Below are 57,671 nucleotides of genomic sequence, written 5' to 3' on the forward strand. Positions count from 1 at the left end.
ATCGACCTGTTTGGACTTGGCGCGGATTTCGAAGCGTTTGTCGCCCGAATAGGTTAGGTCCGCGTTGCCGGTCATGCTGAGCCGGCGGTCTTCCGGTCCGTAGCGGAATTCGAATTCCGGCACCGAGACTTCGGAGATGGTGGCCCCGAACGCGCCCTCCGCCTGCCAGCTGTTCGGGTCTGTCTCGTCGACGGCAACGGAGGCGATGGTGAAGCGGCCATCAAACGCGGGAGCCGCATCGGCCTCCTGCAACATGCCGTCAAAGGCGAAATTGACCGGCCGGTCCGTCGGGGTGACTTCCCCCTTGATCCGGATACCGCTGTCGTCCCGCGCCTGCCCTGTCGCCATGCTGACCATATAGGGCGCGCCGTTGAGCGTCAGGCTGCCGGAGGCCTTGAAGGGGCCGGCCAGGGTCCGTGCCGAGACGGACAGATTGGCATCGTCGATCCGGTGGGTCTCGCCGGAGCGGGCATCCACAATCGAAAGGGCGCCATCCCGGATGGAGACTTTTTCGAAGGCCAGGTCTTCCGGCGCCAGCTTGGCCAATGCCCCGTCTGACGTCATGGCGGTCAGCCAGTCCAGCCGGCCGGCCTCGTCGAGCGCCAGGGAGAGATGCGGCCGGTCCAGCTCCATCTCAATGACCCGGATTTCACCTTTCAGGAGCGGCGGCAGCTCGACGCGCATGTCGAATTTGGAAACAACCAGCAGCGGGTCTTCCGCTTCGCCAACACGAACATCGGAAAAACTGATCGATGGTGCAGGCAACAATCTGAGGTCGGCTTCGCCCAGAACCGTGACCCGGTGACCGAGCGCGCGTTCCGCATAGACTTCAAACGTCGAGCGATAATTGGTCCAGTCGATAAAGAACGGCCCCACCAGTGCTGCCACCAGCACCAGGATCACGGTTATTCCCAGCGTGATATAAACGGAGTTCAGGCCTTGTCTCCTTGTTCTCCAAAGTCACCAAACAGGTGTACCCGATCGCTGCTGCACTGCAAACACAGTTTTGCCGCCGCCCGACGGCCCTTGCTGAAAGAGGCCACCAGAACGTCAGATCGAGCTTATTGGTCTGATTCGATACAATATCATGACTGCGGCAGGATCTTGCCCGGATTCATCACATTGTCCGGATCTAATGCGTGCTTCACCGCGCGCATGACCTCCAGTGCCTCACCATGTTCGCGGGCCATGTATTTCTGCTTGCCCTGGCCGACGCCGTGCTCGCCGGTGCAGGTCCCGCCCATGTCAATCGCGCGCAGCGACAGGCGCTCGACAAATTTCTCGGTTCTGCGCTTTTCCTCCGGATCGTCGATGTTGACCAGGACCTGGACATGAAAATTGCCGTCGCCAACATGGCCGACAATCGGTGCCAGGAAGCCTTCGGCGCGAATGTCCTCATGGGTCGCGGCGACGCAATCGGCCAGACTGGAAATCGGCACACAGACATCCGTCACCATGATCTGCGCTTCCGGTTTCAGCGCCTTGCCGGCCCAGTAGGCGTCGTGACGGGCGGTCCACAGACGCGTCCGGTCCTCGGGCGCGGTCGCCCATTCGAACGGGCCACCGCCGAATTCTTCGGCAATTGCCGAGAACATTTCGGACTGCTCGCGCACACCGGCTTCCGAGCCGTGAAACTCCAGGAACAGGGTCGGCGTTTCGGCAAGGCCAAGTTTCGAATAGATGTTGCAGCCGCGGATCTGGACCTCGTCAAGAAGTTCGATACGCGCCACCGGCAGGCCCATCTGGATGGTGGTGCTCACCGCGTTGCAGGCAGACGCAACATCCGGGAAAGGGCAGACGCCGCCGGAAATCGCTTCCGGCTGGCCGTGCAGGCGCAGGGTCAGTTCGGTGATCACGCCGAGCGTGCCCTCGGCGCCGACAAACAGGCGCGTGAGATCGTAACCCGCTGAGGATTTTTTCGCCCGGCCGCCGGTCCTGATGATACGCCCGTCGGCGGTCACAATGGTCAGGCCGAGCACCGCGTCCTTCATCGTGCCGTAGCGCACGGCATTGGTGCCGGAGGCACGGGTCGACGCCATGCCGCCAAGCGTGGCATCAGCGCCCGGATCAATCGGGAAAAACAGGCCGGTGTCACGGATATAGCTGTTGAGCTGCTTGCGGGTCACGCCCGCCTGGACACGGCAGTCGAGATCGGCCGCATTGACCTCCAGAACCGCGTTCATGCGCGACAGGTCGATCGATACCCCGCCCCGCGGCGCGTTGACATGCCCTTCCAGCGATGTGCCTGCCCCGAACGGGATCACCGGAACCTTGAAGCGCGCGCAGACCCGGACGATGTCCGCAACCTCTTCGGTCGTTTCGGCGAACACGACCGCGTCCGGCGGCTGATTCCGCAGCCAGGTGGTCGTGTGTCCATGCTGCTCCCGAAGGGCTTTGGAGGTCGCACAGCGTTCTTTGAACCGTTCTTTCAGCTGCGCAACTGCGCTGGCAATATTGTCTTTTCCGTCAAGATCTTGAGCATCGTCCGGCGTCGTCGCCAATTCAGGCATGTTGTTTCCTCCCGCGCGCACGGCTTTGTTTATCCGGTCAAAACCTGAATATGTTAGCGCAAGCCCGAAAGGTCAAAGCCCAATCGGGGCAGACGCACCTGGATCTGATAGCACCCGGAGGAATTGTATGACAGGGACCTGGCAGCCTGAACCGGTCAAAAGCAGTGTCATGGAGGTCAAGCCGGACTGGATTGACTATAACGGCCACCTGAACATGGCCTATTACAACGTTCTGTTCGACACGGCGGTCGATGAGGTTTTCAACCGGCTCGGCCTGGGTCCGGACTATGTCAAAACCCGGAAAGCCTCCTATTTCACCGCCGAAGTACATGTCTGCTATGTCCGCGAGCTCGGCGTCGGCATGCCGGTGATCGCAACCCTGCAGCTCATCGATTTCGACGGCAAACGCGCGCATTTCTACCAGGAACTGCACCACGGCGAAGAAGGCTGGCTGTCCGCCACATCCGAGCAGATGAGCCTGCATGTCGACATGACCGCCCGCAAGGTTGCGCCCTGGCCGGAGGATATCCTCGCCAACCTGACCGATCTTGGAAACGCCCATGCGGGTCTGCCCAGACCTGAACGCGCAGGCCGGCATATCGAAATCAGGAAAAAGTCCTGAAACGAGTGCCAGACCGGCGCAAATGCATGTGAACAGGACATCTTTGCGGGTCGCAACCCTGTTCTTTCCGTCCGACTCGGGCACAATGCGGACAGAACAAGCACAGGCAACTCTTTCGCGTGATCGATGCGTAAAATACTGGAAACAGCCAGCCACCTTCCCAGCATCCTTGTCAGCTGGATCACGCCCAACGTGCGCCAGTTCCGCTCAAGCCGGCTTCATCTCGTCTGGGGCCTGGCCATTCTAGTCGGGGCGCTGGTCGCGCTCGCCGCCATTGCCTTTCGAACGGCGATCGGCTTCATCCAGTTGCCCTGGCTCCAGACGACAACGGAACGCACCTGGCAGGCGGCCGCGGAACAGCCCTGGTGGGTGATCCTGCTGGCGCCGGCGGTCGGCGGATTGGTCGTCGGCTGGATCCTGCACAAGTTTCACCCGCAGCAGCGGGCCGGCGGCGTCGCCGATGTCATCGAGGCGCGCGCCCATGGCGGACGCGGACTGCCGCTGAAATCCGGTCTGTGGTCGGCGCTGGTAACGACGATTTCGCTCGGCAGCGGCGCCAGCGCCGGCCGTGAAGGCCCTGTTGTCCATCTTGGTGCCACGCTCGGAACGGCGGTCTGCAGCTTTTTTCACCTGCCGGATTCCGCAAGGCGTATCCTGCTCGGTTGCGCGGTTGCCAGCGGTGTCTCCGCCTCGTTCAATGCGCCCATCGCGGGCGTCCTCTTTGCCCATGAGGTGATCCTCGGTCACTACGCGGTTTCCGCCTTTGTGCCGATCGTGCTGGCCTCGGTGATGGGTACGCTTCTGTCGCGGCTATGGTTCGGCGATGTCGCCGCCTTCGAGATCCCGCTTTACGAAATTACGTCCTACCTGGAGATACCTGCTTTTGCCTTGCTCGGCCTGACCTGCGCGGCTGTCGCCATCCTGTTTCAATTCGCTCTGATCGGCACCGACTGGACCGCCCGCAACATCACCATGCCGCTCTGGTTGCGTCCGGTGCTCGGCGGTCTCGCCGTCGGCGCACTCGGCATCTTTTTTCCCGGTATTTTGGGCGTCGGCTATGAAGCAACCGACCTTGCCCTGAAACACCAGCTGCCGATCGCAACCATGCTGACGCTTCTGGTGGTCAAGACGGCGGCAACGGCGATCACCCTGGCCTCGCGTTTCGGCGGCGGTATCTTCTCGCCATCGCTCTATCTCGGAGCGATGACCGGGGGGGCATTCGGACTGATCGCCGCGTCGGTCTTTCCGGAAATGGCCTCCAGCCATGGCCTCTATGCGATCCTGGGCATGGGGGCCGTTGCCGCCGCTGTGCTCGGCGCACCTTTCTCAACCACCGTGATCGTGTTTGAGCTGACCGGCGGCTACGCACTCTCCATCGCCCTGCTCCTCGCCGTCTCCATTGCGACAGGGCTGACGCAAGCCGTGCACGGCAAGTCCTATTTCCACTGGCAGCTCGGCATGCGCGGCTGTTTCGTCAATGAGGGTGTGCACCAGTTCCTGAGTGAAACCGTCAAGGTGCGCGATTTCATGGATCCGCCCCCGGAAGCCGAGGAAGACCGGGCCTTCAACGCGGGCGAGGACGGACCTTACCTGCATGACACGGACACGCTGGAAAGCGCGCTGAAAAGCTTCGATTCCTGTGGCAGGGCTGCCTTGCCCGTGGTCGCCAAGGGCGACGCGACGCGGATCATCGGAACGGCCCGTCACGTTCGCGGCCTGCGTTACTTCAACGCAGCCCTGATCAACGCGACCAAGGAAGAGCACAATTAGAGCGTTTCTAGGGTCAGGACCCTTTAATTTGATTGAAATGGCGCAACAAACGACGATGAGCTGCAAGGAAAGGCGCGACAAGCGGGCTTCCTGCCCGGTTGAGCGGTTTGACGAAGCAGATCGAAGCCGTTTTTGCGTCCCCGGGATAGAGTGAATTCGCCCGGCAACATCGTTGCAAAACTTTGGAAACCGGACGGTTACCTGCAGCTTTGCGCCTCGTATCCGAACAAATTCATCCCTACCATTTCATTCAAATTAATGGGTCCTGACCCTAGGTTCTCAGCCCCAGGTTCGAGAACGACCGTTAGAACCTGGACGGCTCGGTCGGCAGAACCTTGCCCGCATATTTGTGAGAGGTCTTGCCTTTCAGACGCATTTCAAGGTCCTTTTGCCCCATGTAGATCTGCGCCTGACGCCCTTTGGCCCCTGGCAGGCTGAAGACGTCCAGACCGGTCCAGGGCAGGAACGGATTCCGGCGCAGGGAACCGTAGAGGCCAACCCTGACGGACGGCCGCTCGCTTGTCGCCCGCGCGTGAAACCCATGGGTATCCGCGACAACCAGCGAGTTTCCGGGAACAGCGAAGCGGACAGGATCCGGATAATTCAGCCGGGAGAGTTCGTTGGCGGGCAGCCGGAACGATCCGCGTGCATGAAGCCGGTTCTTGTCGGTCGACGCGGTCAGGCTCTGCTCCCGCTCCCAGGCGAGCCGTTCCGGCGTCAGCCGGTGCGATCCCGGGATATAGGTGAAGGGGCCTTCCGCGTCGTCAATGTCATAGAGAAACAGCCAGCATTTGGCAGTCTGGTGGAACGTGTCGGAATGGAACGCCGTTTGCGGATCCGCCTTGCGCTTGCCGTCCGGATTGGTCAGCACGATGTGCAGATAGATCAGCGGATCGCCGTTGGTGGAACCGACATAACGCAGGCCGTTCTGGAGCGGTTTGCTCCAGACAGCAGCGCGCAAATGCGGCAGGTTCCTGAGCACCTTGGGCGGCAGGGGAATGAACCGGGTGACGGAGTTGCCCTGGCGCATGTCCCAGGCATCAAAACGCGTGGTCTCGATTTCCCTGCGCAGCCCGGCTAGCTGCTCCTCCGGCAACACGTTCCGCGTTTCGATATATCCGTCCCGCTGGTAGGCAGCGCGGTCCGCATCGCTGATCAGATGCGCTAGCCGCCTGCGCCGCGCGTCGGCCATTTGCTCCGCCAGTTGGATGCGTTTGACATGCAGGCCGGCCTCGTTGAGACGCCGGCTGCCGATCAACGGATTGTCGCAGAACGACTTAGCCCCCGTGGCCAGTTCGGCCGCATAATATGGCATCTTGAGAACGTCTGCCGCGCGCATTCCATTTCCTTTGGTTCCATCGGACCAACGCTTCTTAAAGAGCTTTGGTCGCCTGTTCCAGCCAGATCCGCTGCTTTGCACCGACAAGCGGGCCGATTTCCGCCCGGACCCGTTCGTGATAACTGTTGAGCCAATCCCGTTCGGCCTGGGTCAGCAGCGAAACGTCCACGAGGCGCAGATCCATCGGCACCAGCGTGATCGTCTCGAAACCGAGCATCGGCCGCTCACCGCCCGGCAAATCGCGCGCCTCGGTCACGATTTCCAGGTTTTCCAGGCGGATGCCATATTCGCCGGCCGGATAGTAGCCCGGTTCGTTGGACAGGATCATGCCCGGCTTCAGGGGAACCGTGCCGGTCTTTGCAATGCGCTGCGGGCCTTCATGGACGCCGAGATAGGCACCGACGCCATGACCGGTGCCATGGTCAAAGTCGAGGCCGGCTTTCCAGAGATCGATCCGGGCGAGCGTGTCGATCTGCGCCCCGGTCGTGCCTTCGGGGAACTTCGCCGTCGAGACCGCGATATGGCCCTTCAGCACCAGCGTGAAATGCTTCTTCATTTCCGGGCTGACCTCCCCCACCGCAAGGGTGCGGGTGATGTCGGTGGTGCCGTCCTCATACTGGGCGCCGCTGTCGATCAGGAACGGTTTGCCAAGCGGGATATTCAGGTTGCTGGACCGACTGACACGATAGTGGCAAATGGCGCCGTTCGGCCCCGCACCTGAAATCGTGTCGAAGGAAATGTCCTTCAGGACACCGGTTTCCCGCCGAAACTCCTCAAGCTTTTCCGCAGCGCCGATTTCATCGAGTTCTCCCTTGGGGGCTTCCTCGTCGAACCAGCACAGGAAATTCACATAGGCGACGGCATCGCGGATATGCGCTTCACGCGCGCCCTTGAGCTCGGTTGCGTTCTTGATGGCCTTGGGCAGCAGCACCGGATCCTGGGCCTCCACCAGCGTGCCGCCGGCCCCGGTAATGGCATCTGCAATGCCGATCCCGGCCAGTGCCGGATCGATCAACACACGGGCGCCCGCCTTGCCGAGGGTCTTCAGGCCGGAGACGAAACCGTCCGGTTCGCCGAGATCGGTCAGATCCGACAGCGCATCGCGCACGGAATTGGACAGCTTCCGGCCGTCGATATAAAGCGCGGGCTTGCCGTCGCTCGGCACCGTTGCAAAGGACAGCGGCAGCGGAGTGTGGCTGACGTCCGAGCCGCGGATGTTGAACAGCCAGGCAATGGAATCGGGCTGCGTCAGGACGCAGGCATCGGCTTTCTTGTCTTTCAGTGCGGACTGGATCTCGGCAATCTTGTCGGATGCCTCGCGGCCGGCAAGCGAAACCGGATAAAGCGCAACCTCGCCGAGCGGCGGTTCGGGACGGTCTTCCCAGACACTGTCGAGCGGATTGTCACCAAGGGTTACCAGCTCGGCGCCCGCTTCCTCGCAGACCTCTTTCAGGCGGCGCACCTCGCGCACGGTGTGCAGCATGGCATCAATGCCGAGCTTCTGGCCCGGCTTGAGCTTTGAGCCAAGCCAGTCCGTCACCGGTTCATTGATCAGGTGGCGGGCCGGAAACACGTCCATATCGACCTGTTCGCGCACCTGGATGGTATAGCGACCGTCGACGAAGATCGCAGCGTCTTCGCCGAGCACGGCCGCAACGCCCGCCGATCCTGTGAAACCCGTCAGCCATTGCAAGCGGCAATCATGCGGCGGCACATATTCTCCCTGATGCGCATCAGCGCGCGGGATCAGAAAACCATCAAGGCCGCGGCGGGCGAGTTCGGCCCTGAGAAGCGCTGCATGCGGCGCTCCGCAGGAAGGATCGCTGAGATCGTCAAAGGTCTGAAACATGCGGCGCACGGTAATTTGGCCGGAGCCTCCGATCAAGCAGGATAATTATTCCGGATCAGCCTGTTCGGGAGAAAAGCTTCTTCTTGCATTTTGCAATGCAGCAATCATTTCGCATATGCGAAGAGTGCAAGGCAGTCATGCGCCGGAAGGGCTACCTGAGCAGCTCGGGAACACGCATATAGAGGTCACACAAGAACAAAGACGTTTCTCCCTAGATCAGCGGTTGCTCAAGCGGAGCTGCTTGAACAACCAAAAGCTGATCGCTTCTTAGATGCAGAGCATCCTGCGTTCTCTCGAACGCAGGATGCTCTGGGGAAGCTCTTAAACTTCAAATGGGAAAGATCACGATGACCCGTACGACCACCACTTCGACCCGCACCGGCAGCAGCTTCATGCGCCGTGCCTTCGACCGCATGATTGAAGCCCGTTCGGCTCAGGCCCGCCGCTATGTCAACGGCTACCTGTTGTCCCTGGACGACGCCACGCTGGCCGCCCACGGCTACGACCGCGACGAGCTGGAGCGCGAAGGTTCCACCACCCGCGGTTTCTAAGAGGCTCAGGACGTTTTTCGAAACAAGACTGTGCATTGAAAAAGCCCGCCGACCCGTTCGGCGGGCTTTTTCGTGTCTATTCTCACGCCAGCTTGCGGCCCCGCACCAGCGTCAGGGTCAGCCAGCCGTCCTTTTCCCGGCGCCGGTCCAGAACAAAGCCCTGGCAGCGATAGGCGAACAGGATGCGCGGTCCGTCCTCGACCCGCAGGCCCGACAGCACCAGCGTCGCGGTCGCGGTCATGTGTTCGCCGATGGATTTCGACATTTTCATCAGGGGCCGCGCCAGGATGTTGGCAATCACCAGGTCGAACGGGCCGTAGAGGCTGAAGCGCCGGTCTTCCATACCATTGGCGGTGAACCCCTTGACGAGATGCGACGCGCCGTTGAGCCGCGCGTTTTCCAGCGCTGTCTTTGTGGCAATCGGGTCGATATCGGTCGCCAGCACGCTCTGACGGCCCTTGAGCGCCGCCGCGATGGCCAGAACGCCGGTGCCGGTGCCGAGATCCAGGATGCCGTCATATTCGCGCAAGGACAGGAGCCGGTCGATTTCCTCAAGGCAGCCTGCCGTGGTGCCGTGATGGCCGGTGCCGAAAGCCAGCGCCGCCTCAATTTCAAGGCCGATCGCGCCCGGAACCACCTTGTCCCGGTCATGACCGCCATGCACGATGAACCGGCCCGCCCGGACCGGCTTCAGGCCTTCCAGGCTCTTTTCAACCCAGTTGATATCCGGCAGTTCTTCCGCCTCGAGCGGCGCGGCGAAGGCGTCTGCGCCAACCCGGTCACGGACAGTTGCCGAGGCTTCGTCCGGTTCCATGTCGAACAGCAGGATTTCCGCGGACCAGATGCGCCCGTCCGGGGAGGCCTCGTAGATGGTCACCGGATTGCCGTCATCCTCAAAGGCGCGCTCCAGAATTTCCGCGATCCGTTTGGCTTCCAGTTCTTCGGCTGTGATCCGCACCCGGATGGTTTTCATGACCGGCCCTGTCTTCGGTAATAGCATTCAAGGCGTGGGGTATAGCGGGAAGCAGGCTGCGAAACCAGCGCCTTCCGGCGAAAAGACTGGGCATTTTGTATGCGTGCCCCATTTCATAACGCAGAGAGAGGACAATGCGATGTCATTCCCAACAAGAAACCGTTCGTGCCGGGCGGTTGCCCTCGCTTCGCTTGTTGTCGCGGCGTTTTTTTCCGCTCTGCTGCCGGCCGCCGCCGACACGGACAAGGAGGCCCTGTTCGAGGCCTTGAAAAACGCGCCGGACGAACAGGCTGCCGAGCAGATTGAAAACGAAATCTGGAAATCCTGGCTTGAAGCCGCCCCGACGCCTGAGCTTCAGGTCAAGGTCGAGACCGCGATGCAACGGCGCAATCTCTATGACTTTCAGGGCGCCAAGGATCTCCTCGACGAGGTGATCGCAACGGCCCCGAACTATTCGGAAGGCTGGAACCAGCGCGCCTTTGTCCTGTTCCTGCAAGGCAATTACGAGGCGAGCCTGGAGGATATCGAGCGCACGCTGGAACTGGAGCCACGCCATTTCGGCGCCCTGTCGGGAAGGGCGATGATCTTCATGACCCTCGGCCGGGTGAAGCTCGGACAGGAAGCCCTGCGCGAAGCCGTCAAGATCCACCCGTTCCTGAAGGAACGCGACATGCTGATCCAGCCCAAGGGGGTGGATCTTTAGGACTGCACCAGCCCCAGGAAATAACCTGGGAGGCCCGACACCTTCATCGGCAACCCAACACATTCAGCGTCATCCTGAGGAAGCCCGAAGGGCTGTCTCGAAGGATCGGACACTTGCTCCATAGTGCGCAGCAGATCCTTCGAGACGGGCCTGAAGGCCCTCCTCAGGATGACGCTGAATATGTTGTGTAGGCTCAGGCATTTGCCCGCTTTACCGGTCGCGGCCAACGGCCGGACTTATTCCGCCCCGCCCTCAACCACCGGCAGATGCAGGCACACCGTGAGGCCTCCGCCCGGAGTGTCGGATAGCTCCAGACGTCCGCCCGCCGCTTCCACAATTGACTTCGCAGTGGGAAGACCAAGGCCGAAGCCGGTGCCTTCGCGGATCTGGCGAGCAGCGTCACCGCGCTCGAACGGTTCCAGAAGCCGCGCACGGTCCGCCGCCGCGATGCCCGGGCCGTGGTCGACGATATCGACGCGAATATGATCGGCGTCCCGGTAGGCCAGGATCTCCACCCCGAAGGCATAGAAAAGCGCGTTGTCGATCAGGTTGGAGAACGCCCGCTGCAGCTCGGTGTTGCGCGCCATCACCGACAGGCGGCCGTCATAGCGCAGTTTCACCGCGTGGCCGGTATCGGCATATTGATCGCACAGGGATTGCAGGAAACTGGGCAGATCGATGCGCTGGACCGATTCCGCGCTCGCCCCGTCGCGCAGAAAGGTCAGCGCGGCGTCGATCTGTCCTTCCATCAGTTGAAGGTCCCGCAGGCTTCGATCCCGAATGTCGCCCGGCTCCAGAAGGTCGAGACGAAGCCGCAGACGGGTCAGAGGTGTTCTGAGATCGTGACTGACGGCCGCAAGCATGCGCGTGCGCTTTTCCAGGAATTCGTTGATCCGGTGCTGCATGCGATTGAAAGCGGTCGCTGCCGCGCGCACTTCGCGGGGGCCGCTTTCCCTGATCGGCACGGGAGAGGTGGAGGTCTCTCCAAAGGATCTTGCGGAGGCAGCAAGGGCTGCCAAAGGCCCCGCCAAACTGCGTGCCGCCCAGATCATCAGGCCGCAGAAACTGAGTGCCAGAAAACCGAAAAAGAGGAGAAAAGGTTCGCCTAGAACCGGTGGCGGCGGGCCGCGCATACCCCATTCAGCGGCAACAAGCGCCCCGTCACGCAGCCGGATAAACAGCAGCGGAGGTGCGTTCTTGCCGCGTTTTTGAGGGGCCACAACATGTTCGATGCGCATACCGAGAAGGGTATTCCCGGTCACGAAGGGGCCGAAATGCTCGCCGTCGCTGGCGCCGCCGCTGACGGTCAGCGCGTTTTCATCGACCAGTTCCAGCATCAGATCGGGAAGTTCACCATGAAGTGCGGCAAGAACCTCGCGTCGCTCGTCTGCAGGTGTCTCATTGAGCTTTGCTACGGCTACGCTCACAAGATGACTGTTCATGACGGACGGATTCCGATCGAGACGCTCTTTCAGGAAATAAAAGCTGGCTGCCCCAACCAGAACCATGAACAGGCCCGACACCGCGAGCAGCACCAGGATCTGATACAGCATCGTGTCCGGCCAGAAGTGTTTAACCAGCCGCATCATCGCGCGTGACCGGGGCAACGAATTCATATCCGCCGGCTCGGACCGTCCGGATGAACTGGTAAGGCGCTCCGCCGGCCTCGAGCTTCGAGCGGAGCCGGCTGATCAGGATGTCGATGTTGCGGCCATTGGTGGCGCCGAATTGGCCGAGGGTCAGCTCGACCAGCTGCTCCCGGCTGAGCACGCGGCCCGCTCGTTCCGCCAGAACCTGAAGCAGGGTGAATTCCGCGGGAGTGACGGAAATCAGTGCGCCGTCGGTGTTGTGCAGGCTGCGCTGGCGGCAATCCATCCGCCAGCCCTCAAAACTCAGCTTGCCGGCGGCCGCCGGTGCCGACACGCCGCCAAGTTCCACCCGGCGAAACAGAGCCCGCACCCTGGCGATCAGTTCGCGCGGATTGAACGGCTTGGGCACATAATCGTCCGCGCCGACTTCCAGGCCGACGACCCGGTCGATGTCTTCGTTCTTGGCGGAAACAATGATGATCGGCACGGAGCTGGTCGCCCTGAGACGCCGGCAGATGCTGAGGCCGTCCTCGCCGGGCAGCATCAGGTCGAGCAGGATCAGGTCGACCCGGTTGCTGGCCAGAAGCCGGTCCATCTCGGCTCCGTCCCGGGCGAGCGTCACCTTGAAATCATTGGCGACCAGATGCCGCTTGATCAGGAGACCGATCTCCGAATCGTCCTCGACAACCAGGATATGAGAGGGTTTGTGCATTCTGTCCTATACCAACCTCAATAGATAGGAACCGATCTGACCGCGTTTGGGGACTGTTCGGCAAGGAGCAGGTTGCAGGGCGATTTGGTTTATCGGTCAAAATCTGCGACGCGGCTGAACAGTCCCCAAACACGGCCTTCGGTGGCCAGCTCCGGCCCGCCGGACAGCGTTGCGCTGCTTGAACGGCCAACCAGGCCGTCCTGCGCAACGCGCCTTGCCGGCCAAACCGGATCAGAGCCATCAGATCGGTTCCTATCTATTGAGGTTGGTATATTGCCTCATCCGGCGGAATTTTCATCCGCTTTCCGGGAGTCTTACGCCGGAAAAGTGTTTCTCGTCATTTCCGGAAAAAACCGCGGAAACATGCCGAAAACAGCACCTCCCACCGGTTAAGACCTCGTTAACCTTTCGGGCATCACCGTCTTCGAAGTCAAGGCGTCGTCCCTTTTCAGGAGCAAACGAAGATGCAGATCGGTTCAATGCCCATGATGCCACCGGGCGGCTCGCCGCGCGACCAGGTGGTCAACAATTTGAGTGCGCAGGTCGAAGCGGGAGAGATCACTGCGGAAGACCAGGACGCGATGATGGAGGCGCTCGATGCCATGCATGCCGAGCGCATGGAAAACGGCCCGCCGGCCCCGGGCAGCGCCCCGCCGTCACAGGAAGAGATCCAGGCGAATTTCGAATCCATGCTTGCCGAGCAGGTCGAGGCGGGCACGCTGGGCCAGGACCAGGCCGACCATCTGGCCGAAATGTTCGAAGAAGGAGAGCTTGGCCGGCCGCCCGAAGGCCAGGGCCCGCCGCCTCCAGGCGGTGAAGGCGGCGGTTCGATGGACGAATTGATGAGCGCCATTCTCAGCCAGCTGCAAAGCGGCTCCACCTATGACGGCTCGGGCGAACAGACCGGCAGCATCGCCTCGCTGCTCGCCGATTACACGGCTTAAGACCCTAGTGGAACGCCCGGCCGCCCTCCCCCCATGTCGGCCTGGTCGGGCCAGGTTTCCCGAACACCTGTAGTCGTGCCCACAACTTGAATGCGATTGCCTGCCTCACATCGGGAAACCGGCCGGCCACCTTCGGGTGGCCGGTCTTTTTTGGGGGAGCGTGGCCAGGAGACAACCGGCTTCAATGCCGTTCGACGAAGCTGTCGATGACCTTCTTCACGCCGGCCTTTTCGAAATCGATGGTCAGCTTGTTGCCCTCGATCGACTGGATCGCGCCATAGCCGAACTTGATGTGGAAGACCCGTTCGCCGAGGGAATAGGCCGACGGTGCGTCGCTGACCGACCTGGCGACCAGTTCTCCCTCGATGGTGAGTGGACCCTGGCGTTTCTGGCGAGCGGACTGGTAACCGCGGCCGCCACCATCCGAGAAGCCGTTGGAGGACTGGCGGTTGCGCTGCGCCCGTTTCCAGCCGGGCGTCGAATAGCTGCCGCCATCGAAGGGATCGTGGCTGTCGAAACGGGACGGGCCGTATCCGCCGCCGGCATATCCGCCATAGTTGGAGCTGGGCTCGCCGATCTCGACGTGATCCGGTGGCAACTCATCCAGGAACCGCGAGGGCACGGTCGATTGCCACAGGCCATGAATGCGCCGGTTGGAGGCAAAATAGAGTTTCGCACGCTTCTTGGCCCGGGTGATGCCGACATAGGCAAGGCGCCGCTCTTCCTCAAGGCCTGCTCTGCCGCTCTCGTCCAGTGAGCGCTGATGCGGAAAGAGGCCCTCCTCCCAGCCGGGAAGAAACACGGTGTCGAATTCCAGCCCCTTGGCCGAATGCAGCGTCATGATCGAAACGGCGTCGGAGGCATCGGCGCTGTCGCGGTCCATCACCAGGGAAATATGCTCCAGGAACCCGGCCAGGGATTCAAACTCCTCCATAGACCGGATCAGTTCCTTCAGGTTGTCGAGACGTCCGGGCGCTTCGGCGGACCTGTCCAGGCGCCACATTTCCGTGTAGCCGCTTTCATCCAGAATGATTTCGGCGAGGTCCGTGTGCTTGATCTGGTCGAGCTGGCGCCGCCAGCGCTCGAAATTGTCGAGCACGGTTTTCAGCGCGTTGCGCGGCTTGGGCTTCAGCTCTTCCGTATCGATCAATTGGCTGGCCGCCTGCATCAGGGGGATGCGCTCGGCACGGGCCAGGCCATGCACCAGTTTCAGCGTGGCGTCGCCGAGCCCGCGCTTGGGCGTGTTGACGATGCGCTCGAAGGCGAGATCGTCCGCAGGCTGCGCCACACAGCGCAGGTAGGCCATGGCGTCGCGGATTTCCATGCGTTCATAGAAACGAGGACCGCCGATCACCCTGTAATTGAGGCCGAGTGTGACGAAGCGTTCTTCGAACTCGCGCATCTGGAACGAGGCGCGCACCAGAACGGCCATCTCGTTGAGCGCATGGCCCTTGGACTGCAAGGCTTCGATTTCGTCGCCGATGGTGCGGGCTTCCTCTTCCGAGTCCCAGACGGAGGCAACCGAGACAAGGTCATGGTCCGGCTCATCGAAATCGGTGAACAGCGTCTTGCCGAGCCGGCCCTCGTTGAAGGAAATCAGGTGCGAGGCGGCGGCCAGAATGTGGCTGGTGGAGCGGTAATTGCGCTCCAGGCGGATCACTTCCGCGCCCTTGAAGTCATGCTCGAAGCGCAGGATGTTGTCGACCTCGGCGCCGCGCCAGCCATAGATCGACTGGTCGTCGTCGCCGACGCAGCAGACATTCGGATTACCCTGGGCCAGCAGGCGCAGCCACAGATACTGGGCAATGTTGGTGTCCTGGTATTCGTCGACCAGCATGTATCGGAAGCGGAGCTGATAGTCCTTCAGGACATCCGGCTGGGTCTTGAACAGCGTGATGACATGCAACAGCAAGTCACCGAAATCGGCGGCGTTCAGGATCGACAGACGTTCCTGGTATTCCTCGTAGAGCTTGCGGCCGCGGCCGTTAGCAAACGCGCGTGCTTCGCCTTCCGGGACGTCCTTCGGCGTCAGCGCCCGGTTCTTCCAGCTGTCGAGCATGCCGGCAAAGGCCTTGGCGGTCCATCGCTTGTCGTCGAGGCCCTCGGCCTGGATAATCTGCTTGATCAGGCGGATCTGGTCGTCGGTGTCGAGGATCGAGAAGGACGATTTCAATCCGACCAGTTCTGCATGCCGCCTCAGGATCTTCACGCAGATCGAGTGGAAGGTGCCGAGCCAGGCCATGCCTTCGACATTGCCGCCGACAAAGCCGGCAATGCGCTCCTTCATCTCGCGCGCGGCCTTGTTGGTGAAGGTCACGGCGAGGATCTCGGACGGGCGCGCCAGTCCGCTTGCCAGGATATGGGCAATGCGCGTGGTCAGCACCCGGGTCTTGCCGGTGCCGGCGCCTGCCAGCACCAGCACAGGGCCTTCCGTTGTTTCCACGGCCAGCCGCTGTTCCGGATTGAGCCCGGTCAGATAATCCGGGGCACGCCGGGCCGCCATCGCCCGCGCGGCAATCCCCCCTTGCGGCCGCTCCGGCACCGGCGCGGGCTCGGCCCGCGTGCCGACCGGCTGAAAGGGATCGTCAAAAGGATCGTCATACCCGTCCGGGTCGGTCATGGTTTACTGGTCCGGTGTTCTTCAAGCGCTTGTTAGAGAGAACAATATAGCAACAAAGCGGCGCTGACGAGGCGGGAACAAGGGATTTGGTGGGGACAAGATTGCGCCAAACGCTCACATCTCAATTGTCATCCCGGATTGGCGCAGCCAAGTCCGGGACCCAGTAAACACATGCGCCTACAGCTCCAGCCGGCACCGGGGCTACTGTGTCCCGGTCTTGTCGCTTGCGCGTCAAACCGGGGTGACAAGGGAGAGGCATGTATCCGATGACGGGCCGCGGGTCAGGCGGCCTCGTCTTCGCGGACTTCCTGCAGGAACCGCCGGACCGCGCCGGAGAGGTCGCTGGCCACAAGACCGAGCTGTTCCGCGGACTGGCTGAGGTTTTCGGATTTTTCCCGCGTCTGGTCGATGGAGCTGGAAACGCCGGCGACATTGCTGGCCGCCGCCGTGGCCCCATCGGACGCGTAGGTGATGCTCTGGGTGATTTCGCTGGTCGCCGTGTTCTGTTCTTCGACGGACGCGGCGATCGTTTCCGTCACGGAGCGGACTTCCTCGATCTTTTCCACGATGGATCGGATCGCGGCGACGGATTTCTGGGTCGAGCCCTGAATACCGGAAATCTGGCTGGCGATCTCGTCTGTCGCCTTGGCGGTCTGGGTGGAAAGCTCCTTCACTTCCGCCGCAACAACCGCGAAGCCCTTGCCGGCTTCCCCGGCGCGCGCAGCCTCGATGGTCGCGTTCAGCGCCAGAAGGTTGGTCTGTTCGGCAATGGCGCGGATCATCTCCACGACTTCACCGATCTTGTCCGCTGTCTCAGCAAGAATGGAAACGTCCCGGTCGGCCGCCAATGCCGTCTCGGCAGCGGTGGAAGAGAGGGTCATGGCAGATTCCGCCTGGCGGGAAATCTCGCTGATGGAAGCCGAAAGCTCCGCTGCCGCCGACGCCACCGTCTGCACGTTTGTCGTCGCCTCTTCCGTCGCCGCATTGGCCGCAACAGCACTTTCGTTCGCGTGCATGGCGATTTTCAGCATGTCACCCGCACTGTCGCGCACGCCGGTGGTTTCGCTCGAAAGCTGCTCCTGAATGGTCGTGACGGAGCCTTCGAACGCCTTGATGGCATTCTCAAGCTGGGTTCTGCGAGCATTCCGTTTCTCGCGATCAATCGCCGCCAGTTCTTCCAGGCGTTTCTGGTTGATAAGCCCGTCGCGGAAGATTTCGGTTGCCCTTGCGATATCGCCGATTTCATCCGGACGGTCGGTGTCTTGAACCTCAACGTCCAGATTGCCGCCGGCAAGCTCGGTGATGGTGTCGCGCTGCCGGCTCAAAGTGCGCGTGATAGAAATCACCTGATATCCGACCAGCACGAGTGTACCGATCACGAACACCACAGCAACAAGACCAAGCGTCCAGATGTCCCGATTGAGGCGGCTGGCATCCGCCGCCGAGGCCGCCTTGGAGCGATCGATGAAGACGTCGGACACCTGCTTCATCAGGTTCAGCCGCTTGGTCGCAGCAGCAAACCAGGCCGTGCCTTCGATGCCTTGAGCGTCCTGCGTGTCCGGCAGCTTGTGGATCACCGTGCGCCAGGCCAGCGCCTGGTCAACATCGGCTCCTTTCACCGTGTCGTTGAAAAGCTTCAACTGCTCGGGCGTGGTGACGGCTTCCAGTTCCTTCAAGAAGGCCCTTTCGCCGCCATAGAAGGCAATGACATTCCGGAAGGTATCCTGATTGACCTTACCGGTCATATTGAATTCATTGAGCAATGCCGCGCCATTGGCCCGCTCCAGTCCTCCGGCTTCCATCGCCTCAACAATCGTCAGGTAAGGCAGCAATTCGTGGGTGATTTCCCGCGACGGGCTTTCCTCGGTCGCCAGCGCAATCACATGAAGCAGTTCCTCGATCTGACCGGTGTAGGTCTTGACCACATCGCCTGCCTTGAACTGTCGGTCATCGACAGACCTTCTGTAAGCGGCTGTCTCTTCCAGACCGCGCACGATTGTGTTCAGGTCGTTTGTGAGGTCTTTATCGTGCAGATCAACGTTTGCGACATATGAGACGAAGGTCTCGCGTGCCGCGTCCGTCTTGGGACGCTGGCTTGTGAGTGTGGACTGGTTGCCCGCCGCATAATCGGACTTGATCAGTCCAACGCTCATGCCTCGCTCTTTCTGCAGCTCATGAATGAGGTCGCCCGCATTCTGGGCAATCTGGGTCAGGGGACTCATGTACTCATGATGCGCTCGCACCACGGCTTTTTCATAGACGCTCGTGATCGCGAATCCGATCACGGCAATCATCGGGACCAATGCCAGTAGTCCGATCTGCAGCCTGATACGCTTCATTCCCTCGCCCCTCCTTGAACGGCTTTGTGCAAGAAGGGTGCCGATACGGGCTTACCCATACCTTAACGGAAGACCCGTTTTGACATGAAATGACAGGGTTTGGAACTTCATGCCAACATTATCAATTTTAGGTGGTATAAATAATAGAAACCCCTATTGTTAAATATATCGATATATCTCAAAAAAACACATAGGAAACAATAACTTTTACTATCAACGAAATCGAAAAGATAAGTGATCCTGCTTTAAAGAGGAGCCTGTTTCAGGCTCTGCTCACGCCCCGACCAGGTCGAACCAGTCGTCCTCGGAGATCACTTCGATCTCCAGCTCCTGCGCTTTTTTCAACTTCGAGCCTGCCCCCGGACCGGCGACGACGAGGTCGGTCTTTTTTGAGACCGAGCCCGAGGTCTTGGCGCCGAAGCGTTCGGCCATCGCCTTGGCTTCGTCGCGGGTCATGCGTTCCAGCGAACCGGTGAAAACAACGGTCTTGCCCGCCACCGGCGAGCCGGAGGCGTCGATCTTTTCCGGATCCTTCGGGCTGACTTCCTTGAGCAGTGCGTCGAGCTGGTCGCGATTGTGCTGTTCGGCGAAAAATTCCACCAGCGCCTCGGCCACGATATGGCCGATGCCGTCAATGTCGTTAAGCTCGGCAAACGCTTCACCGGCCTCGTCATGGGCGGCCTGCATGGCGGTGTAGAAGGCGTCCCAAGAGCCATAGGCCCGGGCGAGCAGCTTGGCGTTGCCCTCGCCGACATGACGGATGCCGAGCGCGAAGATGAAGCGGTGGAGGTCGATGTCGCGGCGGGCGTTGATCGCCTCGAACAGGTTCTTGGCCGAAACAGCGCCCCAGCCTTCCCGGTTGCGCAGCTTGGTCAGCGAGCGCTTGTCGCGTTCCTCCAGCGTGAAGATATCCGCCGGGGCCATCACCAGACCGTCCTGATAGAACGCATCGACCTGCTTGTCGCCGAAGCCTTCGATGTCGAAGGCGTTGCGGGAGACGAAATGTTTCAGTTTCTCGGTCGCCTGCGCCGGGCAGATCAATCCGCCGGTGCAGCGGCGCACCGCGTCCCGGCGGCCGGTCTTTTCGTTTTCCTCGCGCACCGCATGACTGCCGCAGGCCGGGCAGACGGTCGGGAACTCAAATGGCGCCGCGCCCTCCGGGCGCTTGTCCAGATCGATGTCGACGATCTGCGGAATAACGTCGCCAGCGCGCTGGATCTTGACCGTGTCGCCGACCCTAAGATCCTTGCCGCCGCGGATCGGCTCGCCGTCCTGGCCGATGCCCTTGATATAGTCCTCATTGTGCAGCGTGGCGTTGGAGACGACCACGCCGCCGACGGTGATCGGTTCGAGCTTGGCGACCGGCGTCAAGGCTCCGGTGCGGCCGACCTGGATCTCGATGTCGTTGAGGATCGTGTAGGCCTGTTCGGCCGGGAACTTGTGCGCGATCGCCCAGCGGGGCGAACGGGAGACAAACCCCAGGCGCTCCTGCAGGTCGAGCCGATCGACCTTGTAGACGACCCCATCGATGTCGTAGTCGAGCTGGGCGCGGCTTTCCTCGATGCCGTGATAGACGCCGAGCAGCTCCTCGACGCTCTCGCAGCGCTTCATCAGCGGGTTGATCTGGAACCCCCAGGCCTCCAGCTGCTTGACCATGCCGAATTGCGTGTCTTCCGGCAGCGCGCTCATTTCACCCCAGGCGTAGGCGAAAAAGCGCAAAGGACGCGAGGCAGTGATTTCGGATTTCAGCTGGCGCAGCGAGCCGGCCGCCGCGTTGCGCGGATTTGCAAAGACCTTGCCACCATTGGCGGCCATGCGCTCGTTCAGCGCCTGGAAGTCCTTGTGCGCCATGTAGACTTCGCCGCGCACCTCGACGACTTCCGGCACGTCGCCCAGAAGCTTTTCCGGAATGTCCTTGATGGTCTTCGCATTGGCGGTGACGTTTTCACCCGTTGTGCCGTCACCGCGCGTGGCGGCGTAGACCAGCTCGCCGTTTTCATAGCGCAGAGACAGGGACAGACCGTCGATCTTCGGCTCGGCAGTCACCGCCAGAACGCCCTGAAGCGGATCGAATTTCAGGAAGCGGCGCACCCGGCCGACAAAGTCCTGGACGTCGTCGTCCTGAAAAGCGTTGTCCAGCGACAACATAGGCACCCGGTGGGTGATCTTTCCGAAACCATAGGCCGGAGCCGCGCCGACATTCGCGGACGGGCCGTCGGCAAGAATGAGATTTGGAAACCGGGCCTCGATCGCGGAATTGCGCAGGCGCAGCGCGTCATAGTCCGCATCCGAGATGGTCGGAGCGTCCTCCTGGTGATAGCGCCTGTCGTGCTCGGCGATTTCCGCTGCCAGCCGCTTCAGTTCCACCTGCGCCTCCTCCTGGGTGAGCGCGGCAACATCAATCTGGGCGGTCGAGGTGTCGGTCATGTTCTCTTCACGGAATATGTCAACGGAGGGCACCGATGTGATCACCGGTCTTCTCCCGATAGCGGAACCAGCGGGCGGGCTCAAGAGTTGATACCACAGACCGGCATCGAGTCACGCTGCCGACAGTTTGGAATGAAGGAGACCCAAATGGCTTACGAAGACCACAAGCGCTACCAGGACAAGTCCGCGTTCAGCAGCGCCGGCTGGTTTGTCGCTGGCGGCCTGGCCATGGCGCTCCTTGCCGGTGCGCTGCTCTATATGGAAGGCTATTTCCAGGACGACAACGAGCTTAGCATCGAGTTGAACGTGCCCAACCTGGACGCGGACAAGATCCCGCTGCCGGACGTTCCGGACAAGGTGATTGTCCCGAAGGAGGGCAATTGATCGGGCCTGTTTCGTGTCGTGGATGACTTATCCAGGCGGATGCTTCGGCGTCCGCCTTTTCCTTGCGTCCTGCCGCGAAGCTACTCCGCCGCCGTCAGCAGCCTGCGCGCGGCGGCGCGGGCTTCCTCGGTGATGACGCTGCCGGCCAGCATGCGGGCGATTTCCTCGCTGCGGTGGTCTTCGTCGATGCGCTGGACCCGGGTCGCCACCCGGTCCCGCTTCAAGGCTTCCTTGGCGATCAGGAAATGGCCTTCCGCGCGCGCGGCCACCTGCGGTGCGTGCGTGACGGTCAGCACCTGAACGCTGGCGGCGAGCCGCGCCAGGCGCAGGCCGATGGCCTCGGCAACCGCGCCGCCGACGCCGGTGTCGATTTCGTCAAAGACCAGCGTCGGCGCCGAGCCCTTGTCCGCCAGACACACTTTCAACGCCAGCAGGAAGCGCGAGAGTTCGCCGCCGGACGCGACCTTCATCATCGGCCCGGGCCGGGTGCCCGGGTTGGTTTGAACGTGGAATTCCAGCTGGTCGATGCCGCTGCGGCCCGGGCTTGCCGGGTCGCTCTGCAGTTCAACGATGAACTTCGCGCGCTCCAGCTTGAGATCGGGCAGTTCCTTTTCGACCGCCTTTTCCAGGGCTTTGGCCGTCTTGCGGCGCTTCTCCGACAGGGCGGCGGCCTTCTTGTCGTAAGTGGCGCGGGCCTTGGCGGCGGCTTCGACCAGAGCCGCCAACTTGTCTTCGCCCGCGTCGAGATCGGCAAGATCATTCGACATCGTTTCGCACAACGCGGCCAGCTCCTCGACGGGAACGGAGAATTTCCGCGACGCTGCGCGCAGTGCGAACAGGCGTTCCTCGACGCTTTCCAGTTCACGCGGATCGAACTCGGTCTCACGCAGAGCGGTTTCCAGTCCGCCACGTGTTTCTTCAAGCTGGTCCAGCGCCCCGGCGAGCGAGCGCACGGGCTGGCCCAGAAGCTGCGGCACCTGGTCGGCCTTGCGCTCCAGGCGGCGCAGCAGGCTGGCCAGTTCCGGGATCGGCGATGCCGAGCCGTTGAGGGTTTCGAAGGCCTCGTTGAGGTCGCCGGCGATCTTTTCGACCGCCATCATGTCGGTGCGGCGGGCGGCGAGCTGCTCCTCTTCGCCAGCCTGAGGTTTCAGCTGCGACAGTTCCTCGACAGAAGCGCGCAAATAATCGGCCTCGTTTCGGGCCGCCTCGATCCGCCGCTCGTGTTCGGTGACCGCCTTTTCCGCGGATTTGAAGGCGGCATAAGCCGCCGCAACGGCGTCAGCCTCAGCGGTCAGCCCGCCGAACACATCGATCAGAGCCCGATGGCTCTCCGGATCGACCAGAGCGCGGTCGTCATGCTGGCCATGGATTTCGACCAGCAGCGCCCCCGCCTGGCGCATCAGACCGGCGCTGACCGGCTGATCGTTGATGAAGGCCCGGGTGCGGCCATCGGCGGTCTGGATCCGGCGCAGGATGATGTCGCCATCATCGTCGACATCGTTTTCCCTGAGAAACAGGCGCACCGGATGATCGCCGGCAACGTCGAAGACGGCCGTGACCTGTCCCTGTGCCTCGCCGTGACGCACGAGATCCGCGTCCCCGCGCGCACCAAGCGCCAGGGAAAGGGAGTCGAGAAGAATGGATTTGCCCGCGCCGGTTTCCCCGGTCAGGACCGACATACCGGCGGCAAAATCAAGATCAAGACGGTCGATCAGGACGATGTCACGGATAGACAGCGTGACCAGCATATAGGGAAGCTCCTTAAAGTTCGGCCCACCATATAGGAGGACCGAGACATCTTGAAAGAGCCTGATTGGGCATTTCAACCTCATTTATGAGGCAGGAAAACCCGATCTGGGTATCGCGGATACCAGGCTGTAGTGACACATTAACGATTGGCAGCGCCGCCCGAGAATTGGGTTCTTTCAAGGAGCATGGAGGACGGACATGCGGGGCATATTCAACGACATGCGACGCGGATAGGACCCAATTCTCGGGCGGCCCCTACGGGGTAGGTCCAGGATCGTCCCTGAATGCGTTGGAAATGCTCGAAAGTGCGCTGCAATTCCTTGCGCTTTCCGCCTGTTCAGGAACGATCCTGACCCCAACGATGCCAGTCGTTAATGTGTCACTACAGCCTTAGATGCTCTTGAAGGCCCGGCTGATCCAGCTACCGCTGTCCTCGGAAGGCTCGTAGCCACCCTTGTTGAGCAGCGAATAGGCGTCCTTGTACCACTGGCTGTCCGGGTAGTTGTGCCCGAGCACCGCAGCTGCCGTCTGGGCTTCGTTGACAACACCGAGCGCGTAGTAGGCTTCGGTCAGGCGGAACAGCGCCTCTTCCACGTGCCGCGTGGTCTGATAGTCGACCACCACGGTCTTGAAGCGGTTGATGCCGGCAATGTAGTTGCGCTTCTTCAGGTAGAAGCGCCCGACCTGCATTTCCTTGCCGCCGAGCTGGTCCTTGATAATGCGCAGTTTCTTTTCCGCATCCGGTGAATATTCGGAATCCGGGAAGCGCTGGATCAATTCGGAAAAGGCCTGTCCGGCCTTGAGCGTCACACCCTGGTCGCGCGTGATGTCCGGCATCTGGCGGTAGTAGCTCTGACCGGCCAGGTAAAGCATATAGGCCGAATCCTCATCGCCCGGATAAAGCGTCACGAAGCGTTTCGCCGCGGTCACCGTTTCGGTGTATTTGCCGCGCGAATAGTTCAGGAAGGCCAGGTTGACCAGGGATTTCTTGGAATATTCGGAATAGGGATAAAGCTTGTCGAGCTCCTCGAACTTTTCCGTCGAGTCGCGCAACTTGCCCTGGGCGCGCAGTGCCAGGCCTTCGTTGAAGAGCACATCGGCCGGTGTGTCGTTGAGCGCCAGTTCGTCGAGATCATCCTTCTTGCTGCACGCGCCAAGCGCCAGCGGCGCGGCCAGCACTGCCAGCATCAGGATGTTCTTCATGCGTTTGGTTCTGCTCGTTTCAGAACCAGTATCCATTCCGTTCACGCCTATACTCCCGGGCCGCACGGCCCTTCAGGCCCCGACTGCGCGGCCTTCCCAACTCTTCGACAGGAGTGTTTAGCGGACTTTACCTGTCCCCGTCACGCCCAGAACGGCCATGTGACGGTTTTTTTGAGCATTTTTATGGCAACGGAGCCAAAAGGCTCCGATTTCCGCAGAATCAAAAAGGCCGCTCAGGGGAGCGGCCTCAAATCTTTGGGATCAGGAGACGTCCGGGCCGAAGGCTGCCGCCGCGGCAAGCCCGCCCTTGTCCACCTGGCCGACCTGCCGGAACGCCGGGGATTCGACGATTTCATAGGCACTCGGGTCTTCGAACAGCTTCACCAGGATGGCGTGATTCATCTTGTGGCCGCCCTTGTAGGAGCGGTAGAGACCCAGGATCGGCAGACCGGCAAGCGCCAGATCACCGACCGCGTCGAGCGCCTTGTGGCGGGCGAATTCATCCGGCCAGCGCGTACCTTCCGGGTTCAGGACCTTGTCCTCGGCAATCGCCACGGAATTGTCCAGGGACGAGCCGAGCGCGAAGCCCATCTTCCAGAGCTGCTCGACATCCTTCACATAACCGAAGGTGCGCGCACGGGACAGATCGTCGCGGAACACGTCCGGCGTGATCTCGTCGGAAAACTGCTGGCGGCCGATGAGCGGCGTGTCGAAATCAATGGTGATGTCGAATTTCGTACCCTGATGCGGATGCAGCTCGCACCAGGCGGTGCCATTGTCGACCCGCACGGTCTTCTTGACCTTGAGATAACGGCGGCCGCGGTCCAGTTTCTTCAATCCGGCCTGCTCGATCGCTTCGACGAACACCGCGCTGCTGCCGTCCATGATCGGCATTTCCGGCCCGTCGATTTCCACAATCAGGTTGTCGACGCCCATGCCGAAGAGAGCGGCCATCAGATGCTCGACGGTGGCCACGCCGTCTTTCGACGGATCGCCCAGAACCGTGCACAGGGCCGTCTGGGTGACCTTGTTCCAAAGCGCCGGCACTTCAACGGCATCGTCCTGATCGGTGCGGGTGAACACAATCCCCACACCAGATTCGGCGGGTACCAGGGTGATCGACGCGGGTTTGCCCGAATGAACGCCGATACCGGTCAGGGTCACCTGATCGGCAAGCGTCGTCTGTCGGTCAACATGTGTGGTCATAAAGCCCTGCCCTTCAGAGGTTAGCGGGGCGTAGGATGTCCGGTATTCGAGTGTGCGAAGTTACGGACTTTTAACGATCCCGCGTTGGTTGGGAACATAGTCCCGTTCCTTCGGCGAGCGAAATAAAGCTTTATTACGGTTTGTAACGATTCACAGGCTCGCAAATCGCTGAATTATAACGTGAAATCAGTTCCGTCACGGAAACAGCCCGAAGCGTGAGCTCCGGGCTGTCGCGATCAGGGAAGAAGATCGCTTAACGAATCAGTTGGCCTGACGGCGCAGGAACGCCGGGATTTCCAACTGCTCGTCTTCGCTTGCGCTGACCGGCTTCGGCGCGGCGCGCCCGGTGCCATCCAGCTGACCTGCGGCGCCCTGTGCGGACGGACGCGGCTGGGGTGCGCGCGGGGCCGGCTGTTGCATCTGCGGCGCGGGACGGGCGACCGGGGCCGCAGCCTCGTGCTCGTCCTCGTCTTCCTCGCGGCGGCCGAGACCGCTGGCAAGCCGGCGCAGAAGACCCATCGGACGACGGTCTTCCTCGTCATGCTCGTCAAAGCCAGCCGTGGTCTGCGGTTGAGCCGGGGCCTGAGCGGCCGGCTGCGGAGCACTTGCCGGCGTCTGCTGAGCGCGGATTTCGCGCTGCGCGATCGGCGGGAAGTCTTCCACACGCGGCATGCGCGGCGAGGGATTGTGAGCTTCGGCAACCGGCGGGATGTAGGGCTGGCTGACCGGGGTGTCCTCGACAGCCTTGGCCGGTGCTTCGTCCTCGATATCCATCATCGGAGCTTTGCCCAAGGATGCGATTGTTGGCTGCACCTTCTTGATCTCGACATCCGGATCGCTGGCCACGGAAACCGCCTGCGGCTCCGGAATGGCGAGTTCCTTCTCGAGAGTGGCAACGGCCTTGGCGGCTGCATCCTCGGCATTGGCCTTTTCAAAGACCGGTGCCGGCTTGGACGTGGTGAATTCCGGAGTGCGCAGGGCAGCCGGAGCTTCGCTCTTCAGAGGCTGTGCTGCAACGCCAGGAAAGGTGTTGGCTGCAAGGCCTTCCTCCCTGTCGATGCCGGTTGCCACCACGGAGACGCGAATGATGCCATCCAGCGTTTCGTCGAAGGTCGCGCCCAGGATGATGTTGGCGTCCGCGTCGACTTCCTCGCGAATGCGGGTGGCCGCTTCGTCAACTTCGAACAGCGTCAGGTCATTGCCGCCGGTGATCGAGATCAGGAGGCCCTTGGCGCCCTTCATGGAGGATTCGTCGAGCAGCGGGTTGGCAATGGCCGCTTCCGCGGCCTGCTGCGCGCGTTTCTCGCCGCTGGCCTCGCCGGTGCCCATCATCGCCTTGCCCATGCCGCGCATCACGGAGCGGACGTCGGCAAAGTCGAGGTTGATAAGGCCTTCCTTGACCATCAGGTCGGTGATGCAGGCAACACCGGAATAGAGCACCTGGTCGGCCATGGCGAACGCGTCGGCGAAGGTGGTCTGGGCGTTGGCAATCCGGAACAGGTTCTGGTTCGGAATGACGATCAGCGTGTCGACATTGCGCTGCAGTTCCTCAATGCCGGATTCGGCGATGCGCATGCGCCGCGCGCCTTCGAACTGGAACGGCTTGGTAACCACACCGACGGTGAGTATACCTTGCTCTCGGGCCGCCCGCGCGATCACGGGGGCCGCGCCAGTGCCGGTGCCACCGCCCATGCCGGCGGTGATGAACACCATATGCGATCCGGACAGGTGGTCGTTGATCTCGTCGATCACTTCCTCAGCCGCGGCAGAGCCGACTTCCGGCTGGGACCCGGCTCCGAGACCTTCCGTGACGGCGACGCCCATCTGGACGAGCCGGTCGGACTGGTTCATTGCCAGTGCCTGGGCATCCGTGTTGGCGCAAACGAAGTCGCACCCCTGGAGGCCTGCTGTGATCATGTTATTGACGGCGTTTCCGCCCGCGCCGCCGACGCCGAAAACCGTAATCCGCGGCTTCAGCTCCTGAATGTCGGGCATCTTCAGGTTGATGGTCATATTATCCTCGCGACCCACTGGCGCCCCCGCTACGGGAGAACCCTCTTCTTCCCTAAGTTCCTCTGCCACGATGGGCAGCTGCATTTCCTGGATGTCGTCTTCTTGGCTCATGTCGTCAGAAGCTTTCCCTGATCCACTGGCCCACACGGGCGAGATAACCAGATTGCCCGCCCCACCCTGATCGACGGTTCTTGTGTTCGAACTGTTCGATCTGAGCGACCTGCGGATAAATCAAGAGGCCAACGGCGGCGGCAAAAGCCGGACCTTTGGCGGCCTCGGGAAGACCGGCGACACCGAGTGGCCGGCCAAGACGGACGTTGCGCCCCAGGATGTGACGCGCAACTTCTCCAAGACCCGTGAGCTGACTTGCGCCCCCGGTCAGAACGATCTGCTTGCCCACACGGCCGGCAAAGCCGGAGGCGGTCAGCCGATCTCTCACGAGTTCTAGGATTTCTTCCACGCGCGGGCGGATGACACGGGTCAGCGCCGAACGCGGGATCTGGTTGGGCAGGTCGCTGTCGCTTTCCAGCGGCGGCACCGTGAGCAGGTCACGATCGTCCGAGCTGGAGGCCAGCGGCGAGCCGTAAAGGGTTTTCAAACGCTCCGCGTCCTGGAGGCGGGTCGCGAAGGCGCGGGCAATATCCGTGGTGACATGATTGCCGCCGACGGCGATCGCGTCGAGATGGACCATGTGGCCATCGACAAAGACCGACAGCGTCGTCGTGCCGCCGCCCATGTCGATGCAGGCAACCCCGAGTTCGGCTTCGTCGTCGACAATGGTCGACAGGCCACTGGCAAAGGGCGTCGCCACCATGGTTTCCACATGCAGGTGACCGCGGTTGATACACAGTTCCAGATTGCGCACCGGCGGCACTTCCGCCGAAACCACCTGCATTTCAACGCCGAGCTTGTGACCCATCATGCCGCGCGGGTCGCGGATGCCGCGGCTGCCGTCGAGGGAATAGGAAATCGGCAGGGCATGCGTGACCGCCCGCCCGTCGGTGACCGAATGGCTGGAACCGGCCGAAAGAACCCGCTGGATGTCGGCTTCCGAAACGCTGTCGCCGGCGAGCGGCACGTTGGCGCTGTAGATTTCACTCTGCAGACGGCCGCAGCTGACATTGGCGATCAAAGACTCCACCGTCACGCCGGCCATGCGCTCGGCGCTGTCCACGGCGAGACGGATCGCGTGCTCGGCCGCGTCCATGTCAACAACGACACCGGACTTGATACCGCGCGAGCGCTGATAGCCATAGCCAAGCACTTCCACCTTGTGGGAGCGGCTGGACAGGATCGTCTTGTCTTCCTGCGGCACCAGCTTGGCGATCAGGCAGCAGATCTTGGTCGAGCCGACATCGAGCACGGACATGATGACCGCGCGCCGGCTCGGCAGCGGACGCATCTTGGGCAGATACAGGTGGGATCCGGAACGGCTCATGTGTCCCGCTCCTTCTTGCCTGCCCGGCCCTTGCCGCCGGTCATGATCTTGCGTTCCTCGGCCGCTTCGTCCGACAGCCGTACGGTGACCCGGTCGGCCAGGCGCATGTCGATCGCCACGATGTCCCGCGACAGCAGGCCGCTTTCTTCATCCATTTTCACAAGATCGGCCAGTGCCGCATCGATATTGTCCTCAGGCAGGCGGATCGAAATGCCGTTTTCCAGCTGCAGGTCCCAGCGACGGTCCGAGATCAGGAACGCGGCGCGCACGCGTGGGCGCAGTTCCGGGACCCGTTCCAGCGCCGTGTTGATCTCCCCCGCCCGGCGCTGCGCGCCGTGATTGACCACAAGAAGGAGATTGGCGTAGCGGCCATCGACGTCATCCGTAATGACGTCGCCCGCCTCGTTGACGATCGAGACCAGGTCCCCGCGCTGCCACAGCACGTAAGGCACCCGCTCCTCGATGTTGATCTGCAAGGTGCTCGGATAGAGCTTCATCACCGAAGCGTTCTTCACCCAGGCCATCTGGCTGAGACGCTCGCGCGCACCGGCCGCATCGAACAACGCCAGCGAGGACCCTTCGTGGATTTCCAGGGCTTCCAGGATCTGAAACTCGTCGATTTCGCGCTGACCGGACAGCTTCACTGCCTCGATGCCGAAGCCTGCGGCAGACAGGAGCGCGTCGGAAACGATCCGGCCGTGCCCCCCTATGACTATTCCATAACCAATCGTTAAGGTTAAGAACCCCAGCGCAGCAGCAGAGCCGGTCCAGCGCGGAAGATCTGCCAGTCGTCCAGCGGAGCGCCAGACGGGCTGCCGGTGCAAACGCGCGACGCCGCGCCCGCGCGGAGCCAGTTCGGCCTCCAGCGGGGTCAGCAAATCCCGGTTCTGTTTGCGTGCTAGCGACAGCAACTCGCGTCCTCAACCATCCAACTGACCAGGTCCTTGAAGCTCATTCCCTTGTGGGCCGCCATTTCGGGCACAAGAGAGGTCGGCGTCATGCCTGGTTGCGTGTTCACTTCAAGGCAGATCAGGTCTCCGGATCCGTCTTCGCGTTCATCGAATCGGAAGTCGGCCCGGGAAACGCCGCGGCATCCCAACGCCTGATGCGCCTTAACCGCTAGTGTCTCTATGGTTTGGTAAACAATCGGTGAAATTTTTGCAGGAAGGATGTGTTTTGAACCGCCTTCTACATATTTTGCATCATAATCGTAGAAGCCGTGCCCCACAGGCACGATGTCGATGACGCCAAGCGCCCGGTCTTCCATGACCGCGCAGGTCAATTCGCGCCCCTTGATAAACTTTTCGCACATCAGGACATCTGGGTAAGGCCAGTCGCTCCGGCCCAGCTCCTGCGGCGGAAACTCTTGATCTTCCTTGACAATCAGCACCCCGAAGCTCGAGCCTTCGTTGATCGGCTTCAGCACGTAAGGCGGCTTCATCGGATGTTCGCGCTGGATGTCGTGGCGGTTCACAATCAGGTGCTCGGTCACCGGAACACCGGCCGCCTGCATCACCGCTTTTGCCTTCACCTTGTTCATGGCAAGGCTCGAAGCCATCACTCCGGAATGCGTATAGGGAATGTTAAGAAACTCTAATATTCCCTGAATGCAGCCATCCTCGCCGAAGGGGCCGTGCAGGGCATTGAAGGCGACATCCGGCTTCAGTTTCTTCAAAACAGCCGAAACATCGCGATCGACATCGACCCGGGTAACCCGATAGCCGGCCTCTTCGAGCGCATCTGCGCACCCCCCGCCGCTGGCAAGAGAAACCGGGCGTTCGTTGACCCAGCCGCCCATCAGGACGGCGACGTGTTTGCTGGCCATCTATGCAGCCTCCCCTGCTTGCCCCAAAAACGGCTCGATCGCGCCTTCCGGCCCGAACGTGCCCAGCCGCTTGATTTCCCATTCCAGCTGGATGCCGCTGTGCTGCAGTACCCGCGCGCGCACCGTTTCGCCCAGAAGTTCCAGTTCATGTCCGGTGGCGTTGCCGGTGTTGATCATGAAATTGCAGTGCATTTCCGACATCTGCGCGCCACCGACGGTCAGCCCGCGGCAGCCGGCGGCGTCGACTTCCTTCCAGGCGGAAGTACCCGGCGGGTTCTTGAAGGTCGATCCCCCGGTCTTTTCTCGGATCGGTTGGGCCTTTTCCCGGTGCGCGACCACATCCGCCATTTCCTGGCGGATCGAGGCCTCGTCCTGCGGCAGGCCCTCGAACACGGCGGACGTGAAAATCAGATCCTTCGAGGCGCCCGAATGGCGGTAGGCGTAGCCCATCTCCGCGTTTGACAGCACATGACGGGTGCCGTCACGGTCAATCGCGGTGAGCTCGACCATACGCTCGCGGGTTTCCGTACCATGGGCACCGGCATTCATCCGCAGCGCACCGCCCAACCCGCCCGGAATACCTGTGTAGAAGGCAAATCCACCCAGCCCGGCCTTGGCGGCGGCTTCCGCAAGCCGCTTGTCGGGAACAGCCGCCCCCGCGCGGATCCGGTGGCCACCGATCTCCTCGACCGCGCCAAACCCCTTTGCGCTCAGCCGGATCACCACTCCTTCCAGGCCGCCGTCCCGGATCAAAAGGTTCGATCCGAGACCGACCGGCAGCACCGGGATCTCCCTCGGCAGCTTTTTCAGGAAGGCCGCGAGGTCTTCCTCGTCGGCCGGCTGGAACATCAGCTGGGCCGGACCGCCGGTGCGGAACCAGGTGACAGCCGAAAGCGGCTGGTTGACGGTCAACCTGCCGCGAATGCCTTCGGCCAGGTCGGGATACTGCGAAAGGAGATCGGGGAAACCCATAAGCCGTCTCCCTCCTAAAGCGCTTCGAGCTGCTTCGGCAAAGCGTAGGCCCACTGGGTGATGTTGCCGGCGCCGAGGCAGATGACGAAGTCGCCCGGTTCCGCGATCTCCTTGATCAGGGCCGGGATGTCTTCCGGCCCCTCAATTGCCTGGACGTTGCGGTGCCCGCGGGTCTTCATGCCCGACACCAGATCGGTGTGCAGCGCGCCTTCGATGGGCTGCTCACCGGCCGGGTAGACCGGCGCAATGATCACGTTGTCGGCGTCGTTGAAACAGTTGGAAAAATCGTCGAACAGGCTGTGCAGGCGCGAATAGCGATGCGGCTGCATCACCGCGATGACCTTGCCCTTGGTCGATTCGCGAGCGGCATGCAGCACCGCCTTGATCTCGACCGGATGGTGGCCGTAATCGTCGAAGATCTGAACGCCGCCGACCGTGCCTGTGTGGGTGAAACGCCGCTTGACGCCACCAAAACCGGAAATGCCCTTCTTCAGGTCTTCCGCGCCGACACCGAGCTGGGAGGCAACCGCAATCGCCGCCGTCGCGTTGGAAACGTTGTGCAGGCCGGGCATCGGCAGCACCAGATCGGTCAGTTCCGTGACCTCGTCATTGCGCCGGTCGCGAATGGTGACCGAGAAAATCGACTTGCCGCCATCCATGGAGACATCGGTGAAGCGCACATCGGCCTGCGGGTTGGTGCCGTAGGTGACGACGCGCCGGTCCTCGATCGTGCCGATCATGGTCTGGACTTCCGGGTGGTCCAGGCACATCACGGCGAAGCCGTAAAAGGGCACGTTCTCGACGAATTGCCGGAACGCCGCGCGAACGCCGGCGAAGTCGCCATAATGGTCGAGATGCTCCGGATCGATATTGGTGACGATGGCGATGTCGGCGGGCAGCTTGATGAAGGTGCCGTCACTCTCGTCGGCCTCGACCACCATCCAGTCGCCCTCGCCCATGCGCGCATTGGTGCCGTAGGCGTTGATGATACCGCCATTGATCACAGTCGGATCGAGTCCGCCGGCATCCAGCAGCGCCGCGACCATGGAGGTCGTCGTGGTTTTGCCATGGGTGCCCCCGACGGCGATCGCCTGCTTGAAGCGCATCAACTCGGCCAGCATTTCCGCGCGGCGCACCACCGGGATCAGTTTTTCACGGGCCGCGACCAGTTCCGGATTGTCCTTCTTGATCGCGGAAGACACCACCAGCACCTCAGCATCGCCGAGATTGTCCGCGGCGTGGCCGACCGTCACCTTGATGCCGTTTGCCCGCAAACGCTGGACATTGGCGTTTTCGGCCATGTCGGAGCCCTGCACCTCGTAGCCAAGGGTTTTCAGCACCTCGGCAATGCCACTCATGCCGATGCCGCCGATGCCGACAAAATGCACCGGTCCGATATCCTGCGGCATCTTCATGGCCGTTCTCCTTGTTTCGTGGCAATCTTTTCGACCAGATCGGCCAGGCGTTTGACCGCATCGGGCCTGCCGACGCTGCGCGCGTTTTTCGCGGCTTCCTTGAGCATTTCCGGCGCATTCATGAACCGGAGGATTTCCTTGGCGAGACGCTCCGGATAAAGATCCACCTGCCGGATCGGCCAGGCGCCGCCGACCTTTTCCAGAACCTTGGCATTGGCGGCCTGGTCCTGATCGATGGCGCCGGGCAACGGCACCAGAATGGAAGGCCGGCCCAGCACGCCGAGCTCGCTCACCGAGGAAGCCCCCGAGCGGCACAAGACGAGATGCGCATGCGCGATCCGTTGCGGCATGTCCTGGAAAAACGGCGCGCATTCGGCCTGAACGCCAAGCGCGTCATAAGCCGCCTGAACCCGCTCCATGTCTTCCGGCCGGCATTGCTGCACGATTTGGAGGCGTTTTCGAATGTCTTCAGGCAATTTCTCGACCGCAGGCGGCACCAGATCCGAGAAGAACCGCGCGCCTTGCGAACCACCGAACACCAACAACCGGAAAGGACCGGTCGGTTCGGGCGTCGAGTAGAAAATCTCGGAGGCATTCAAAACCGCGTCGCGCACCGGGTTGCCGGTCTCGACCAGTTTCGCGGTCAGCTCTGCCGGAAGATCGTCCATCGGCACGCTGGTTGCGATTGCGTCAACACCCTTGGCCAGCAACTTGTTGGCCCGGCCCATGACACCGTTCGCTTCATGCAACACAGACGGGGTTCCGGTCAGGCGCGCCGCGAACATCGGCGGAAAGGTCGGGTACCCGCCGAAGCCGGCGACGACGTCCGGCTTGAGTTTCTTGATAACCTTGCGCGCCTGCAGGGTGCCCAACATCAGTTTGAGCGCGGTCTTCGCCAGCAGCAGGGGATTGCGGCCGCGAATGGTTTCGGAGGAAATGATGTGGACCTCGCGGGCCGGAAAGGCGCTGCCGTATTTGTCGGCGCGCTCGTCCGTCGCCAGCTCCACGGTCCAGCCACGCCGGATCAGCTCGCTGGCAAGCGCCTGTGCGGGAAACAGGTGGCCGCCTGTGCCGCCGGCCGTCAATAAAACAGTTTTACTCATGAAATCGGCTTACGGATTTACATTAGGGACGAGGGTGACAACCGGCTGACCGTGACGACATCGCCGCGCGAGGGCTGCGGCCGCCGTCGCGTCAGCGCCAGAATGGCGCCTGCGGTCATGGCGGAGGACAACAGGGACGAGCCGCCATAGGAGATGAATGGCAGCGTCATGCCCTTGGACGGCATCAGATGAAGGTTCACGGCAAGATTGATGGTCGCCTGCAGACCGAACAGGACCACGAGGCCCGCGGTCGCCAGACGGCTGAACGCGTCCTGGTCTCGGCTGGCATGTTTGAGCCCGCGCAGTACGATGAAGGCGAAGACGGAGACCAGCACCAGACAGATGATCACGCCGAACTCCTCCCCGACCACGGCGAAGATGAAATCGGTGTGGCTGTCCGGCAGAATGCGCTTCACAGTGCCCTCACCCGGACCGCGGCCGAACCAGCCGCCGGCCAGGAAGGAATCCCGGGCGGTGTCGACCTGGTAGGTGTCTCCGGACGCCGGATCGAGAAACCGGTCGACGCGGTTGGTCACGTGCGGGAGGAAGGCATAAGCGGCAAACAGCCCGGCAATGCCGATCAGGCCGAGCGCCATGATGATCAGCCAGGAAATGCCGTTCAGGAAGAACAGCCCCGCCCAGACGAGACCCAGCAGCATGGTCTGGCCGAAATCCGGCTGTGCGATCAAAAGCGCGGCGCAGATCGCAAACAGCACGAAGGCGAACAGCACACCGGGCACTTCCCGGCGGCGTCCGCTTTCCGACAACAGAAACGCAATCAGGATCACAAAGGCCGGTTTCAGGAATTCCGACGGCTGCAGCGAGAACCCGGCGATATAGATCCAGCGCCGGGCGCCCTTGGCCTCGAAGCCGGCGAACAGGGTCGCGATCATCAAGAGAAGCGAGATCGTGAACACGATCAGCGCGGCGCGCCGGACCATGCGTGGCGGCATTAACGAGGCCGCCAGCATGATGATCACGCCGGGGACCAGGAACATGGCCTGTCGCTTAACGAAGAACAGGGTTTCAACACCGAGCCGTTCGGCCACCGGCGGGCTTGCCGCGAAGGACAGGACCACGCCACCGACCATCAGAAGTCCAAAGGCCGCAAGGAGATAGTGGTCCACAGTCCAGAGCCATTCGGCAAAGCGGCTGCGATCGGCGCGTGAAACCATGTTACGCGACCTCCTCCTGAGTGAGTGCATCAGGCAAGGCACGCACCGCGTCTACAAAAGCAGCGCCCCGCAATTCGAAATTCGGGAATTGATCAAAGCTTGCGCAGGCGGGTGACAGAAGAATGGCGATTTCTTCCGCGCCATCCTCGGCTGCCTCGGCCGCGGCGTCCTTGACCGCCTGGGTCAAGGTTCCACTGATCGTGTGCGGCACCCGCCCCTCCAGGGTCTTTGAAAAGTCCCGCGCGGCCTCGCCGATCAGGAAGGCCTTGGCGATCCTCGGGAAATACTCGTCCAGCGAGGAAATTCCGCCTTCCTTGGCGCGGCCACCGGCGATCCAGTAGATCCGATCGAAACTCGCCAGCGCACGCGCCGCGGCGTCCGCGTTGGTCGCCTTGCTGTCGTTGATGAACAGCACCCGTCCCTGTTTCGATACCACTTCCATACGGTGATGCAGGCCCGGGAAGCTGGCCATGGCCGCGGCGATCTTCGCCGCTGGCAGTTCCAGGGCGCGCAGGGCCGCAAAGGCGGCGGCCGCGTTCTGGCCATTGTGGTCACCGCGCAGACTGTCGATGCCGCCGAGCAGCGCCACTTCGCTCTGGGCACCGTCATGGGCCTCGACCAAACGGCCGTGCCGGGCATAGATGCCGGACGTCAACTCGCGCTCGCCGGCAATGCGGCAGACCGGCTTGCGCGCCAGTTCGAGCCGGTCGGCAATCGCCGACGACATCCGGTCGTCGACGCCGACAACCGCGACCTTGGCACCGGCCACCAGCCGTTCCTTGATCGCGGCATAATGGTCCATGGTGCCGTGCCGGTCGAGATGGTCGGGCGACAGGTTCATGTGAATGCCGACCGTCGGGTCCAGCGACGGCGCCAGATCGATCTGGTAGGACGAACACTCGACAACGTAGTGGCGCCCCGGCTGCGGCGGTTTCAGCTCCAGAACCGGTGTGCCGATATTACCGCCCATCTGCACGTCGAGGCCCAGTTCCTTCAGGAGATGGGTCACCAATGCGGTAGTGGTCGACTTGCCGTTGGTGCCAGTGATCGCGATCAGCGGCGCGGCGGGACAAAGCTTGCGCCGCTCGCGGCAGAAGAGTTCGACATCGCCGATGATCTCGATCCCGGCTTCGCGGGCAAGATCCACGGTCCAGTGCGGAGCCGGATGGGTCAGCGGCACGCCTGGCGCCAGCACCAACGCCGAGACCGAGGACCAGTCCAGCTCGCGCAGATCCAGCGTTGCCAGGCCTTCGGCGGCCGCCTGCGCCACCCGGTCTTCATTGTCGTCAAAACAAACCACATCAGCGCCGCCAGCCGCCAGCGCCCGCGCGGTCGCAAGACCGGAGCCGCCGAGCCCGAAGAGGGCAACCTTCTGGTTTTGAAATGTGGTGACCGGGATCATCGCTTACCTCAGCTTCAAGGTGGCAAGGCCAAGCAGGGCCAGGACGACGGAGATGATCCAGAAGCGGATCACGACCTGGCTCTCGGTCCAGCCCATGATCTCGAAATGATGGTGGATCGGCGCCATCCGGAAGACACGCTTGCCGGTGAGGCGGAAGGAGATCACTTGCACGATCACGGAGACGGCCTCGAGCACGAACAGGCCGCCGATGATCGCCAGCACGATCTCGTGTTTGGTGGCAACGGCGATGGCGCCGATCATGCCGCCGAGCGCCAGCGAGCCGGTGTCACCCATGAAGATGGCCGCTGGCGGCGCGTTGAACCACAGAAAGCCGAGACCGGCGCCAATGACGGCACCGCAAATCACCGCCAGTTCACCGGTGCCGGCGACATGATGGATCTGCAGGTAACTGGCGAAAACCGCGTTACCGGAGAGATAGGCGATCAGGCCGAAAGAGGCGCAGGCGATCATCACCGGCACGATTGCAAGGCCGTCGAGACCGTCGGTGAGGTTGACCGCGTTGCCGGCCCCGACCATCACGAAGGCCGCGAAGGGAATGAACACAATCCCCAGATTGAGCGTGAATTCCTTGAGGAAAGGAAAGGTGATCGCTTCCGAATAGGCGGACGTGTCCAGAATGGTCACCGCAAAGGCGGCGGAGGCGGCAATAATGAACTCAAGTCCGAGCCGTGCCTTGCCGCCGAAGCCCTTGTGCGAGGACTTGGTCACCTTCAGATAGTCGTCGTAAAAGCCGATGCTGCCGAAACCGAGCGTGACCGCGACCACCACCCAGACATAGGGGTTGGAAAGATCCGACCAGAGCAGCGCGGCGACCAGCGCCCCGGAGAGGATCATCAGGCCGCCCATGGTCGGCGTGCCTTTTTTGGTCAGGAGATGGCTTTCCGGGCCGTCGGAGCGGATCGGCTGGCCATGTCCCTGACGGATCCTGAGGCTTGCAATGATTTTCGGGCCGAACAGAAAAACGAAGAACAGCGCCGTCATGATCGCGCCGCCCGTGCGGAACGTGATGTACCGGAACACGTTCAGTGCCGAAACTTGATCCGCGAATTGCCCCAGGAAATAAAACATTCAATCAAAGCCCCTTATGCCGCCTCGGTATCGTCCAACGGCGGATATTCCTTTTTGAGGGCCTCGACAAGCGGCCCCATGAGGGTTCCGAGCGATCCCTTGATCATAACAACATCTCCGGCCCGGACGTCGCTCAAAAGAACGTCTTCCAGATCTTTCGACTCTTCGCAGTAATGTCCGCGCAGGTCATGCGGCAGGTCCTGCCAGAGCGCATACATATGCGGCCCGGCGCAATAGACGGCGTCGATACCGGCCTCCGTGATCGGCTTCAGCAATTCCGCGTGCAGGCGGTCGGCGTCGCCCCCCAACTCGCGCATGTCGCCGAGAACGGCAACCCTGCGACCCGGCCGGGTCACCGGCGCTTCGCCGAGCACGGCCAGCGCGGCGCGCATAGAGGCCGGGTTGGCGTTGTAGCTTTCGTCGATCAGGTTCAGTTCGCCCTTCTGGATCGGCAGGCGGGAGACTTCGCCCCGTCCCTTCGGCGCGCGCATCGTATCGAGGGCAAGGCCCGCCTTGGCAAGGTCCGCTCCGAGATCCGCCACAGCGGTCAGGACGGCGAGGCTGTTCTTGACGTGATGCTTGCCCGGCGCGCCGATCTTGTAGGTGATCTCCTGGCCGAGGATTGACGCCTCCACGCTGGACCCAGCCGGATAGCTGACCACCTTCTGGATGTGGCTGTCGGCGGCAGGGTTTTCCCCGAAGGTGTGGAGTGTGGCGATACCCTTTGTGGCCGCCAGGAATTTCAGCAGGTCGTACTGGAGATTATCCCGGTTCAAAACGGCGATTCCGCCGGGTTCCAGCCCGTCGAAAATCTCCGCCTTGGCCTTGGCGATCTGCTCGACGCTGTCGAAAAACTCCAGATGCACCGGCTGCACCGTGGTGATGATCGCAACATGCGGGCGCACCATCTTCACCAGCGGCGTGATCTCGCCTGCGTGGTTCATGCCGATCTCGAAGACGCCGAAATCGGTGTCTGCCGGCATGCGCGCCAGGGTCAGCGGCACACCCCAGTGATTGTTGAAGGAGGCGACCGAAGCATGCACCTTGCCGGAAGGGGCAAGGGTCAGACGCAAGGCTTCCTTGGTGCCGGTCTTGCCGACGGACCCGGTCACGGCGACAACGCGCGCCCGGCTGCGTTCACGGGCGGCAATGCCAAGCTTGCGCAGGGCTTCCAGCGGATCCTCGACGACGACATAGCGCCCGTCTTCCGGCAGGTCCGGCAGACGGTCTTCCGCAATCAGTGCCAGGGAGGCGCCGGATTCCAGCGCGGCAGCGGCATAATCATGTCCGTCCAGCCGGTCGCCCTTGATGGCAACAAAGGCATCGCCCGGCTCGAGCGTGCGGCTGTCGATGGATATTCCGGTGATTTCAGCGCCAGCGTCGCCCTTGATGCTGCCACCGGCAGCCTCAACAAAGGCGTTCAAGGTCCAAAGCGGGTCGCTCATGTGTTTCCTTCAAGGCTGATGGCGCGTTTGACGGCATCGTGATCAGAAAAGGGAATCACTGTGTCGCCAACAATCTGGCCCGTTTCGTGGCCTTTTCCGGCAACACACAGGATATCACCCTGCTTGAGCCGCCGGACACCTTCCGCAATCGCTTCATAACGATCGCCGATCTCCAGCGCCTCCGGCGCTCCGCTTAGGACCGCCTTACGGATTGTGGCTGGGTCTTCGGAGCGCGGATTGTCGTCGGTGACGATGACCAGATCCGCGTGCCGGGCGGCAGCAGCGCCCATGAGTTCGCGTTTGCCGGGATCACGGTCGCCACCGGCGCCAACGATCACGGAGAGCTTGCCCGAGGCAAACGGTTTCAGGGCCGCCAGCGCATTGTCGAGCGCGTCGGGCTTGTGGGCATAATCGACAAAAACCAGACCGCCCTGCCCGGTCTTGCCGGCCAGTTCCAGCCGGCCGGGCGCCCCTTTCAGGTTTTCCAGGGCGCGCATGACCGCGCCGGTGTCGATGCCGGAGGCCATTGCCAGTCCTGCGGCAATCAGCGCGTTGGATACCTGGAAACGGCCGATCAGCGGCAAGGTCACCCTGTATTCGCCGCGTGCGGTCTGCAGGGTCAGCTCCTGACCCGCGCCCGACGGTTTCAAACCGGTCAGCTTCAGGTCCTTGCCCGTCTCGCCAACGCTGAGGACCGGCAGGCCGCGCTTTTGCGCCACCGCCAGTACCCGGTCGGCGTATTTTTCGCCCGGATCGACGACCACAGTGCCGCCTGCCGGCAGCAGCTCCGAGAAGAGCCGAAGCTTGGCGCGCAGATAGTCCTCGATGGTCGGATGGTAATCCATGTGATCGCGGCCGAGATTGGTGAAGGCCGCCGCCGTCAGGCGCACGCCGTCGAGCCGGTATTGATCAAGGCCGTGGGAGGAGGCTTCCATGGCCGCGTGGTTGACGCCTTCGTCTTCCAGCAGCGCCAGCTGTTCATGCAGCAGCACCGGATCCGGCGTGGTCAGGCCACCGTAACTTTCGCCGCCCGGCTTGACGATGCCGAGCGTGCCGAGACTGGCCGCCGGATGACCGGCCGCCTGAAAGATCTGACGCGCAAAATGCGCCACCGAGGTCTTGCCGGCGGTGCCGGTCACCGCAACGATGGTGTCGGGCTGCGCGCCATAAAACCGAGCCGCCATTCTTGCGAAGGCCCGGCGCGGCTCGGCCGCGCCGATCACAATCACCTTGTCACCGCAGGCGGCGCGCACGGTCTCAACGGCGTCATCGGCGCACAGAATGGCATTGGCCCCGGCCGTTGCAGCGTCCGGGGCGAATTTCGTGCCGTCGACAGAAGCCCCCTTGAAGGCGGCGAACAGAAAGCCGGGCCGGACCTTGCGGCTATCCGCCGTCAGTCCCGTTATTTTCAGGCCCTTCGCCGTGTCCGGCACGGAGAGGCCTGCGGCCAGATAGTCAAGATCCATCTCTTCCGATCATCTTTGTGCGTCGTCATGTGGTGGAAGCTTATTCGTGAGCGCCGGGACAGCTGCGACCCCGCCGGCGCTCAAAGCTTCGGTGTCTCTCCTTAATAGGAAATCTCGATGGGTTCATCCCCCTTACCGAACCGCGGCATCACGCCGAGCATTGGCGCGGACCGCCGGACGATTGCGCCGACCGTCGGCGCCGCGTTCCAGCCAGCCGTGACACCCGTGCCTTCGCGCTCGCGCTTCGGCTCGTCGATGACGACCAGAACCACATAGCGCGGGTCGTCCATCGGAAAGGCCGACAGGAACGAGTTGCGGCGCTTGTTGTTGACATACCGGCCGTTTTCAATCTTTTCCGCGGTGCCCGTCTTGCCGCCGATCGTATAGCCTGGAACGTCCGCCTTGCGGCCGGAACCGGACAGAACATTCAGGCGGAACAGGTATCGCATCATGCGGCTGGTTTCTTCGGAAATGACACGTTTGCCAAGGGCTTGCACGTCTTCCTGACTGCGCGGCAGGAAGGTCGGCGGCAGCAGCGTGCCCCCGTTCACAAGCGCAGCGGCGGCAACGGCCGTCTGCATCGGCGTCACCGAAATACCGTGACCGAATGAGATGGTCATGGCCGCCAGTTCATTCCACTTCGGCGGCAGCAGCGGCGCGGCGTTTTCCGGCAGTTCCGTCTTCAGGCGTTCCGTCAGATGCAGGCGGCCGAGAAACTCCTTCTGACGCGCAACGCCGGTCGCCAGCATCATTTTGGCAGTGCCGATATTGGACGAATAGATGAAGACTTCCGGCACCGACAGGATGCGGTTTTTCCCGTGGAAATCGTTGATCGTACGCCCGCCGGCCCGGATCGGGCGCGTTGCGTCGAAGCTGTCATTGATGGAAACGGCACCCGAATCCAGCGCCATGGCGGTGGTGAAGGTCTTGAAGACCGAGCCCATCTCGAACACACCACCCGTCGCCCGGTTCAAGCGGTCCTTTTCCAGGGCCTGGGACCGGTCGTTGGGATCGTAGTCAGGCAGGGAGGACATGGCCACAACTTCACCCGTCTTGGCATCGAGCACGATCCCGGCCGCGGCAATCGCCTTGAACCGCTCCATGGCCTTGGAGAGTTCATCGCGCACGACATGCTGCACCCTGAGGTCAACGGAAAGCCGCACCGGCTCCATGGTCCGGTCGGAGGTGAAGCCGAGCGACTGCAGATCGGAGAGCCAGGCGTCATCGATGTATTTTTCGATCCCAGCCAGGCCCTGGTTGTCGATGTTGACGGAGCCGACGATGTGACCGGCGGTGGGACCGCCCGGATAGAACCGCTGGTTCTCCGACAGGAAGCCGATACCCGGCAGGCCAAGATTGTGGACGTCTTCGGCCTGTTTCGGGGTCAGCTCCCGCTTCAGCCAGACAAATCCGGCACCGCTGCCGAGACGGCGGCGCACAAGCTCTTCGTCCAGCTCGGGCAGCACCCGCACAAGCCCTTCGGTCGCCTCGTCCACATCCAGGATGCGGCGCGGCTCCGCGTAAAGTGACGCGGTCTTGATGTCGGTCGCCAGGATCTCGCCATTGCGGTCGATCAGGTCCGGCCGTGAGGCGGAGACGGAATCCTGAGCGGAAATGAACGCCCGCGACGGCGCTTCTTCCATCTGCGCCAGCATCACCAGCCGCCCGGCGATGGCGACATAAACACAGGCAAAGGCCAGCATGGCGACATAGACGCGGGACTTGACCGCGCTGGAGGAGACGGATCCCCGGACGGCCCGGGGCTGCGCCCGCCGCACCTGAAGGAAACTTGCCGGTTCGCTTACCATCGTCATGACCGGCCCCTCACTGAATAACCGACGACGAGCCGGCATAGCCGCCCATCTGATTGCCGCCGATCGGCTCCAGCATCACCGGCCGCGCAGGCAGGTCTTCCGGTGTCACGATCTGCTTCACGTCGAGCGGCTCCAGCAGCAGATAGTCGTTGTAGCGTTCGACCAGGGACTGCAGGCGGTCGGGTTTGTTCAGAAGGCTCCACTCCGCTTTCAGATGGCGGATGGCATCGTGCTCTTCGTCGATCTGGCGCTTGAGCTCGGCGACCTTTTCCGCAGATTTTGTCGCCGCAAGCTTCAGATCGTAAACGGTCGCCGCGCCGATCACGACCGCCAGTATGAACAGGATGTTCAGCGTTCGAACCATTCTCAGCCCCCTAATCCATGAAAGTCCGCCAGACGCGGAACACCCGCCTCATGGATATCCAAAATACGTGCCGGTGCCTCGGTCCGCCGCCCGGCCCGAAGCTTTGCGGAGCGCGCCCGCGGATTGACATCCGTTTCTCCGGCGGCCGCTTCGACCGCCTTGCGCGTCAGCAGTTCAAAGGTTGCCGGGGGAACGTCCTCCTCCGGCATGTGCCGCGACCCGCCACCACGGGTCCGCGTGCGGTCCTGGAAAAACCGCTTGACGATGCGGTCCTCCAGGGAATGAAAACTCACAAGAACCAGACGCCCGCCCGGCTTCAGGATACGCTCGGCGGCACCCAGAGCCTCGGCGGCCTGGTGCAATTCGCCATTCACATAGATCCGGAGCGCCTGGAACGTCCGGGTCGCCGGATGGATCTGCGCTTTTTTCGGCGACCGTCCAAGCACCTTCTCGATCAGGTTCGCCAGCTCCAGCGTGCGCGTGAACGGCTTTTCCTGGCGTGCGCGTTCGATCGCATGCGCCACCGAGGTTGCCCGCTTTTCCTCACCCAGAAGACCGATCACGCGGATCAGGTCCCGGACCGGCAATTCGTTGACCACATCGGCCGCGGACGGGCCGGCCTGCTCCATGCGCATGTCGAGTGGACCGTCGCGCAGGAAGGAAAACCCGCGCTCGGCCTCGTCCAGCTGCATGGAGGACACGCCGAGATCCAGGACAACGCCATCGACGCCGTCAAAGCCGTTGGCGCGTGCGTGCTGTTCAAGCTCGGCGAATTGGCCGGGCACCAGAATGAGATTGCCGTCCGCCTCGCTCACAAGCTCCTGACCGCCGGCAATCGCGTCCGGATCCCGGTCGATACCGATGACTTTCGCGCCGCGCGCCAGCATCGCCCGGGAATAGCCGCCGGCGCCGAACGTGCCGTCGATCATCACCTCGCCCGGCTGCGGATCCAGCCACTGAAGGACCTCCGTCAGGAGAACCGGCACATGGCGCTCGGGTCCGCCAGCGGCAGAAGCAGCGTCTCTGTCGCCGAGCGCCATCATGCCGGCTCTCCCTGAGAGGGTGCGGGGACCTGCCCCGACAACATCGCGAGCGCGCGCCTTTGGGCCTCTGCGCGGTACTCGCGAAACTTTTCCGGCTCCCAGATCTGGAACTTGTAGTTCATGCCGACAAAGGTGACCTGGTCGGCAAGGCCGGTGTGATCGCGGATCATGTCGGAAATGGTCATGCGGCCATCTCCGTCGATACGCGGATTTTCACTGGCACCGAACAGCGCCACGGCCAGGGCATCGTGATCCGGGGAGAGTTTTGCGAAAGCTTCCGAGCGCTTGTTGATCTCGGCCAACAAGTCATTGCCGCCGGCGTCGACCGCGGCGCAATGAGCAGAAGCAATGCAATAAAGACCGTCAAATCCATCTCTCGCCAAAACCGCACGGAAGGGCGCCGGGATCGACACGCGACCCTTGGCATCCAGCCGGTTGGTAAAGTGAGAAACAAAGCCGGCCATCAATCCCCTCGAAACGGGTCCCCACCCGTTCAAATCCCATAGAATCCCAAGAATGCAAGGAAAGGCCGGCTTACCTGCAGGGACATGCAATTTGCGAAAGCGGCGGTTGCCGAGCCGTTAAACCGATGTCCCAAGCCCTACTGAAATGGGCCCGCGCTCCCCATTCTGGGTATCTATGGGATACCATGGGATTTCATGGGCGGTCAATGGAATCTCATGGATTCCGGCTCGATTTGATCGCACACGACCCCGTCGACCGACCTTACTGCCAACATGCTTAATGAAGCCTTGACACAAATGAAGAATCGGATTCGCAGGAATACGGAGGTTTTCACAGAGAAGGCTCGGCAAAGCGGCAAAATATGCCTAGTTGCAAAGACTTGTGGAGAATGACAGGGGGCGCGGCCTGACGCGGTGCTTCCGGCTGAGATCAGCAGATGCACTTCCTCTCTCTCGTCATCCCGGCCAAGCGGAGCGCGAGCCGGGATCGGAGAGCCGGAAGCCGTTGGCTGTTCCGGGTCACCCTATCGAAAGGCCCGTGCTCTCCGGTCCCGGGTCTGCGCTACGCTCCGCCCGGGAAGACGATGGTGAGGAAAGTCATTTGCTGCCAGAAAGAAACGCCGCGCAGAGACGCGGCGTTTCGCTGTCTCAAGGTGTCTGCCGTAGCACCTACATCAACAGGTCCGCATTGCCGAGCGCAGCCAGCTGGTCGGCGATGCCGCCATTGTCGGTGACGACGGAGTTCCAGGTCGCGGCCGTCAGGTTGGCGATGGACAGATCCTCCGCCTGCAGGCCTTCCAGCAGGTAGCCGTGACCGCCATTGTTCTCGACGGTGAACAGAAGATCCCCGCCGGTCTCCTCGATCGTAACATCGGAAGCGGACAGGCTGCCGAAATGCAGGATATCCTCGGCCGGATTGAAGTTCTGGACCGCGAACACACGCCCCCAGTCCCAGGTGACCTGAACGGTGTCTTCTCCCGAACCCAGCACAATGTCGTCGTCGGTTGCCGGCGGCACCGCAGGATCATCAGGCGTGACGGGCGTATCGGGTGTGTCCGGCGCCTCCGGATCGGGCGAAACACCGGCGCCTTCCCTCACCTGAGTGCCGTCCGTCGTTTCGCCCGGAGGGGCCTCCGGGGTCAGGAGAACTTCCCGCGAGACCAGCGAGACATCGTTCTGATCAAAGCCGAAGGGGGCTTCCAGATTGTCCTCCATGACCTGGTCATGGTGAAATTCCAGATTGCCCGCGATCAGGTCCGCTTTGGAGACGCCGGTGAACAGAAACCCCTGCCCGCTCGGCAGCGAACTGATCACCATGCCGTCAGGCGTATCCTCGACACTCAGCCGCTCGCGCGTGCCGAAATAGAGGAAACTGATCTTCTGGGTCGAAGGATCGAAGCCGTCGACCACCTCAAAGGCACCGTATTCATGAGAGCGGATATAGACCGTGTTTGCGTCGCGCGGACCGACGCCCGTCTCCCAGGAGAGGATGCCGCCAAGATCCTGGCGCAGATGCTCGTTGCCGACGACGCCGAAATTGTCGATCGAGAGGTCGGAGACCTGCACACCTTGCAGGATCTGCATGTCCGGTCCCCAGGGATTGTCGATCACCGGTTCGCCGTTGGGCGTCATGGTCAGGATCAATCCGTGCACGGAAGCGTTGCCGAAGTCGATCTGGTCGGTCGCCGGGTTGAAACCGACAATGTCGTCGGCCCCGAATTCGGCCGCCCAGGTAACCCCGCCGAGATCGCTCGCCTCCGTCGGCACCGGCGGGTTGGAGCCATAGCTGTCATAGATGACCTCGAAGCCACCTGTGTCGGGCGTAACCACGGCGGCGCCGAGCAGCGTCGCGACCTCGTTCAGAGCGGATTGCTCGGCAACCGTGAAATTGTTCATGGAGAGATCCGAGGCGTCGATGCCGACCAACAACGTTTCGCTTGCGATTTCTCCGGTGGCGGTCAGCACCCGGATGGTCAGACCGTCGGACACATCGGCAATCGTTTCCGGAGTGTTCCCAAATTCCAGCCGCTCGGCGATGACACCGGCTTCCAGGTGCACCATGTCGGTGGCCGGATCGAAGTCCGTGATCACCCGTGAGGAACTGTCCGGCGTGATCAGGATCATCTGCGGACCGCTGTCCGGCGTATCGGGCACGTCAGGAGTATCCGGTTCATCCGGAGTGCCGCCACCGGCTCCGACCTGACTCAGGATCTCCTGACCGGTCGCTTCGCTTTGAATGGTGAAATTGGCCGGCGACAGGTCACTCAGCGAGATTCCCGCCAGGGTCAATGTCTGGTTGTTGGACGCCATGGTGAAGACCGTATCGCCACTGACTTCGGCCACATCGATCGCTTCAGGACTGAACCAGTCGATGAAGATCGTGTCGCTGGCGGGGTCGAAATCCGTGATCGTCCGGTTGCTGCCCCAGGACCAGGTGATCACCACAGTTGCGGTCGCCGCCGAGACGCCCGCCGTGCCGTTCCAGCTGTCCGGTGTCGACGGCGACACGTCGGATGTATCCGGGTCGTCAGGTTCATCCGGCGTGTCCGGCTCGTCCGGTGTGTCGGGTTCGTCTGGCGTATCCGGCTCGTCCGGAACATCGGGTGTGCTGGAACCGTCGCCGACCAGAGCCAGCACCTTGGCCGCCGTACCAATGTCCAGAATGGTGAAATTGGCCTCGCTCAATTCCGAAAGCCGAACGCCGGCCAGGGTCGTGGTCTGGTTGTTGGAGGGAACGGCGAAAACAACGCCAGCCGCCGTTTCGGTGACCTCCAGATCGGCGGCACCAATCCAGTCGATGAAGATCGTGTCCGTCGCCAGGTCGAAGTCATGGATGACCTTGTCCTGCCCCCAGGCCCAGGTGATCACCACATCGGCGTCATTCTCGCCGACACCGGCGGAACCGTTGCTGTCATCGCCACCCGGGTCACCAGTGCCCGGCGTGCCATCATCGCCTGGCGTACCAAGGCCTTCGTCACCGGTCAGCCGGTCCTCGAAAAAGGCGATCTGCTCGGTGATCGACGGCGCGTCATAACCGCCGAACTGGTCGATATATTGCAGGATCGACGTGCCGTATTCATCCGTGCTGACAGCGCCGTTCAAAAGCAATGTCGCCGTGCCCCAGGCACCGCGCAGATGGGCCGCCGCCAGAATGCCCGTCAGGGTCAGCTCGACATTGACCGTCTGGCCGTTCTGGGTGTAGCTCGCGGTCTGGCCGATGAAATCGTTCAAGGACTTGCCACTGCCGGCCAGCTGCCCTTCCAGAACCTGCAGATTGTAGCCGAAGGCCTCCTGGATCGCGACGGTCTGCGCCTCCTTGGTCATGAACTCTTCCAGGGAGTCCACGGCGTTCTTGCCGGTCCAGGTGCCTTCCCAGGCATTGGTCGCCGCGCCGTTGCCATAGAACGTATCGGCGTCGTAATAGCCGAGATCGATCAGCAGTGCCTCGCCGAATTGAAAACCGACAAAGCCGAGCGAGTTCATCGAGCGGTAGGCCATGGCTTCCCATTCGGTATCGCTCAGATCCGACCAGCTGGAATAGCCCGGGTAATAATCGGTCACCGCCCCGCCGGCCCATTGGTCCAGCTGCCAGTCCTGGATGATCCCCTGGTCGTAGCGTTCCCGGTCCCAACCCGATTCAAAGGCCAGCAGTGCCGCCATGAAGTCTTCGAACGTGCCTTCCATTTTCAAGTCCCACCTTGTTTTGATTTGGACTAGAAAAGGCTAGGCAGCCGGAGCGCCCGAAAAATGGACGCTACATTAAAGTTTCAAGGTATTACTGTGGCGGGAAGACCGATTTCCGCCAGATTTACTTCAAGAAACAATGAAGGACCTATAAAACACACGACTCTGTGTTTTCTTCCAGAAACTCCGACAGCATTTTATCCGAAGGTCTGTCCACGCAGGGTTTCGCGCGGCGATTCTCCGAAACGCTTCTTGTAGGCGACGGAAAACCGGCCGAAATGTCTGTGACCCGAGGCTTCCGCGATGTCGGCGATCGACCGGTTGCCATCCCTGACCTGGAGCAGATGCCTTGCATAGGCCAGCCGGAGGTCATGGAGATAGTGGACCGGTCCGCTGCCGAATTCCCGCTTGAACAGTATCTGCAGGGTGCGCGGGCTGGTCCGCGCATGGGAGCTGATGTCCAGAAGGCTGAGATCGTCCAGAAAGTGCCCGCCGATCAAGTGCAGGGCGCGCTTGAGCACGGCCGGCGCGGCGACCGGATCCCGCCGCTCCAAAAGCGGCGACGCCGTATTCGCCTGGCTTTCCAGAAGGGCAACAACGAGAGCCTCTTCCAGGATCCGCTGATGGCCGTCCTGCCCCGCAGCGAAGGCAAGGCCGTCTTGCGCAGCTCCAAAGATCCCCCGCAGCTTGGCAGCCCAGGCCGCGCCTTTCGGCCCTAAGAGATCAAAATCAGGGGCAAAGCGGACCCGGTCGACCGGCACACCGGCCATGCGCTCGGCGACCTCCCGTAGGAACCCCGTTTCGACTTGAAGCAGAATCTGCTCGCAACCCGCATGCCAGCGCATTTTTGTATGCCGGTCCGGATTGAGGATGCTAGCCCTGCGTGGGGTCGAGGCCACCGAGCGGCAGCCATTGCTGACATCGGCTGCGCCCCGGATCGGGATCTGGATCAGGTAAAAATCCGTCAATTCGCCGGGCTCGATGGTCACATCGGCGCCGTAACGGATGTAGTTGAGCGAGAGATGCTGACCGGCCACCCGGTTCTGGCAGGCGTCGAAGCAATCCTGGATCGATCCGCGATCCAGCCGGTGACTGCAAAAATGCGCGGCCACGATCTGGCGAGCTTCGTCGACGTCACGCGTTTCGAAGCAACGGAACCGGTCGAGCGGGGATCTTCGGTCTGCCAGGGTTTCCATGGGGGAAAGCATGCCGCCGCCCGGATTGAAGCGCAAGCCGCCGACGATCTCTCAGTGCGGCATTTGACTGCACCCATGCAGGTAATTTCGTTTTCCGGATAAAATTTTCGCGTGGCCCAAGCCTAGCCTCATGAGGTCATCCGACAAGCATGAGGGGAACAAGATGCACAACGGAGCAGGAATAACCGCAGCCGATGCGGGGCTCGACGCGATCAGCTGGAACGTGGTCGGCCACACCTACACACCCAAGGTCCTGAGCAACAACGCTTTCATCTGGCACGCCGTGATACCTGCCGAGACCTTCGTGCCGCCGCATATCCACCCGACCCAGGACGAATGGATCGTCATGCTGGAGGGAGAGCTGGAAGTGGAAATGGGTGGAGCGGTCCACAAGGCCGGTCCGGGAGACACGGTGCGCATGCCGATGGGCGAGGCCCACGGCATCTTCAACCGTTCCGGCAAGACCGCGACCTGCGTCTTCGGCGTCGCGCCGACCCGCAAGCTGTTCGAACTCTTCGGAGCGCTCGACGACATCACCGACCCGGCGGAACTGGTGCGGCTTTCGGCCTTGCATGAAGTCGACTTCCTGCCGCCGCCCGACCAGGCCTGAGCGCGGCGCCAAGAGGAGACTTTTCATGACGAAACGCAAGACTGTCGCCGTAATCGGCGGCGGCGTGAGCGGCCTTGCGGCCGCCAAAGCCTTCGACGAGCGCGGCCACCGGGTCTTAGGTCTGGAGCGCAGCCACGATTTCGGCGGCGTCTGGGAACTGTCGCGCTCCTATCCGGACGTACAGACCCAGTCGCCGAAGGATCTCTACCGCTTCACCGATCTCGCCATGCCGGACGACTATCCCGAATGGCCCAAGGGTCCGCAGGTCCATTCCTATCTGCATGCCTATGCGAAAAAGCACAATCTGGCGCGGCTGTTCCGGCTGAACACCAATGTTGCATCGATGGACCGCCGCAAGGACGGTCTGGCGGGCTGGACACTGACACTGGAAGCTGCCGGCCGGACCTGGACGGAAGATGTCGACTTTGTCGCCATCTGCACCGGGCAGTTTTCCGACAAGAACATCATCCGTCACCCCGGCCAGGAAGAATTCGTGGCCGCTGGCGGCGAGGTCATGCACAGTTCGGAATACACCGATCCGGAGCTGGCGCGCGGAAAACACGTGGTTGTGCTCGGCGGTTCGAAATCGGCAACGGATCTGGTCGTCAATGCCTCCAAAAACGGCGCCAAATCCGTGACCATGGTCTACCGCGAACCGGTCTGGCGCGTGCCCTATTTTGTCGGCGGCATCAATTTCAAGCGGCTCCTTTACATGCGCGCCCAGGAACAGCAGTTCAACGGCTGGGGCGGCAGCGCACTCGGCAAGGCAATCCACACCGCCTTCAAGCCGTTGATCTGGGCAAACTTCCGCGGCCTCGAAACCTTGCTGAAGCTCCAGCTCAAATTGAGGAAATGGGACATGGTGCCAGATGTTCCCATCGAGAAGGACGCCTCCTGCTCCCTGCCGATCGTCACGCCGGGCCTGTTCGAAGGGTTCGAGAGCGGAGCGATCCGGCCGGTGCGCGGCACGTTCGAAGCATATGAATCGGGCCACGTGGTGCTGTCGACGGGGGAGAAGATCCCTTGTGATCTGGCGGTGTTGGCTGTCGGCTGGAAACTCGGCGTTCCGTATCTTGCCAAGGAATACCGCGACAAACTGATCGAATGGGACGGGCAATACAGGGTCTATCGGCTTTCCGTGAACCCGGACCTGCCGGACATGGGCTTTGTCGGCTTCAACTCAAGCTTCTGCACGATCCTGTCGGCGGAAATGATCGCCAATTGGCTGGTGCGCTATGCCGATGGCCAGCTCGCAAACCAGCCCAGCGCTGAAGAGATGCGGCAGAACATCGACGCCATGCTGCGCTGGCGCCGCCAGGAACGGCCCGCTGCCAAGGTCTATGGCGGGCTTTGCTCGGCGCCGTTTCATTTCCGGCATTTCGATGAGTTGCTGGCGGACATGGGGGCAACGAAACGCAAGCGGGCCAATCCGCTGGCGGAGCAGTTCTCCTATCCAAACGCGGACGCCTATGGCGGTTTCCTGAAGAGCACGCCGCAATATGCGGCGGGCTAAGGGCGAAGAATAGAGAGCCAGCCGGCCTGTAAGCCGGGTTCTGTATGGCCCGTTTTCACGGACGCGACAGCCATTCATCTGGGACGCCTGTTGCCAGACGCCTCACGCAACCAACCCGGACAGCGGGCCTGGAAACCGGCCTGCCCCGGATCGCTCCGGGTCGTGCTGTCCCTATTCGGTCTTGCTCCCGGTGGGGTTTACCATGCCGCCGCTGTTGCCAGTTGCGCGGTGGGCTCTTACCCCACCCTTTCACCCTTACCCCGGACAGATCTTGCGATTTGGCCGGGGCGGTTTGCTTTCTGTGGCACTTTCCCTGAGGTCGCCCTCGCCGGGCGTTACCCGGCACCGTGTTCCCATGGAGCCCGGACTTTCCTCCCCCGCGGCCTTTCGGCACTTGCGGCAGCGGCTGTCCGGCCGACTGGCGCCTGCGGACTTAAGTGCGTTTGCCGGCAAGGTCAAGCAACACCAGCGCAGACCCTCGCTGTTTCCATTGAAACTCAGGACGCCTTCAGCATCCGATACGCCATGGAAGGCCAGATCCGGTGCAGCGCGAACAGTTTGCCGACCCGGCCAAGACGGATGTCGTCGGCGCCACGGTCGAGCCCGGCAACGATCCTAACCGCGGCCTCGGCGGCGGAAAGCGTCTTGTCACCGCGCCCGGCGGCCATGCGTGTCAGGATGAGGTCCGGCACCACATCCGTCACGGCAATCCCGGTGCCTTCCAGCTGATAGCGCAGCCCCCTGGCAAAATTGGAAAGGCCCGCCTTGGTCGCGCAATAGACCGGAGCCGATTGCTTCGGCACCCTGGAAAGGGCCGACGAGATAAAAACCACCCGCGCTGAATGGGCCTGCTTCAGGAGCGGCAGCAGGTCCGCCGTCAGCGCAATCGGTGTCAGTAGGTTCACCACAACTTCCGTCTCGATCTTCTCGGGCAGGACAATGCCGGCGCCAAAGTCGTGACCAAATTGGACAGCGGCATTGTGGATCATAAGATCAATGGGCCCGTCCAACTCGTGCAAGGCATCAACGAAGCGCTTGCGACCGGTGGGATCCCCCAGATCAGCACAGACCGGGATCGCCTCAGGATGAAGCTCCCGGACGTCGTCCAGAGCGGACTGCGTCCGGCCGCAAATCACGACGCGATCACCGCGCTCGCAATAAATCCGGGTGAGTTCCCGTCCAAGGCCGATCGCCCCGCCGGTGATCACAATGGTTTTCCTGTCTGTCACGCCAATTGTCTCCCGTTGCAAGTCGGGGACGGTCTATCTGCGTTGCAGAGGCTTGCGCATTAACCCGGGTTAAGAACGGCGTGCCCGGATACGGGACAGGGCCACCGGCGTGATGCCGAGATAGGACGCGATGTGATATTGCGGCACCCGCCCCAAAATCTCCGCGAACTCAGTGAGGAATGCCTCGTAACGCTCGGTGGCGCTTTCCAGAAGAAAGGACGCCTCCCGCCGCTCCTTCTGCAGGGCAAGGCGGATGACAAAGCCGTTGATCAGCCGTTCCCACGCAATGTCCGACGTCTTCAGGTCGCGGACGAAGGCCATGGGCAACGCGACAAGCTCGGTCTCCTCGAGGGCTTCGGCAAAAAACGGCGATGGCCGCGCTTCCAGGAAGGACCCGAGGCTGGTGGCAACGTTGCCAGCCGTGACGAAGTTCTTGTTGAACTCCTTGCCCTCCGGCGTCAGATAGAAAAAGCGTATCAGGCCGGAGCGGATGAAATACAGCGTCTCCAACACGTCTCCGGCCGAAAACAGGACCGCTCCGGCGCTGAATTGGCGGACCTCCCCCCGTTCCGCGACCCGGAGCGCCTCGCTTTCCGGAACGCCGCCGGCGTGTTGCAGCCAATCGGCGAATTGAATCAGTACAGTTGGATCTGTTGTCATGTCGCGCAATTTTCTGACAGAAGACCCGCCAGGGTGTCGGCGCCCCGGTCGATCTGGTCGGGCGTCGCACCGGCGAACCCGATGATCAGGCCGCTTTCGCGCACTGTTTCAAGATAGCAGTTGCTGAGCGCGGACACCGCGAAGCCGCGGCGCTGCATGGCCAGCGCGATCGCGATGTCATCGACCGGTTCGCGAAAGCGGACCGCGACCTGCACATTACCGGTCGGCGGCGTTACATCCAGCCGGTTGCCCAATCGTCTCTTGAAGACCTCGACGAGATGCATGCCGCGCGCTTCGTAGATCTCGCGGATCTGCTTGAGATGTTTTCGGTAGGCGCCGCTGTCCATGAACCAGGCCAGCGCGGCCTGGGTCTGCACATTGGCGGCGCAGCCCATGTTGCGCATCAATTGCGTCAGCGGCTCCACCAGCGCTTGCGGCACGACACAATAGGCTATGCGCAAACCCGGCATCAGGCTCTTGGAGAAGGTCCCGAGATAAATGACCCGCCCCTCTTCCGCGAGCCCGTAAAGCGCGGCAACCGGGCGTCCCGTGAACAGGAATTCGCTGTCATAGTCGTCTTCCAGAACGACCGCACCGGTGCTGTCGGCCGCCTTCAACAGGGCCAGGCGGCGTGCCAGCGGCATGCGCACGCCGAACGGATAGTGATGGGACGGGGTAACGTAGATCATCTTCGGTGGCGGCAGACCGGGCGGCATCTTCGACGCATCCGCTCCGTCGGCATCGGTCGGCATCGGCCGGATTGTCAGGCCTGCACCATGGAACGCCGTTCGCGCGCCGAGATAACCGGGTTCCTCGAGCCAGGCTTCGTCGCCGGGATCGGACAGAACCTGCGCCAGCAGCGACAGGCTGGCCTGGGTTCCGCTGGTGATCAGGATCTGCTCCGGGGTCGCCCTGACGCCGCGCTCGGTCGCCAGGTGGCGCACCAGCTGCTGCTTGAGCGCGTTGACGCCCGTGTAGTTCTGGTACTGCAGATCCGTGCCGCGTTCGAGCCGCGCGGCCCTGCGCAGGCATCTCGCCCATTCCTCATAGGGAAAACAGTCCAACGCGGGCGCCCCGGGTTGCAGGGCGCCCGGCTCCCGGCACCAGCCATCGTAGCGCAGGTTCGCGCATAACAGCCTTCCGCGACCTGACAGACCCGGCGCGGCCGCCTGGCGCGACGGTCTCGTGGTCGCCCCTTCCGGTGACAGGCCTTCGGCGATCCGCGGGGCAGCACCGCCACGGACCGTGATGATCCCCTCCGCCTGCAACAGGTCATAAGCCGTGTTGACCGTGTTCCTGGCAACCTTCAAGGACGCCGCCAGCCGGCGCGTCGACGGCAGTCTTGTTCCGGACAGCAAAAGACCGGACCTGACCGCCTCACGAAACCCGCGATAGATCTGCTCGGTCAACGGCACCTCGCCGGACCTGTCGACACTCAGGATACCTTCGGGAAAAACTGGATCTGTCATTTTTTAAAAACCGGACCTTTCACAGAACCAATTTATCGACGAAACAGCAAATCACAAGACAGTTTCACGAGCGGAGACGGACAATGTCCACATTGGAAAAGCGGCAGGCGGCGGATCTGCCGGGCTACGCAAAAATCCGGCAGATGAACCGCGGCAGTTATGACCGCGACCTGGTAAACGAAATTCTGGATGCCGGCCTGGTTGCCCATGTCGCCTTCATCGACGGCGACCGGCCGATTGTCATTCCCATGGCCTATGCCCGGATCGACGACAGGCTCTATATCCACGGTGCCAGCACCACCCGCATCGTCAAGGCCAATGGCGGCGGCGTTCCAGCCTCGCTTGAAGTGACCCTGATCGACGGTATCGTTGTTGCCCGGTCCGGGTTTCATCATTCGGTGAACTACCGCTGCGCCATCGTGCATGGCACGGCCCGGCTGGTGGAAGACCCTCAGGAGCAGATCGAGGCCCTGGCGGCGATTACCGATCATCTTCTCCCGGGCCGCTGGGACGAATGCCGGGAGATGATGGCGAAGGAATTGAAGGCAACCGGTGTTCTGGCCCTCGACATGGAGCATGTCAGCACGAAGGTGCGCGGCGGTGGGCCGGTGGACGACAAGGAGGATCTGGGCACTGACATCTGGGCGGGCGTGGTTCCGGTGGTGACCGCGCTGGGTCAACCGCTTGCCGCTCCTGACGTGCCTGCGGACACTCCGGTCCCGGCCTCCATACCGGCGGCACGCAAGAAATTCGCCTGATTGGCCAGGCCTGCATAAGCAAAGAAAAACCCCGCCGGTTTCCCGGCGGGGTTTCGTGCCCACGACAGAACGCCCTGTCCTGTTGTTAGCTGGACGCCATGATCCGCTTCACCTTGGTGCAGTAGCGGCGGCTGACCGGGTTCATGCGCTTGGCATAGTGACCGGCATTGTAGCGCAGAATGGTGCCGCAGACATCGCCGCCCGCCCGCTTGTGTGCGCCAGCCAGATACTTCATGCCCCACTCCAGATTGGTTGCGGGATCGTAGAGCGCAGTAGTAGAGCCGCGGTAACCGATGCCCCGTGCCGTAGCCGGCTTGATCTGCATCAGGCCGACTTCGCCGGCGCTGCCGCGCGCACGCGGATTGAAATTGCTCTCGACCTCGACAACCGCCTTGGCGATCTTGACCGGCACGCCATGCTTGGCGGCGGCCTTGCGGATCAACATCGCGTACTCGCTCTTGCTGACCGCCTTGGACGGCGCGCTCGCGGTCCGTGTCTTTTTCGGCGAGGCCTTGCGCTTCACCGAAGCCGTTTTGGTTTTCTTTGCCGGCTTTTCCTGCTTGTCGGTTTCGACAACGTGCAGGATCGGTTTCTTGCCAGAACCGACGGTCGGCACGGCATCAGTCGTCTTGACCTGCTTGTCCGGATCGATGACGTGCAGGATCGGTTCGGATCCCGAACCGCTTGCCATTGCCGCCGGAGCGGCAAGTGTTGTTGCATAGGCGAAAAGGCAAAGCGCCCCAGTCAGTGTCTTGAATGACCGTAACATTCAGTCCAGCCCTTTTTGGTTTTCGTTGCGTTGAAATCGGAGCGGAGAAATGAAGGAGCACTGGGACGAAAATGGGCACTCCACAATCACGAATTATTTCAATTTATTACAGAACATTACCGATAATTCATGCGAAAAACTGTCAAAACCTGTAGTTTGTGGCGAAATTGGGCGGGCAATTTGACGATTGGTGGCCCATCCTGAGAAAGACTGTGACGTCTCCTGACAGTTTGACGAAAAAATTGCTGCAGTGCGGGAACAAAATCCGTTGACAGAGCGTTTTCAGCGTTGGTGCCGACCCGGAAAAGCGGCCTTAGAGATGGGAGTTCCCTCGCCAAGACAACTCAGGAAGCCAATGTCGGCAGCCTTCGAAGCAGAGAATTGAGCGTTTCAATCGTTGATTCGTCGACCACGCCGTCGACTTTCTCCTGACGGAAATGCCTCTGGAATGCCGTTACCACCTGCCGCGTCCTGCGATCGAAGTCTCCGGTGATCTCGATTTCGTACCCATAGAGCGCCAGCATCGACTGGACCGCTTCCACAGGCTGGCCGACATCCCCTTCCTGCATCAGCACCCCTGCCCCCAGAGGGAATGGCGGTACATAGAGACCTATGCCAGCTTCCGCGAGCCGGTCCCAGGGAAACAGTTCGCCTGGATCCTCTTTCCGGTCAGGTGCTATATCGGAGTGCCCGAGAACCATCCAAGGGTGAATCCCGTGCCGCAGGCAAATGTCGCGAACCAGCGCGATCACTGCCTCGATCTGGACATCGGGGAAGGGTCTGTAGCCGTGTTCATGACCCGGATTGACGATCTCGACACCGATCGAGCGGGAGTTAATGTCGGTCTCGCCTTTCCAGAAGCTGCGTCCGGAATGCCAGGCCCTGCGGGATTCAGGCACGCATTGCAATACGGCCCCGTCTTCATCGATGAAATAATGGGCCGAAACCTCGGTGCGTGGATCGCACAGGCGCTGCAGAGCCTCTTCCGCGGTTTGCATTCCGGTGTAATGCAAGACGACCATGTCAATCGGCGCACCTTGAGCACGCTGGCCATGATTTGGAGACGGGTGAATTCTTGCTTTTACACCCGTGTCAGTCGCAACACTCATAGACCTCTTTCCGCACAGATCTTGGACCAGGCTTCATTGAGTGCCGCAAGGCGGTCATTGGCGATCCGGACGAATTCCTCCGGAACGCCTCTGGCAATCAGCCGATCTGGGTGTGTCTCCTGCACTTCACGCCGGTAATGGGCCTTCAGGTCCGCA

46 protein-coding genes and 1 other RNA gene (2 of these 47 only partly in view) are annotated in these 57,671 nt (G+C 61.9%); 9 read left to right on the forward strand and 38 right to left on the reverse strand.

All coding sequences use genetic code 11. From position 1 onward, the window contains the following. On the reverse strand, positions 1-936 hold the 5' end (the start) of the coding sequence (locus tag M0H32_RS15220) for an AsmA family protein (RefSeq protein ID WP_345779336.1). 2,904 nt of this gene lie to the left of the window's left edge; only the first 936 of its 3,840 coding nucleotides appear in the window; it begins with the start codon at positions 934-936; the stop codon falls past the left edge of the window. Positions 937-1,085: 149 nt separating this feature from the next. Further along, the gene (locus tag M0H32_RS15225) at positions 1,086-2,510 is read right to left on the reverse strand and encodes an FAD-binding oxidoreductase (protein WP_248155481.1); all 1,425 of its coding nucleotides are present in this window, start codon (positions 2,508-2,510) and stop codon (positions 1,086-1,088) included. 127 nt (positions 2,511-2,637) lie between these two features. Between M0H32_RS15225 and M0H32_RS15230 the strand changes: the two genes are divergently transcribed. Together M0H32_RS15230 and M0H32_RS15235 are read left to right on the forward strand one after the other, a co-directional pair. Next, entirely contained in the window at positions 2,638-3,132 is a 495-nt protein-coding gene (locus tag M0H32_RS15230) for a thioesterase family protein (protein ID WP_248155483.1), read from the forward strand. 126 nt (positions 3,133-3,258) lie between these two features. Further along, positions 3,259-4,902: a chloride channel protein gene (locus M0H32_RS15235; RefSeq protein ID WP_248155484.1), complete on the forward strand. Its 1,644-nt coding sequence runs from the start codon at positions 3,259-3,261 to the stop codon at positions 4,900-4,902. A gap of 304 nt (positions 4,903-5,206) precedes the next feature. Here the strand turns inward: M0H32_RS15235 and M0H32_RS15240 are convergent, their stop codons facing one another. Beyond that, positions 5,207-6,241: a phytanoyl-CoA dioxygenase family protein gene (locus tag M0H32_RS15240; protein WP_248155486.1), complete on the reverse strand. Its 1,035-nt coding sequence runs from the start codon at positions 6,239-6,241 to the stop codon at positions 5,207-5,209. Positions 6,242-6,275: 34 nt separating this feature from the next. Further along, positions 6,276-8,090 carry an aminopeptidase P family protein gene (locus M0H32_RS15245; protein ID WP_248155488.1) on the reverse strand — a complete coding sequence of 605 codons (1,815 nt, stop codon included), beginning with the start codon at positions 8,088-8,090 and terminating at the stop codon, positions 6,276-6,278. A 347-nt stretch (positions 8,091-8,437) separates the two neighbouring features. Here M0H32_RS15245 and M0H32_RS15250 point away from each other — a divergent pair, with 347 nt between their 5' ends. Further along, positions 8,438-8,641: a hypothetical protein gene (locus M0H32_RS15250; RefSeq protein ID WP_248155490.1), complete on the forward strand. Its 204-nt coding sequence runs from the start codon at positions 8,438-8,440 to the stop codon at positions 8,639-8,641. 82 nt (positions 8,642-8,723) lie between these two features. Here M0H32_RS15250 and M0H32_RS15255 read toward each other — a convergent pair whose 3' ends face one another. Next, the gene (locus tag M0H32_RS15255; protein ID WP_248155492.1) at positions 8,724-9,614 is read right to left on the reverse strand and encodes a 50S ribosomal protein L11 methyltransferase; all 891 of its coding nucleotides are present in this window, start codon (positions 9,612-9,614) and stop codon (positions 8,724-8,726) included. A 139-nt stretch (positions 9,615-9,753) separates the two neighbouring features. Here M0H32_RS15255 and M0H32_RS15260 point away from each other — a divergent pair, with 139 nt between their 5' ends. Then, complete coding sequence (locus M0H32_RS15260; protein ID WP_248155494.1) at positions 9,754-10,317, forward strand: tetratricopeptide repeat protein; 564 nt, start codon at positions 9,754-9,756, stop codon at positions 10,315-10,317. Positions 10,318-10,553: 236 nt separating this feature from the next. Here M0H32_RS15260 and M0H32_RS15265 read toward each other — a convergent pair whose 3' ends face one another. Further along, positions 10,554-11,906: a sensor histidine kinase gene (locus M0H32_RS15265; RefSeq protein ID WP_248155496.1), complete on the reverse strand. Its 1,353-nt coding sequence runs from the start codon at positions 11,904-11,906 to the stop codon at positions 10,554-10,556. Further along, positions 11,890-12,618 carry a response regulator gene (locus M0H32_RS15270; protein WP_248155498.1) on the reverse strand — a complete coding sequence of 243 codons (729 nt, stop codon included), beginning with the start codon at positions 12,616-12,618 and terminating at the stop codon, positions 11,890-11,892. Before M0H32_RS15270 ends, M0H32_RS15265 begins: the two co-directional genes overlap by 17 nt. 464 nt (positions 12,619-13,082) lie before the next feature. On the opposite strand from M0H32_RS15270, the gene M0H32_RS15275 reads away from it, so the two are divergent. Continuing rightward, positions 13,083-13,562, forward strand: coding sequence for a hypothetical protein (locus M0H32_RS15275; protein WP_248155500.1), 480 nt, complete (start codon positions 13,083-13,085; stop codon positions 13,560-13,562). 181 nt (positions 13,563-13,743) lie between these two features. Here M0H32_RS15275 and M0H32_RS15280 read toward each other — a convergent pair whose 3' ends face one another. The 3 genes from M0H32_RS15280 to ligA all read right to left on the reverse strand — a co-directional run bounded on the left by M0H32_RS15280 (position 13,744) and on the right by ligA (position 20,948). Next, positions 13,744-16,182 (reverse strand): DUF3553 domain-containing protein, encoded by a 2,439-nt coding sequence (locus M0H32_RS15280; protein ID WP_248155502.1) that lies wholly within the window; start codon positions 16,180-16,182, stop codon positions 13,744-13,746. A gap of 281 nt (positions 16,183-16,463) precedes the next feature. Continuing rightward, positions 16,464-18,521 carry a methyl-accepting chemotaxis protein gene (locus M0H32_RS15285; protein WP_248155504.1) on the reverse strand — a complete coding sequence of 686 codons (2,058 nt, stop codon included), beginning with the start codon at positions 18,519-18,521 and terminating at the stop codon, positions 16,464-16,466. A gap of 273 nt (positions 18,522-18,794) precedes the next feature. Continuing rightward, the gene (gene ligA / locus M0H32_RS15290) at positions 18,795-20,948 is read right to left on the reverse strand and encodes an NAD-dependent DNA ligase LigA (RefSeq protein ID WP_248155506.1); all 2,154 of its coding nucleotides are present in this window, start codon (positions 20,946-20,948) and stop codon (positions 18,795-18,797) included. 147 nt (positions 20,949-21,095) lie between these two features. On the opposite strand from ligA, the gene M0H32_RS15295 reads away from it, so the two are divergent. Further along, entirely contained in the window at positions 21,096-21,332 is a 237-nt protein-coding gene (locus M0H32_RS15295; protein ID WP_248155508.1) for a hypothetical protein, read from the forward strand. An 80-nt stretch (positions 21,333-21,412) separates the two neighbouring features. Here M0H32_RS15295 and recN read toward each other — a convergent pair whose 3' ends face one another. The 21 genes from recN to M0H32_RS15400 form a co-directional block, all read right to left on the reverse strand. Beyond that, on the reverse strand, positions 21,413-23,080 hold the full coding sequence (recN, locus tag M0H32_RS15300; RefSeq protein WP_248155510.1) for a DNA repair protein RecN: 1,668 nt from the start codon (positions 23,078-23,080) through the stop codon (positions 21,413-21,415). 391 nt (positions 23,081-23,471) lie between these two features. Further along, on the reverse strand, positions 23,472-24,284 hold the full coding sequence (locus M0H32_RS15305) for an outer membrane protein assembly factor BamD (protein WP_425607327.1): 813 nt from the start codon (positions 24,282-24,284) through the stop codon (positions 23,472-23,474). Between the two features lie 261 nt (positions 24,285-24,545). Beyond that, the gene (lpxC, locus tag M0H32_RS15310) at positions 24,546-25,490 is read right to left on the reverse strand and encodes a UDP-3-O-acyl-N-acetylglucosamine deacetylase (protein WP_248155514.1); all 945 of its coding nucleotides are present in this window, start codon (positions 25,488-25,490) and stop codon (positions 24,546-24,548) included. Positions 25,491-25,751: 261 nt separating this feature from the next. After that, the gene (ftsZ, locus tag M0H32_RS15315; protein WP_248155773.1) at positions 25,752-27,503 is read right to left on the reverse strand and encodes a cell division protein FtsZ; all 1,752 of its coding nucleotides are present in this window, start codon (positions 27,501-27,503) and stop codon (positions 25,752-25,754) included. Between the two features lie 115 nt (positions 27,504-27,618). Continuing rightward, the gene (ftsA, locus tag M0H32_RS15320; RefSeq protein ID WP_248155516.1) at positions 27,619-28,941 is read right to left on the reverse strand and encodes a cell division protein FtsA; all 1,323 of its coding nucleotides are present in this window, start codon (positions 28,939-28,941) and stop codon (positions 27,619-27,621) included. Further along, the gene (locus tag M0H32_RS15325) at positions 28,938-29,852 is read right to left on the reverse strand and encodes a cell division protein FtsQ/DivIB (protein ID WP_248155518.1); all 915 of its coding nucleotides are present in this window, start codon (positions 29,850-29,852) and stop codon (positions 28,938-28,940) included. The genes ftsA and M0H32_RS15325 overlap by 4 nt, the downstream gene beginning before the upstream one ends. Further along, on the reverse strand, positions 29,840-30,766 hold the full coding sequence (locus tag M0H32_RS15330; protein WP_248155520.1) for a D-alanine--D-alanine ligase: 927 nt from the start codon (positions 30,764-30,766) through the stop codon (positions 29,840-29,842). Before M0H32_RS15330 ends, M0H32_RS15325 begins: the two co-directional genes overlap by 13 nt. Then, positions 30,767-31,738: a UDP-N-acetylmuramate dehydrogenase gene (gene murB, locus M0H32_RS15335; protein ID WP_248155522.1), complete on the reverse strand. Its 972-nt coding sequence runs from the start codon at positions 31,736-31,738 to the stop codon at positions 30,767-30,769. A 14-nt stretch (positions 31,739-31,752) separates the two neighbouring features. Next, the gene (gene murC / locus M0H32_RS15340) at positions 31,753-33,153 is read right to left on the reverse strand and encodes a UDP-N-acetylmuramate--L-alanine ligase (RefSeq protein ID WP_248155524.1); all 1,401 of its coding nucleotides are present in this window, start codon (positions 33,151-33,153) and stop codon (positions 31,753-31,755) included. Next, positions 33,150-34,256 (reverse strand): undecaprenyldiphospho-muramoylpentapeptide beta-N-acetylglucosaminyltransferase, encoded by a 1,107-nt coding sequence (gene murG / locus M0H32_RS15345; protein ID WP_248155526.1) that lies wholly within the window; start codon positions 34,254-34,256, stop codon positions 33,150-33,152. The genes murC and murG overlap by 4 nt, the downstream gene beginning before the upstream one ends. Before the next feature lie 17 nt (positions 34,257-34,273). Then, on the reverse strand, positions 34,274-35,431 hold the full coding sequence (gene ftsW / locus M0H32_RS15350; RefSeq protein ID WP_248155528.1) for a putative lipid II flippase FtsW: 1,158 nt from the start codon (positions 35,429-35,431) through the stop codon (positions 34,274-34,276). Position 35,432: 1 nt separating this feature from the next. Then, positions 35,433-36,833: a UDP-N-acetylmuramoyl-L-alanine--D-glutamate ligase gene (gene murD / locus M0H32_RS15355; protein WP_248155530.1), complete on the reverse strand. Its 1,401-nt coding sequence runs from the start codon at positions 36,831-36,833 to the stop codon at positions 35,433-35,435. A 3-nt stretch (positions 36,834-36,836) separates the two neighbouring features. Continuing rightward, positions 36,837-37,922 carry a phospho-N-acetylmuramoyl-pentapeptide-transferase gene (gene mraY / locus M0H32_RS15360; protein ID WP_248155533.1) on the reverse strand — a complete coding sequence of 362 codons (1,086 nt, stop codon included), beginning with the start codon at positions 37,920-37,922 and terminating at the stop codon, positions 36,837-36,839. A 14-nt stretch (positions 37,923-37,936) separates the two neighbouring features. Then, positions 37,937-39,367 (reverse strand): UDP-N-acetylmuramoylalanyl-D-glutamyl-2,6-diaminopimelate--D-alanyl-D-alanine ligase, encoded by a 1,431-nt coding sequence (locus M0H32_RS15365; protein ID WP_248155535.1) that lies wholly within the window; start codon positions 39,365-39,367, stop codon positions 37,937-37,939. After that, positions 39,364-40,833 (reverse strand): UDP-N-acetylmuramoyl-L-alanyl-D-glutamate--2,6-diaminopimelate ligase, encoded by a 1,470-nt coding sequence (locus M0H32_RS15370; protein WP_248155537.1) that lies wholly within the window; start codon positions 40,831-40,833, stop codon positions 39,364-39,366. The genes M0H32_RS15365 and M0H32_RS15370 overlap by 4 nt, the downstream gene beginning before the upstream one ends. 101 nt (positions 40,834-40,934) lie before the next feature. Next, entirely contained in the window at positions 40,935-42,647 is a 1,713-nt protein-coding gene (locus tag M0H32_RS15375; protein WP_248155539.1) for a peptidoglycan D,D-transpeptidase FtsI family protein, read from the reverse strand. 10 nt (positions 42,648-42,657) lie between these two features. Continuing rightward, the gene (gene ftsL / locus M0H32_RS15380; protein ID WP_248155541.1) at positions 42,658-43,011 is read right to left on the reverse strand and encodes a cell division protein FtsL; all 354 of its coding nucleotides are present in this window, start codon (positions 43,009-43,011) and stop codon (positions 42,658-42,660) included. Positions 43,012-43,013: 2 nt separating this feature from the next. Continuing rightward, on the reverse strand, positions 43,014-44,054 hold the full coding sequence (rsmH, locus tag M0H32_RS15385; protein ID WP_248155544.1) for a 16S rRNA (cytosine(1402)-N(4))-methyltransferase RsmH: 1,041 nt from the start codon (positions 44,052-44,054) through the stop codon (positions 43,014-43,016). Further along, positions 44,051-44,518 (reverse strand): division/cell wall cluster transcriptional repressor MraZ, encoded by a 468-nt coding sequence (locus tag M0H32_RS15390; protein ID WP_248155546.1) that lies wholly within the window; start codon positions 44,516-44,518, stop codon positions 44,051-44,053. Before M0H32_RS15390 ends, rsmH begins: the two co-directional genes overlap by 4 nt. 669 nt (positions 44,519-45,187) lie before the next feature. Beyond that, complete coding sequence (locus M0H32_RS15395) at positions 45,188-48,202, reverse strand: hypothetical protein (RefSeq protein WP_248155548.1); 3,015 nt, start codon at positions 48,200-48,202, stop codon at positions 45,188-45,190. A gap of 197 nt (positions 48,203-48,399) precedes the next feature. Further along, complete coding sequence (locus M0H32_RS15400; RefSeq protein WP_248155550.1) at positions 48,400-49,410, reverse strand: AraC family transcriptional regulator; 1,011 nt, start codon at positions 49,408-49,410, stop codon at positions 48,400-48,402. A 151-nt stretch (positions 49,411-49,561) separates the two neighbouring features. Here M0H32_RS15400 and M0H32_RS15405 point away from each other — a divergent pair, with 151 nt between their 5' ends. Continuing rightward, positions 49,562-50,008 carry a cupin domain-containing protein gene (locus M0H32_RS15405; RefSeq protein ID WP_248155552.1) on the forward strand — a complete coding sequence of 149 codons (447 nt, stop codon included), beginning with the start codon at positions 49,562-49,564 and terminating at the stop codon, positions 50,006-50,008. Positions 50,009-50,033: 25 nt separating this feature from the next. Further along, positions 50,034-51,521: a flavin-containing monooxygenase gene (locus M0H32_RS15410; RefSeq protein WP_248155553.1), complete on the forward strand. Its 1,488-nt coding sequence runs from the start codon at positions 50,034-50,036 to the stop codon at positions 51,519-51,521. Positions 51,522-51,534: 13 nt separating this feature from the next. Here the strand turns inward: M0H32_RS15410 and rnpB are convergent. From rnpB to pdxR, 4 genes are all read right to left on the reverse strand, one after another. Then, positions 51,535-51,943: RNase P RNA component class A (gene rnpB, locus M0H32_RS15415), an RNA gene on the reverse strand. A gap of 75 nt (positions 51,944-52,018) precedes the next feature. Continuing rightward, entirely contained in the window at positions 52,019-52,750 is a 732-nt protein-coding gene (locus M0H32_RS15420) for an SDR family NAD(P)-dependent oxidoreductase (protein ID WP_248155555.1), read from the reverse strand. A 69-nt stretch (positions 52,751-52,819) separates the two neighbouring features. Then, complete coding sequence (locus M0H32_RS15425; RefSeq protein WP_248155557.1) at positions 52,820-53,410, reverse strand: Crp/Fnr family transcriptional regulator; 591 nt, start codon at positions 53,408-53,410, stop codon at positions 52,820-52,822. Next, positions 53,407-54,879, reverse strand: coding sequence for a MocR-like pyridoxine biosynthesis transcription factor PdxR (pdxR, locus tag M0H32_RS15430; protein ID WP_248155559.1), 1,473 nt, complete (start codon positions 54,877-54,879; stop codon positions 53,407-53,409). The genes M0H32_RS15425 and pdxR overlap by 4 nt, the downstream gene beginning before the upstream one ends. 83 nt (positions 54,880-54,962) lie before the next feature. On the opposite strand from pdxR, the gene M0H32_RS15435 reads away from it, so the two are divergent. Then, positions 54,963-55,637: a pyridoxamine 5'-phosphate oxidase family protein gene (locus tag M0H32_RS15435; RefSeq protein ID WP_248155561.1), complete on the forward strand. Its 675-nt coding sequence runs from the start codon at positions 54,963-54,965 to the stop codon at positions 55,635-55,637. 85 nt (positions 55,638-55,722) lie between these two features. Here M0H32_RS15435 and M0H32_RS15440 read toward each other — a convergent pair whose 3' ends face one another. From M0H32_RS15440 to M0H32_RS15450, 3 genes are all read right to left on the reverse strand, one after another. Then, complete coding sequence (locus M0H32_RS15440; RefSeq protein WP_345779337.1) at positions 55,723-56,328, reverse strand: lytic transglycosylase domain-containing protein; 606 nt, start codon at positions 56,326-56,328, stop codon at positions 55,723-55,725. Positions 56,329-56,750: 422 nt separating this feature from the next. Beyond that, complete coding sequence (locus M0H32_RS15445; protein ID WP_248155564.1) at positions 56,751-57,515, reverse strand: N-acetylmuramoyl-L-alanine amidase; 765 nt, start codon at positions 57,513-57,515, stop codon at positions 56,751-56,753. Next, positions 57,512-57,671, reverse strand: partial view of a TerB family tellurite resistance protein gene (locus M0H32_RS15450; protein WP_248155566.1) — the end only. It continues 533 nt past the right edge of the window; 160 of the gene's 693 nt are visible here — the last part of the coding sequence; the start codon falls outside the window, past its right edge — the gene reads right to left on this strand; its stop codon occupies positions 57,512-57,514. The genes M0H32_RS15445 and M0H32_RS15450 overlap by 4 nt, the downstream gene beginning before the upstream one ends.

It is taken from the genome of Roseibium sediminicola (genome assembly GCF_023156505.1).
In the GTDB taxonomy this organism is placed as follows: Bacteria; Pseudomonadota; Alphaproteobacteria; order Rhizobiales; family Stappiaceae; genus Roseibium; species Roseibium sediminicola.

Coding starts and splice junctions, on each gene's coding strand:
- M0H32_RS15225 (WP_248155481.1), bottom strand. CDS start 2,510: ATGCCTGAATTGGCGACGACGCCGGACGATGCTCAAGATCTTGACGGA.
- M0H32_RS15230 (WP_248155483.1), top strand. CDS start 2,638: ATGACAGGGACCTGGCAGCCTGAACCGGTCAAAAGCAGTGTCATGGAG.
- M0H32_RS15235 (WP_248155484.1), top strand. CDS start 3,259: ATGCGTAAAATACTGGAAACAGCCAGCCACCTTCCCAGCATCCTTGTC.
- M0H32_RS15240 (WP_248155486.1), bottom strand. CDS start 6,241: ATGCGCGCGGCAGACGTTCTCAAGATGCCATATTATGCGGCCGAACTG.
- M0H32_RS15245 (WP_248155488.1), bottom strand. CDS start 8,090: ATGTTTCAGACCTTTGACGATCTCAGCGATCCTTCCTGCGGAGCGCCG.
- M0H32_RS15250 (WP_248155490.1), top strand. CDS start 8,438: ATGACCCGTACGACCACCACTTCGACCCGCACCGGCAGCAGCTTCATG.
- M0H32_RS15255 (WP_248155492.1), bottom strand. CDS start 9,614: ATGAAAACCATCCGGGTGCGGATCACAGCCGAAGAACTGGAAGCCAAA.
- M0H32_RS15260 (WP_248155494.1), top strand. CDS start 9,754: ATGTCATTCCCAACAAGAAACCGTTCGTGCCGGGCGGTTGCCCTCGCT.
- M0H32_RS15265 (WP_248155496.1), bottom strand. CDS start 11,906: ATGATGCGGCTGGTTAAACACTTCTGGCCGGACACGATGCTGTATCAG.
- M0H32_RS15270 (WP_248155498.1), bottom strand. CDS start 12,618: ATGCACAAACCCTCTCATATCCTGGTTGTCGAGGACGATTCGGAGATC.
- M0H32_RS15275 (WP_248155500.1), top strand. CDS start 13,083: ATGCAGATCGGTTCAATGCCCATGATGCCACCGGGCGGCTCGCCGCGC.
- M0H32_RS15280 (WP_248155502.1), bottom strand. CDS start 16,182: ATGACCGACCCGGACGGGTATGACGATCCTTTTGACGATCCCTTTCAG.
- M0H32_RS15285 (WP_248155504.1), bottom strand. CDS start 18,521: ATGAAGCGTATCAGGCTGCAGATCGGACTACTGGCATTGGTCCCGATG.
- ligA (WP_248155506.1), bottom strand. CDS start 20,948: ATGACCGACACCTCGACCGCCCAGATTGATGTTGCCGCGCTCACCCAG.
- M0H32_RS15295 (WP_248155508.1), top strand. CDS start 21,096: ATGGCTTACGAAGACCACAAGCGCTACCAGGACAAGTCCGCGTTCAGC.
- recN (WP_248155510.1), bottom strand. CDS start 23,080: ATGCTGGTCACGCTGTCTATCCGTGACATCGTCCTGATCGACCGTCTT.
- M0H32_RS15305 (WP_425607327.1), bottom strand. CDS start 24,284: ATGAAGAACATCCTGATGCTGGCAGTGCTGGCCGCGCCGCTGGCGCTT.
- lpxC (WP_248155514.1), bottom strand. CDS start 25,490: ATGACCACACATGTTGACCGACAGACGACGCTTGCCGATCAGGTGACC.
- ftsZ (WP_248155773.1), bottom strand. CDS start 27,503: ATGACCATCAACCTGAAGATGCCCGACATTCAGGAGCTGAAGCCGCGG.
- ftsA (WP_248155516.1), bottom strand. CDS start 28,941: ATGAGCCGTTCCGGATCCCACCTGTATCTGCCCAAGATGCGTCCGCTG.
- M0H32_RS15330 (WP_248155520.1), bottom strand. CDS start 30,766: ATGGCCAGCAAACACGTCGCCGTCCTGATGGGCGGCTGGGTCAACGAA.
- murB (WP_248155522.1), bottom strand. CDS start 31,738: ATGGGTTTCCCCGATCTCCTTTCGCAGTATCCCGACCTGGCCGAAGGC.
- murC (WP_248155524.1), bottom strand. CDS start 33,153: ATGAAGATGCCGCAGGATATCGGACCGGTGCATTTTGTCGGCATCGGC.
- murG (WP_248155526.1), bottom strand. CDS start 34,256: ATGAGTAAAACTGTTTTATTGACGGCCGGCGGCACAGGCGGCCACCTG.
- ftsW (WP_248155528.1), bottom strand. CDS start 35,431: ATGGTTTCACGCGCCGATCGCAGCCGCTTTGCCGAATGGCTCTGGACT.
- murD (WP_248155530.1), bottom strand. CDS start 36,833: ATGATCCCGGTCACCACATTTCAAAACCAGAAGGTTGCCCTCTTCGGG.
- mraY (WP_248155533.1), bottom strand. CDS start 37,922: ATGTTTTATTTCCTGGGGCAATTCGCGGATCAAGTTTCGGCACTGAAC.
- M0H32_RS15365 (WP_248155535.1), bottom strand. CDS start 39,367: ATGAGCGACCCGCTTTGGACCTTGAACGCCTTTGTTGAGGCTGCCGGT.
- M0H32_RS15370 (WP_248155537.1), bottom strand. CDS start 40,833: ATGGATCTTGACTATCTGGCCGCAGGCCTCTCCGTGCCGGACACGGCG.
- M0H32_RS15375 (WP_248155539.1), bottom strand. CDS start 42,647: ATGACGATGGTAAGCGAACCGGCAAGTTTCCTTCAGGTGCGGCGGGCG.
- ftsL (WP_248155541.1), bottom strand. CDS start 43,011: ATGGTTCGAACGCTGAACATCCTGTTCATACTGGCGGTCGTGATCGGC.
- rsmH (WP_248155544.1), bottom strand. CDS start 44,054: ATGATGGCGCTCGGCGACAGAGACGCTGCTTCTGCCGCTGGCGGACCC.
- M0H32_RS15390 (WP_248155546.1), bottom strand. CDS start 44,518: ATGGCCGGCTTTGTTTCTCACTTTACCAACCGGCTGGATGCCAAGGGT.
- M0H32_RS15395 (WP_248155548.1), bottom strand. CDS start 48,202: ATGGAAGGCACGTTCGAAGACTTCATGGCGGCACTGCTGGCCTTTGAA.
- M0H32_RS15400 (WP_248155550.1), bottom strand. CDS start 49,410: ATGCTTTCCCCCATGGAAACCCTGGCAGACCGAAGATCCCCGCTCGAC.
- M0H32_RS15405 (WP_248155552.1), top strand. CDS start 49,562: ATGCACAACGGAGCAGGAATAACCGCAGCCGATGCGGGGCTCGACGCG.
- M0H32_RS15410 (WP_248155553.1), top strand. CDS start 50,034: ATGACGAAACGCAAGACTGTCGCCGTAATCGGCGGCGGCGTGAGCGGC.
- M0H32_RS15425 (WP_248155557.1), bottom strand. CDS start 53,410: ATGACAACAGATCCAACTGTACTGATTCAATTCGCCGATTGGCTGCAA.
- pdxR (WP_248155559.1), bottom strand. CDS start 54,879: ATGACAGATCCAGTTTTTCCCGAAGGTATCCTGAGTGTCGACAGGTCC.
- M0H32_RS15435 (WP_248155561.1), top strand. CDS start 54,963: ATGTCCACATTGGAAAAGCGGCAGGCGGCGGATCTGCCGGGCTACGCA.
- M0H32_RS15440 (WP_345779337.1), bottom strand. CDS start 56,328: ATGGCAAGCGGTTCGGGATCCGAACCGATCCTGCACGTCATCGATCCG.
- M0H32_RS15445 (WP_248155564.1), bottom strand. CDS start 57,515: ATGAGTGTTGCGACTGACACGGGTGTAAAAGCAAGAATTCACCCGTCT.